Raw genomic sequence first — 57,671 nt, forward strand, 5'->3', positions numbered from 1 at the left:
TGGGGGGGGGGGGGGGGGTGGGTTTTTTTGCCCCCCCCTCGACCGTTCAACCCAGGCTTGGGCATAAAGAATTACCGGAGCGCACCAACCTGGCATTTTTGCCAGTTGTCGGGGCTACCTTGCTGCCCGCATCCTTGAGGTCATGATTCAACAGGGAATCTTCTGATGGCTAATCGTCAGTTACGCTTTTATGAGCATGATCGGCTCGCATCTATTGGAGTGCCTGGTAGTTCAATAAGAGTAATGAACGCGGCCGGCACTCCGCTGTGCCAGCTAGGGGGGTCACTCTTTACCGAGACCAACCTGATTGCTTTGGACAGAGCAAAGTCCGTGTTGGTTTCGACCCAGAGTTCTGCCATCAACAGCGTGACATACTGTGCTTATGGAAATTACGGCACTGGGCCTTTACCTGTAACACTAGGCTTCAACGGAGAGTATCTGGAATATTTCGGCGTGTACTTGTTAGGCCGCGGAGAACGTGGATACAGCCCCCGTCTGAGGCGATTTATTTCTGCCGATCGTGCCAGCATATTCTTGGCCGGAAATCTTAATGCATATGCTTACACTGCGGGAGACCCGATTAATTATAATGATCCTTCAGGAAATGCCCGTGGACTTATAGCGCGCTACAAGGATTGGAAAGCTGGAAAGTCTCTAGTCAAAGCTTCAAAAAATTTGAAACATCACATAGACAGCACTGAAAATTTAGAGTTTAACGTCGGAAACGAAGAAAGAAAACACGCTCAGATACAGCAAGATATTCAAACGACTGATACCAGACTCCAAGAAATAAATGAGGAAATGTTAGCGCTCATGGACGACATGAGCAAAATGGATGGAACAGTCATATACGAAAATAGCAAGCACGGCGTAAAGGGAAGTTACTTATACGCAGGTTACGCCGATAAAGCGTCCGGATTGAGGAAGCTTGCAGCCAAGCATGACCAGTTGACTACAAAGCGCCTCCAACTAGAGCAAACACCGTCGAAAGTTGAGGCAGCAAAGTGGCGAGTTGAACAGAACAAAATAGCAATTCAGGCAGCGCGCAGCCGTCTAAATTACCTAACGAATAAATATCCTCATGTAGCTTCAAAAGCAATTAGAAAAATCACTTAAGCCACGCAATTATTCATTTGCCAGCTGTATTCCAAATCAACGGATGAGTGAAATAGCCAACCCGCAGAAAGCGAGTTTCGGGGGTTGGCTACGCTCTACCGCCCACCAAGTTTCACAATACCTGGCGCAGGAACGCCTGCGCGCGCGGGTCCTTCGGCGAATCAAAGAACGCGCCTGGCGCGGAATCTTCCAGCAGCTTGCCATGGTCGAAGAACAGCACCCGGTCCGCCACTTCGCGGGCAAAGCCCATTTCGTGGGTGACGCAGACCATGGTCATGCCTTCCTGGGCCAGGGTCTTCATCACGTCCAGCACTTCGCCGACCATTTCCGGGTCAAGCGCCGAGGTCGGCTCGTCGAACAGCATCACTTTCGGGTCCATCGCCAGGGCCCGGGCAATCGCCACCCGCTGTTGCTGGCCGCCAGACAAGCGCGACGGGTACTCGTTGGCCTTCTGCGAAATACCCACCTTCTCCAGCAACGCCCGGGCCTTGGCTTCGCGGTCAGCCTTGTTGCGCTTGCGCACCACCTTCTGCGCCAGGCACAGGTTTTCCAGCACAGTCATGTGCGGGAACAGGTTGAAGTGCTGGAACACCATGCCGACTTCGCGGCGGTAGGCATTGATGTCGGTCTTGGGGTCGGCCAGTTGCAGGCCGTCGATGGCCACATGGCCTTGGTCGAAATGCTCCAGGCCGTTGAGGCAGCGCAGGAACGTCGACTTGCCCGACCCCGACGGGCCGAGCACGACCACCACTTCGCCCTTGGCGACCTGAGTGGTGACGTTATCCACAGCCCTTACCACCTGGCCACGGGTGTCGAAGACTTTCAGCAGGTCACGAACTTCAATCACTTTGCGCAAGCCTCCGCTCGAGCCGGCTGGCGATGTGCGACAGCGGCAGGTTGATCAGCAGGTACAGGCCTGCCACGCAGAACCAGATCTCGAAAGTAGAGAACGAGGTGGTGATGGCCTCACGGCCACTCTTGGTCAGCTCGGTGATGGCGATCACCGACACCAGCGAGGTGTCCTTGACCAGGCTGATGAACTGGCCGGCCAGGGGCGGAAGCACGCGCTTGAACGCCTGCGGCAAGATCACATGGCGCATCGACTGGCCAGCGTTCAGGCCCAGCGACCGGGCAGCCTCGTTCTGGCCCTTGGCGATCGACTGCACGCCAGCACGGACGATCTCGGCCACGTAAGCACCGGTGAACAATGCCAGCGCCGCTACCCCGGCAAACTCGCGGGACAGGTTGAGCACGGTGCCGATGAAGAAGTAGAAGATGAAGATTTGCACCAGCAGCGGCGTGCCGCGCACCAGTTCGACATAGACGGTCGACAGGTCGCGCAGGGTCGGGTTGTTCGACAACCGGCACAATCCGGCGAACAGGCCGATCACCAGGCCCAGCGCCCCGGACACCACCGAGATCCACAAGGTGGTCCACAGGCCCCATGCCAGCGGGCCAGCGGCCCAATGGCGGGTTACCCCAATCTGGTCGCCTTCGGCAACATCGTCGCCGCGGCTCAGTTGCAGGCTGTCCTTGGCCACATCGAGCACTTGCTCGGCACCACTTTCGTCCTTCAGCGTGACGCGAGCGTTGTCACCGGAGATGACGATTTCCTGCACAGTGCCGTAGCCGGCAGCGCGTTGTGTTTCCTCGGCCTTGTAGGCGAAGTACTGCGGTACGCGGTTCCAGCGCCACTCGTAGGAAATCATCGAGGTGGCCATGTAAAGGCTGAGCGCCAGGCCTACCAGGACCAGGGCAGTCAACCCATGCCAAGGCCACTGGGCTTTCTTGTGTTTGATCACGTGGGGTACTTCCGTAAATGCGAACGCGCAGGGTTTGCCTGCGCGTCGGGGTCATAAAGCCGGGCTTGTGGCCTGAGCCTTATTCCATTTCCTTCAGCCAGTCCTTGTTCTTGAACCACTTGTCGTGAATACGATCGTAGGTCCCGTCGTGCTTGATCTGGTGCAGGAAGTTGTTGATGAAGTTGATGCTGTCGTAGTCGCCTTTCTTCAGGCCGAAGGCCAGCGGCTCGTAGGTGAAGGGTTCTTCGAGGAACAGCAGCTTGCCGGCGCCGGCTTTCTCTACCGCCACCACGTTGTACGGCGCGTCATAGACAAAGGCGTCGGCCTTGCCATTGACCACGTCCATCACCGCTTCCTGCTCGTTGTCGTAACCGTGGTACTTGGCTTTGCTGATCAGCTTCTTGGACACCATTTCGCCGGTGGTGCCAAGCTTGGAGGTCAGGCGATACTTCTCGTTGTTCAGGTCCTTGTACGACTTGATCTCGCCAGCCAGTTCCTTGCGGATCAGCAGGGTCTGGCCAACCACGATGAAGGGTTCGCTGAAGTTCAGACGCAGGTTGCGCTCCTGGGTCAGGGTCATGCCGCTGCCGATCATGTCGAACTTGTCGGTCAGCAGGGCCGGGATGATGCCGTCATAGGCGGTGGACACTGCCTCGAACTTCACGCCCATGGACTTGGCCATGGCTTTGAGGATATCGACTTCGAAGCCGATGATCTCGCCACGTTTGTTGGTCATCTGGAACGGCATGTAAGTCGGGTCCATGCCCACCCGCAGGGTGCCGCGCTTGACCGCGTCGTCGATGGCGCCCGCCTGGGCCGCGGTCACGGCGACCAGGGCGGTCACACCGACCAGCAGTCGCGAAAGGTATTTCTTGATCATCACCAAGTCCCCTAGCAAGAAAAGTAGCGAATCTTATTGTGTTGGCACGACCGTACTGGCCGAAGCGTCGTATCGGAGAGGGATGCTAACGCATGGCGGCCCGTGGACCTATAGCCGCGGGGGGACTTTGTTGGCCAAAATGAGGGGGTTAGGCCAAAAAGCTTCGCGGGTGAACCCGCTCCTACAAGGGCATGTGTATCCCTGGTAGGAGCGGGTTCACCCGCGAAGATGCCCGATCAGGCGCCCCGTAGGAGCGGGTTCACCCGCGAAGAGCCCCGATCAGGCGCCCCGTAGGAGCGGGTTCATCGGGGCGCCGAACCGCCGCGAACAGGCCCGATCAGGCGCCGACGAGGCTCGGTTGGCCTGCGTTTTCAGGGTGCAACGGCAACAGCGGCGAATGCGGGTCATTGTTGATCGACGCACGCCACACATCGATCCATGCCGCATTGTGCTCGGCCCACACCTGCTCGTGCAGGCGGCTCAGTGCCACCGGGTCGCTGAGCAGGGCCAGGCGAGTATTGAGGTCCAGGCCTTTTGGTCCGACTTCAATCGCCTTGGCAACGCGCTCGGCACGCAACGCTTCGATCGGTGCCGCCTGGCCATGGCGGGCAGTGGCCATGGCACAGGCCAGGGCATTCTGCCGCGGGTCGACCACGGCCCGCACGAAGCCATCATGCAGGGCATGCCAGCGGTTTTCGTGGGTGTACTGGTCGGTAGCCAACAGCTCTTGTGGCGTGGCGTATTCCTCTGGGATGAGGAACAGCTTCTCGTCCTTGGCCGCCAGGCCCAGGCGGGTGCGGCTGGAAATCACCGATACCGGGATCGACAGCACCAGCGAACCGACGATAGGCGCCAGCCACCACAGGAAGCTCGGGTTCAACCACGCCACCAGTGCGGCCCAGGCAATGCCCAGCAGCGTCTGCGGGCCATGCCGGCGCACCGCTTCGCCCCACGGCGTGGAATCGTCGTCACGCTGCGGCGAGTTCCAGGTCGCAGCCCAGCCGAGGAACGCGGCCAGCACGAAGCGGGTGTGGAAGATCATGCGTACCGGTGCCAGCAACATGGAGAACAGCATCTCCATCAGCATCGACAAGGTGACCTTGACGCGTCCACCGTACTCGACGGCGCCCTTGGCCCAGATCAGGATGACGCTGAGCAGCTTGGGCAGGAACAGCAGCACAATGGTGGTGGAGAACAGCGCCACAGCCTTCTCCGGGTGCCACTGCGGCCACAGCGGGTAAAGCTGGTACGGCTCGATGAAATACTGCGGCTCCATCAGCGTGTTGGTCGCCAGCAGCGCGGTCGACAGCACCAGGAACAGGAACCACAGCGGCGCCGACAGGTAAGACATCACCCCGGTAAGGAACACCGCACGGTGAACCGGGTGCATGCCCTTGACCAGGAACAGGCGGAAGTTCATCAGGTTGCCGTGGCACCAGCGGCGGTCGCGCTTGAGCTCGTCGAGCAGGTTTGGCGGCAGTTCTTCGTAGCTGCCCGGCAAGTCGTAGGCAATCCACACACCCCAGCCGGCACGGCGCATCAGCGCGGCTTCGACGAAGTCGTGGGAAAGGATGGCACCGGCGAACGCGCCCTTGCCCGGCAACGGCGCCAGGGCGCAGTGCTCGATGAACGGCTTCATGCGGATGATCGCGTTGTGGCCCCAGTAGTGCGACTCACCCAACTGCCAGAAGTGCAGACCGGCAGTGAACAGTGGGCCGTACACGCGGGTAGCGAACTGCTGCATGCGTGCATACAGGGTGTCCATGCCCGAGGCTTTCGGCCCGGTCTGGATGATGCCGGCGTCCGGGTTGGCCTCCATCAGGCGCACCAGGCTGCTCAGGCACTCGCCACTCATGACGCTGTCGGCGTCGAGCACGACCATGTACTTGTACTCGCCACCCCAGCGACGGCAGAAGTCGTCGAGGTTGCCGCTCTTGCGCTTTACACGGCGCCGACGGCGGCGGTAGAAGATGCGGCCAAAGCCTTTGGTTTCACGGCACACATCCAGCCAGGCCTGTTGCTCGGCCACGGCGATGTCGGTGTCGTTGGTGTCGCTGAGCACAAAGAAGTCGAACCGGTCGAGGTTGCCGCTGGCGGCCACCGACTCGAACGTTGCGCGCAGGCCGGCGAACACCCGCGGCACGTCTTCGTTGCAGATCGGCATCACCAGCGCGGTACGCGCCTCGGGCGCGATCGGCTCGTTGCCTGCGCTGCTACCGGAAATCTTGTATTTGTCGCGCCCGGTGAGCAGCTCGAGGAAGCCCATCAGCGCGGTCCAGAAGCCCGCCGACACCCAGCAGAACAGGATGCCGAAGAGGATCAGGATGGAAGTTTGCAGGGCATACGGCCACACCTGCACCACCGTGTCCCACAGCGGCTGGTTGACGATTTCGTCAAGGTCCACGAACGACCAGCCCTGGTACGGCAGGATGCCTTTCATGTACCAGCCAGCGACGATGGTCTGGCCGATCATCAGCGCCAGCAGAATGTAACGGCGGATAGAGCCGACCGTGCGCCAGCGGGCCGGCGGCAGCTCGCGCTTGGGCGGCTGCGGGGCGTTGGGCCGGCCGGTCATGCGTCGCCACATGCGGATCAGCACATTGGTGCGCCATGGCTCGGGCACGACCTTGGTGCGTTTGATCGGCGGGGCGATCTTCAGGCACAGGCGGCCGCTGCCGTCGACGCCGAGCATTTCGGCTTCTTCCAGCTCGGCGGCGCTGCCCACGGTCAGGCGCGGGCCCACCGAGGCCTGCACGGCCTCGGCAGAGCTGGCGGCCGGGTTGGCCGCCAAGCGTTGGTGTAGCTCACTGAACGAGGTGCAGCTGGCAAGTTCAGCCCGCTGCTCGTCGCTCAGTGGTAGGTGGGCCAGGTACTCGCCAAGCGATTCCGGCCTTGCGCTTGAGTTACTCATCGGCAGGCAACTGATAGCTCCAGGTCTCGGTCAGCACCTTCTCGGTGGTGGCCGGGGCCCCGTTGGTGGGCGCCGCATCGGCGGCAGGTTGTTCGGCCTTGGCAGATTGCTCAGCCTTGACGGCTTTCTCGGCCTTGGCATGCTTGGCTGCGGCCTTGTCCTGCTTGGCGTCCTGGGCAGGCTTGGCAGGCTCGACCGGTACATCACGCACCAGTGCGGCGCGCATTTCGGTCGACTTGTTGGCTTCCTTGACCTTCAGGCGCAGGGTCAGGCGCCAGCCCTTGGTCTCAGGGTTATAGCGCAGATTGTTCTCGACCACCTCGGCGTTGTCGCCCACGCTGATCTGGCTGCGCACGGCGGCGTCTTCCGGCAGGGCGGCAAGCGCCGGGCCGGCGAAGTCGACCAGGAATGCCACGCTGCCATCTGGCTGGCGGATCAGGTTGGACTGCTTGACGTCACCCGTGGAACGCAGGGTCTGCTTGACCCAGCCCAGATCAGGGGCCTGGAACTTCGGCTCGTCGATGGTCCAGTGCAGGCGGTAGGCGTACTCGAACGGCTTACCTGGCTCAGGCAGTTTCTCCGGGCTCCAGAAGGCCACGATATTGTCGTTGGTCTCGTCGGCGGTCGGGATTTCGACCAGGTCGACGCTGCCCTTGCCCCAGTCACCCTTCGGCTCGATCCAGGCGCTTGGGCGCTTCTGGTAGTTGTCGTCGAGGTCTTCGTAGTCGCTGAAGGCGCGCTGACGCTGCATCAGGCCGAAACCACGCGGGTTCTCGACGCTGAAGTTACTCACGGCCAGGTGTTTCGGGTTGTTCAGCGGACGCCACAGCCACTCGCCGTTGCCGGCATGGATCGACAGGCCTTCGGAGTCGTGCAGGGCCGGGCGGTAGTTGAGCACCTTAGACGGCTGGTTGGGGCCGAACAGGTACATGCTGGTCAGCGGCGCAATGCCCAGGCGGCTGACATGGTCACGCAGGAACACGCGGGACTGCACGTCGACCACGGTGTCGTTGCCTGGACGCAGGGTCAGCTTGTAGGCGCCGGTGGAGCGCGGCGAATCCAGCAGCGCGTAGATCACCAGGTGCTTGTCGGCTGGCTTGGGCTTTTCAACCCAGAACTCGGTGAAGCGCGGGAATTCTTCGCCCGACGGCAGGGCGGTGTCGATGGCCAGGCCACGGGCAGACAGGCCGTACACGTGGCCCTTGCCGACCACGCGGAAATAGCTGGCGCCAAGCAGGGTCATGATCTCGTCCTGCTTGTCGGCCTTGTTGATCGGGTACAGCACGCGGAAACCGGCATAACCGAGGTTTTTCGTGGTTTCCGGGTCGTGCGGCACGTCACCGAACTCGAAGCGGTCCGGGTCGTACTTGATTTCCTCGACCTTGGTGGCGGTGACCTCGTTGATTTTCACCGGGGTGTCGAAGTGCATGCCCTGATGATAGAACGACAGCTTGAACGGGGTCTTGTCCTTGGCCCACTCGGCCTTTTCCTGCAGGAAACGGATTTTCTGGTAGTCCGCGAACTTCATGTCGCGGAACACGGCCGGCAGGTTGCTTTTTGGCGCTTCGTACTTCTGGCCGGCCAGATCCTTTGCCTTGGCAGCAACATCGTCAAGATTGAATGCCCACAGCTGGCCCGCGCTCATCAGGCCGACCAGAGCCACACTGGCCATCAGCGCCTTGCGTAGCCCGACGCTGGGGATTCTTGATGCTTTTTGGGGACTAACAATCACGAGCAACCCTCGCCGAAAACAGATCATGAAACCAACGGCCAGCGACAAATGCCGGGTTGGCGAGCACTGTTCGGACCCCGCGAGGGCGTAATGATTCCCCAAACGGATCCAGACAATGCTCGAGTCAGAGTGAAACGGACCTACGAACGCAGGTCCATGCAGCGCGCGATTATCCAGCAGGTTGCGTGACAACGCATCAGGCTGGAGCAACTATTTATCGTACAAAACCCCTTGTTTTCCTGTGAACAACGGGTTTTTTGACCTCATATTTGTAACATAAATGTTACCGGGCCATCATTGACCAGGTGCACCTGCATATCCGCACCAAAACGGCCGCTGGCCACGTCGGCGTACTGAGCTTTTGCCTGTTGCAAAAGATAGTCGAACAACTCGGCGCCGAGGGCCGGTGGCGCTGCGGTCGAGAAGCTTGGACGCATGCCATTGCGGGTGTCGGCCGCCAAGGTGAACTGTGACACCAGTAGCAGGCCACCCCCGACATCCTTGAGCGACAGGTTCATCTTGCCCTGCTCGTCACTGAACACCCGGTAGTTCAGCAGCTTGTGCAACAGCTTATCGGCCTGTTCACGGGAATCTTCAGGCTCGACCGCGACCAGCACCAGCAACCCTTGGTCGATGGCGCCGACCACCTCCCCCGCCACTTCAACCCGCGCACCGCGCACGCGCTGCAGCAGGCCCCTCATGCTTCTTCCAGGGGCAGGTCGAGCAGGCGTCGGGCCATCTGGTCGGCGGCACGCACCAAGGCATCGGTGATGCCAGGCTCGGAAGCCGCGTGACCGGCGTCACGGATCACTTTCAACTCACTGTTCGGCCAGGCCTGGTGCAACGCCCAGGCGTTGTCCAAGGGGCAGATCACATCGTAGCGACCATGCACGATCACCGCCGGCAGGTGGGCGATTTTGGGCAGATCGCGGATCAGCTGGTCCGGTTCGAGGAAGGCGTTGTTCATGAAGTAGTGGCATTCGATGCGGGCGATCGACAGCGCCCGCTGCGGTTCGGAAAAGCGGTCGACCACCAGCGGGTTGGGGCGCAGGGTGGCGGTACGGCCTTCCCAGGTGGACCACGCCTTGGCGGCGTGCATCTGGGCGATCTGGTCGTTACCGGTCAGGCGCTTGTGGAAGGCCCTGACCAGGTCGCCGCGTTCCTCCGGTGGAATCGGTGCGATGTAGTCCTGCCAGTAGTCGGGGAACAGGCGGCTGGCGCCTTCCTGGTAGAACCACTCGATTTCCTGCGGCCGGCACAGGAAGATGCCGCGCAGGATCAGGCCGTGCACGCGTTCGGGGTGAGCCTGAGCGTAGGCCAGGGCCAGGGTCGAGCCCCAAGAGCCACCAAACAGCACCCACTTGTCTATGCCAAGGTGTTCGCGAATGCGCTCCAGGTCTTCGACCAGGTGCCAGGTGGTGTTGTTCTCCAGGCTCGCATGGGGCGTGGAGCGGCCACAGCCGCGCTGGTCGAAGGTGATGATGCGGTACAGGTTGGGATCAAAGTAGCAGCGGCTCTGGGCGTCGCAGCCAGCACCGGGGCCTCCGTGGATGAACACCACGGGCAGACCTTCCGGCGAGCCGCTTTCGTCGACATAAAGCACATGCGGCGCTTCCACGGCCAGATCGTGCCTGGCGTAGGGTTTGATCTGCGGGTAGAGGGTCTGCATTGCGCACTCCGTGTGAGGATTATTCGGCCGTGGGCCATCATAAACCTGAATTGCGCTTTCAGCACCGTCCTTGCTGACGCGTTCGAACGGCGCGAATCGACCCTTGCGCAGAATTCCGGCAACTGCCTCCCACGGTGCCTGGCGACGCCGATAGCGTCGCCGCCTCCACTCAACGCTTGTAACGCTCGTCGCCCCAGGCCAGCAGCGCTTGCAGTAGCTGCCTCAATACCGCTTGCGTCGGTTGCGCCAAGTCTTCCCGGTAGGCAAATGGCTCGACTTCCTCCATATAGGTGCTTTGCGCCAGCTCCAGCTGCACAGCATGGATATGGTTGGCCGGGTCGCCATAATGCCGGGTGATGTGACCGCCTTTGAACCGACCATTAAGCACATGGCTGTAACCTTGCACCTTGGCGCACACACCCTGCAGCCGCTCAGCCAGTGCCGGATCGCAACTGGCGCCGTTGAAAGTACCCAGGTTGAAGTCCGGTAACTTGCCGTCGAACAGGTGCGGGATCAGCGAACGGATCGAATGGGCATCCCACAGCAGCGCATAGCCAAACTGCTCACGCAAGCGGTCCAGCTCACGACGAATGGTCGCGTGATAAGGGCGCCAGATCTGCTCCAGGTAGCGTCTGCGCTCTTCGCCAGACGGCGCCAGCCCGTCTTTGAAGAGGGGTTCGCCGCCGAACAGGGTCGCCGGGTACAAGCCCGTGGTGGCGCCGACGTACAGCGGCTTGTCGTCATCCGGACGGTTCAGGTCGATGACGAAGCGTGAGTACTCTGCGGCCACCACGCTGGCGCCCAAGTCACGGGCAAAGTCGTACAACTGCGGGATGTGCCAGTCGGTGTCCGGCAAGCTTTGCGCCTGGTCGACCAGGCCGTCGCGCACGGCGTCGGTCAGACGCAAGCCAGCGTGCGGCATGCTGATCAGCAGCGGCAGGCGACCTTGGTGAAAACTCAGTACCTTGTCCATCGTGCCTCGCTCAGTTGGAGATTTCATGGCCCATGCGCACTACGCGCTTGGGCAGGTCGCCACCCAGCCAGTAGGCCAGGTCGGCGGGGCGTTCGATTTGCCAGGCGACGAAGTCGGCCACCTTGCCCACTTGCAGCGAGCCGTGGCTGTCACCCAGGCCCAGCGCCGTGGCGGCGTGCACCGTAACGCCTGCCAGGGCCTCTTCCGGCGTCATGCGGAAGCAGGTGCAGCCCATGTTCAGCATCAACCGCAGCGACAACCCTGGCGAGGTGCCGGGGTTGAGGTCGCTGGCCAGGGCAATCTTTACCCCGTGGCGGCGCAATGCATCCATTGGCGGCAGCTGTGTTTCACGCAGGAAGTAGAACGCACCCGGTAGCAGCACGGCGACCGTGCCGGCGTTTGCCATTGCCACGGCGTCTTCCTCTGTCATGAACTCCAGGTGGTCAGCCGACAGTGCCTGGTAACGCGCGGCCAGGCTTGAGCCGTGCAACGATGACAGCTGTTCGGCATGCAGCTTGACCGGCAGGCCCAGTTCGCGCGCCTTGATGAACAGCCGCTCGACCTGGGCCGGCGAGAACGCGAGGTGTTCGCAGAAGGCATCCACCGCATCTACCAGGCCTTCGGCGGCCAGGGCCGGCAACATTTCATCGCAGATGTGCGCGATGTAGTCATCGGCCCGGCCTGCGTACTCCGGGGGCAAAGCGTGCGCTGCCAGGCACGTGGCACGCACCGTCAGCGGCAGCTCGTCGGCCAGGCGCCGGGCCACTCGCAGCATCTTGCGCTCATTGGCCAAGTCCAGGCCGTAGCCGGACTTGACCTCGAGGGTGGTCACGCCATCACGCATCAGTGCCCGGACGCGCTGGCGAGCACTGGCGAACAGTTCGTCTTCGCTGGCTGCCCGGGTAGCCCGCACGGTACTCGCAATACCACCGCCCTGCGCGGCGATTTCGGCATAGCTCACGCCCTGCAGGCGTTGCTCGAACTCGCCGCTGCGGTTGCCGCCGAACACCGCATGGGTGTGGCAGTCGATCAGCCCGGGAGTGACCCAGGCACCACCCAGGTCAACCGTGCGGTCAGCTTCGACGGGCGCCAGCTCGGCGCGTGGGCCTATCCACTCGATCAGCCCGGCGCTGGTGACGATCGCCGCGTCCTCGATGGCCGAGTAACGGCCATCGGCCATGGTCGCAACATGGCAATGCTGCCAGAGGGTTCTCATGCACAATCTCCTTTGCTAGCGGTGCAGCTCGGCCGGCTCCGCTACCGGCTGGCCCTGCCCTGCGCGCGGCTTGCACCACAGCAGGTAGGACGCCACCAGGAACACCACCCAGATCACGCCGACGATCAATGCCGCCTGGGTGTCCGGGAAGTAGCCGAGCACGCCAAAGATGAACACCATGAACGCAATGGCCATGGCCGGGCCGTATGGCCAGAACGGTACCGGGAACTTGAGCTGGGCCACTTCCTCGCGGCTCATGCTGCGGCGCATGGCTACCTGGGTGAGCAGGATCATCAGCCACACCCACACCGTGGCGAAGGTGGCGATCGAGGCAATCAGCAGGAACACATTTTCCGGGATCAGGTAGTTGAGCAATACGCCGATCAGCAGCGCAGCCCCCATCACCACAACGGTCATCCACGGTACGCCATGTTTCGACAACTTGCTGAAGCCGCGCGGGGCGTGGCCTTGCTGGGCCAGGCCATACATCATGCGGCCAGCGCCAAAGATGTCGCTGTTGATGGCGGAGATGGCAGCGGAAATCACCACGACGTTCAGCACGGCAGCGGCAGAGCCAATGCCCAGGTTGCTGAAGATCTGCACGAAAGGGCTGCCCTGGCTGCCGATCTGCGGCCATGGGTACAGGCACATCAGCACGAACAGGGTGAGCACGTAGAACAGCAGGATCCGCAGTGGCACCGCGTTGATCGCTTTGGGAATGACGCGCTGCGGGTCTTTTGCCTCGCCGGCAGTAACGCCGATGATCTCGATACCGCCGAAGGCGAACATCACCACCGCAAACGACGCGATCAAGCCACCCACGCCGTTAGGCATGAAGCCGCCATGGTCGAACAGGTTGCTCATGCCCACGGCATGCCCGGTACCCACCTGGCTGAAACCGAAGGCCATGATGCCGAGGCCGGCCAGGATCATCGCCACGATGGCGCCGACCTTGAGCAGCGACAGCCAGAATTCCATTTCGCCGAATACCTTGACGTTGCACAGGTTGAGGCCGCCGATCAGGAAAACGATGCCCAGCACCCAGATCCAGCGGGCTACCTCCGGGAACCAGAAGCCCATGTAGATACCGAACGCGGTGACGTCGGCGATGGCGACGATGACCATCTCGAAAGCGTAGGTCCAGCCAAGGATGAAACCGGCCATTGGGCCGAGGTAGGTGGTGGCGTAGTGGCCGAAGGAGCCGGCCACCGGGTTGTGCACGGCCATTTCGCCAAGAGCGCGCATGACCATGAACACTGCAGCGCCGCCGATCAGGTAGGCCAGCAGCACGGCCGGGCCTGCCATCTGGATGGCCGAGGCAGAGCCGTAGAACAGGCCGGTGCCGATGGCGGAGCCGAGGGCCATGAAACGGATGTGGCGGGCACTTAGCCCGCGCTTGAGACCTTGAGCTTGTTGCATGTCACGTCCTTGAATTGTTTTTGTGGTCGTGAGATTGAGCGGCTGCTGCGCAGCCCCTTCGCGGGCAAGCCCGCTCCTACATGGATAGCGTTTGCAGATCGCAATCTGTGCAGGAGCGGGCTTGACCGCGAAGGGCCGCCAAGCGGCCCCAAGGAGCATTACAGGCTTGGCAGCACACCCGCCGGCAGCAAGCCGGTCAGACTACCCTTGGCCAACAGGTCCACGGCCTTTTCGATATCCGGCGCGAAGAAACGGTCACGGTCGTAGTGCGGCACCTCGCTGCGCAGCGCCTGGCGCGCCTGCTCCAGCTTGGCCGAAGTCTTCAGGCCTTTGCGCAGGTCCAGACCCTGGCACGCGCCCAGCCATTCGATGGCCAGCACGCCACGGGTGTTTTCGGCCATTTCCCACAGGCGCTTGCCGGCGGCCGGGGCCATCGACACGTGGTCTTCCTGGTTGGCCGAAGTTGGCAGGCTGTCGACGCTGTGCGGGTGCGACAGGGCTTTGTTTTCGCTGGCCAGGGCGGCAGCGGTGACCTGGGCGATCATGAAGCCGGAGTTGACCCCACCGTTTTCCACCAGGAACGGCGGCAGCTGGGACATGTGCTTGTCCATCATCAGCGAGATGCGGCGCTCGCTGAGCGAGCCGATTTCAGCGATGGCCAGGGCCAGGTTGTCGGCGGCCATGGCCACCGGTTCGGCGTGGAAGTTGCCGCCGGAGATCACATCACCTTCGGCAGCGAACACCAGCGGGTTGTCCGACACGGCGTTGGCTTCGATGCCCAGTACCTCGGCGGCCTGGCGCAGCTGGGTCAGGCAGGCACCCATGACCTGCGGCTGGCAGCGCAGCGAGTACGGGTCCTGGACCTTGTCGCAGTTCTTGTGCGACAGCGACACTTCGCTGGAGTCGCCCAGCAGGTCGCGGAAGCAGGCCGCGGTGTCGATCTGGCCGCGTTGGCCACGCACTTCGTGGATACGCGCATCGAAGGGCGAGCGCGAGCCCAGCGCAGCTTCGACGCTCAGGCCGCCGCAGGCGATGGCCGCGGCATACAGGTCTTCGGCCTGGAACAGGCCACGCAAGGCATAGGCGGTGGAGGCCTGGGTACCGTTGAGCAGGGCCAGGCCCTCTTTGGCGGCCAGGGTCAGCGGTTCGAGGCCGGCAATCGCCAAGGCTTCGGTGGCCGGCAGCCACTGGCCCTTGTAGCGGGCCTTGCCTTCGCCCAGCAGCACCAGCGACATATGCGCTAGCGGGGCAAGGTCACCGGATGCGCCTACCGAGCCTTTCAGCGGGATGTGCGGGTAGACTTCGGCGTTGACCAGGGCAATCAGCGCGTCGATGACTTTGCGGCGGATGCCGGAGAAGCCACGGCTGAGGCTGTTGATCTTCAGCACCATGATCAACCGCACCAGGTCGTCATCCAGCGGCGCGCCGATACCGGCAGCGTGGGACAGCACCAGCGAACGCTGCAGGTTCTCCAGGTCATGGCTGGCGATGCGGGTCGAGGCCAGCAGGCCGAAACCGGTGTTGATGCCGTAGGCAGTACGGTCTTCGGCAATGATCTGCTCGACACAGGCGACGCTGGCGTCGATGGCCGGTGCGGCGCTGGCATCCAGTTGCAGGCGCACAGGCGCGGCATGGATCGCGCGCAGCTGGGCCAGGGTCAGGGTGCCGGGCTTGAGGGTGAGTTCGGTCACGTTACTACTCCAAATCGCGTGGAGCCGCAGGCCCGCTTGTGGGTGCCTGCGCGCTCCTTCTTGTTGTTCAGTATCACCCCTTGCAGGGTGCGATCCAAAGCGTGGTGATCAGCCGGTGATCATCGGCAGGTCCAGGCCCTGCTCCTTGGCGCAGTCGATGGCGATTTCATAACCGGCATCGGCGTGACGCATGACGCCAGTCCCTGGGTCGTTGGTCAGTACCCGGGCGATACGCTCGGCGGCCTCATCGGTACCGTCGCAGACGATGACCATGCCCGAGTGCTGCGAGAAGCCCATGCCCACGCCACCGCCATGGTGCAGCGATACCCAGGTGGCGCCGCCTGCGGTGTTAAGCAGGGCGTTAAGCAGCGGCCAGTCGGAAACAGCGTCCGAACCATCACGCATGGCCTCGGTTTCGCGGTTCGGGCTGGATACCGAGCCGGAGTCGAGGTGGTCACGGCCGATCACCACCGGTGCCGACAGCTCGCCGCTGCGGACCATTTCGTTGAAAGCCAGGCCCAGCTTGGCGCGAAGGCCCAGCCCCACCCAGCAGATACGTGCCGGCAGGCCCTGGAAGCTGATGCGCTCGCGAGCCATGTCCAGCCAGCGGTGCAGGTGGGCGTCGTCGGGGATCAGTTCCTTGACCTTGGCGTCGGTCTTGTAGATGTCCTCGGCTTCACCGGACAGCGCCGCCCAGCGGAACGGGCCGACGCCGCGGCAGAACAGTGGGCGGATGTAGGCCGGGACGAAGCCTGGGAAGTCGAAGGCATTGGCCACGCCCTCCTCCTTGGCCATCTGGCGGATGTTGTTGCCGTAGTCGAAGGTCGGGATGCCCTGCTTCTGGAAGTCCAGCATGGCCTGCACGTGCACGGCCATCGACTGCTTGGCGGCCTTGACCACTGCAGCCGGTTCGGTCTGCGCGCGGTCGCGGTACTGTTCCCAGGTCCAGCCGGCTGGCAGGTAGCCGTTCAGTGGGTCGTGGGCGCTGGTCTGGTCGGTGACCATGTCCGGGCGCACGCCACGCTTGACTAGCTCTGGGAGGATTTCGGCGGCGTTGCCGTGCAGGGCGATGGAGATGGCCTTGCCTTCGGCGGTGTACTTGGCGATGCGTGCGAGGGCGTCGTCGAGGTCAGTGGCCTGCTCGTCGACGTAGCGGGTTTCCAGGCGGAAGTCGATACGGCTCTGCTGGCATTCGATGTTCAGCGAGCAAGCCCCGGCCAGGGTCGCGGCCAGTGGCTGGGCGCCGCCCATGCCGCCCAGGCCAGCGGTGAGTACCCACTTGCCTTTCAGGCTGCCGCCGTAGTGCTGGCGACCGGCTTCGACGAAGGTTTCATAGGTGCCCTGGACGATGCCCTGGCTGCCGATGTAGATCCAGCTGCCGGCGGTCATCTGGCCGTACATGGCCAGGCCCTTGGCGTCCAGTTCGTTGAAGTGTTCCCAGTTGGCCCAGTGTGGCACCAGGTTGGAGTTGGCAATCAGCACGCGCGGTGCGTTGCTGTGGGTCTTGAACACACCGACCGGCTTGCCCGACTGCACCAGCAGGGTTTCGTCGTCTTCCAGGCGGGTCAGGGTTTCGACGATCTTGTCGTAGCAGGCCCAGTTGCGCGCGGCGCGGCCGATACCGCCGTATACCACCAGCTCTTTCGGGTTTTCCGCGACCTGTGGATCGAGGTTGTTCATCAGCATGCGCAGTGGCGCTTCGGTCAGCCAGCTTTTGGCGGTCAGCTTGTTGCCACGTGGGGCACGGATTTCAACGTCACGGTATTTGTTGTTGTCGGTCACGGGAAAGGTCCTCTGCGGTCGTCCGCGGGCGGGTATGTCGTGGTCAATATACAAACACACCTTTACTTGTATGTACAAGCATGGACAACCAAAATAATCGGACCTTGCCGTTCCTGGCTTGAGATTTATGTTGGGGTATAGATCGAGCGCCGCCCGCGCGGCGCTTCGCGGGTAAACCCGCTCCTACGTTTGTTTCGGGCCAGTCCATCCTGTGCCTGGCGCGCGCGACCGCCTTGCTGGTACGACGCGATATCGAGATAGGCACCAAGGCGTTCGCGCGCAAATCCCACAGGCATAATTGGCCTGAAACAAACGTAGGAGCGGGTTTACCCGCGAAGCGCCGCGCGGGCGGCGCTCGATCTCACAGGCGACAAAAACCTACAGCCAGACCCTCAGCGTTCAACCAGTTCGATCAGGCAGAACCGCCCCTGAACCTCCAGCCCAAGCAATTCGTCATTGCCCTCCAGCCGCAGGCAGTCATACAACCCTAGCCGCTGCGTTTCACGCCCCACGATGGTCACCTCAACATGGCTGCTGGCAGCAAACAACAACACCGTCGATGCCGAGCTGTACACCCGGCTGGTGCCATCCAGCCACTGCAACCGCGCCCGATATCGCTGCGGTGCATAGATCAGGTTGAAATCGCGGATCGCCCCGCCCAGCAACTTGCAGCTGACCTGGCTCTCGCCGCTGAACGCAAACGCATCGAACGCCAGCAATGGCCGACTGGCCTGGCCATCGACCAGCAGGCGCATGCCGTCGCCCTGCAGCACGGTGATGATCCGCTGGTAGCCGGCGAAGGTGGAGAAGCCGCCCGACTCTTCGATGTCGGCAATCGACAGACGCCAACCAAAACCGTCCAGACCCTCGCCACTGTCGCGGGTGATCTCTTCGGTGAAACCACCACCGTTCTTCCAAGGCATGCGCGGGTAATCGTGCGCACGCAACAACTGCAGCTGACTCATTTGCTGAAACGTCCTTCCAGGCGATGACGGGAACCGGGGTGGATCAGCCGTGCAGCGGTCACCGGCTGGCGGCCGGACCAGGTGCGACGACGAATCAGCAGGCAAGGCTCGCCCCGGTCGATCTGCAACAGGGTGCATTCTTCCGGCTCGGCCAGGATTGCCTCGACCACGTGCTCGCCCTCCGTCAGCGGCGCCACCTGGGACAGGTAGGCGTAAGGCGTCTGCCGGGTGAAATCCTGCTTGAGGTAATCGGGCGCAATGGCCGCGTTGACGTAACGGTCCTCGATCTGCACCGGCACGCCGTTCTCGAAATGCACGATCAGCGAATGGAACACGCGCTGACCTTCACGCATGTCCAGCGCCAGCGCCCGTTCGGAGCCGGCCGCTTCTTCGGCAAGCGTGATCACCTGGCAGCTATGCTGGTGCCCGCGCGCGGCAATTTCGTCGGCAATGTTGTTGACCTCGAACAGCGCCGAACGGCCCTTGGGCTCGGCCACGAAGGTGCCGACCCCTTGCATGCGCACCAGCAGGCCTTCGGCGGTGAGTTCACGCAGGGCGCGGTTGATGGTCATGCGGCTGAAGCCCAGCTCGTTGACCAGCTCGCTCTCGGAGGGTACCCGGTGATGCGGTGGCCAGCTGCCGTTGTCGATCTGCTGGATGATCATCTGTTTGACCCGGGCGTAGAGCGGCGCCGGGCCCTCGCCCATCTGGGCAACCAGCACGGAGACAGGAGGTGTCGGCACGGCGATGGATCCTTGTGCAAATGAAATGAGCGGTAGCTTGCCGCAGTTTACCCGGCAGGCAAACGCCTGTATATGTATATACAAGTTAACAATAACAGGATTCCACCGATGTCAGCCTACTTCGCCGAACGCGCCCTGCTACCTACGGGCTGGGCCAGCCATGTGCGTATCGAGGTCGCCAGCGATGGCCGTGTGGCCAGCATCGAGCCTGGCGCTTCGGCCGAAGGCGCCGAGCGCCTGGCCGGCCCGCTGCTGCCCGGCATGCCCAACCTGCACTCGCACGCTTTCCAGCGCGCCATGGCAGGCCTGGCGGAAGTTGCCGGCAACCCCAACGACAGTTTCTGGACCTGGCGAGACCTGATGTACCGCCTGGTCGGGCAGATCAGCCCAGAGCAGCTTCAGGTCATCGCCCGCCAGCTGTACATCGAGATGCTCAAGGCCGGTTATACCTCGGTGGCGGAGTTCCACTACGTGCACCACGACCAGGCCGGCAAGCCCTACGCCGACCCCGCCGAGCTGTCGCGACGCATCAGCGCGGCCGCAGCCGACAGCGGCATCGGCCTGACCTTGCTGCCGGTGCTGTACAGCCATGCAGGCTTTGGCGGCCAGGCGCCGAACGACGGGCAGCGGCGCTTCATCAACTCCACTGAACAGTACCTGCAGCTGCAAGCCCAGCTCGCCCCGCTGCTGGCCGCGCAACCGGCGCAGCAACTGGGCCTGTGCTTCCACTCGCTGCGGGCGGTAACGCCTGGGCAGATCGCCGAAGTGTTAGCGGCCAGCGACAGGCAGTGCCCAGTGCATATCCACATCGCCGAACAGCAGAAGGAAGTCGACGACTGCCTGGCCTGGAGCGGCCTGCGCCCGCTGCAGTGGCTGTACGAGCACGTGGACGTGGACCGCCGCTGGTGCCTGGTACACGCTACCCACGCCGAACCGGACGAAGTCACTGCCATGGCCCGCAGCGGCGCGGTGGCCGGGTTGTGCCTGACCACCGAAGCCAACCTGGGCGATGGGATCTTCCCGGCAGTGGATTTCCTGGCACAGGGCGGGCGTATGGGCATTGGCTCGGACAGCCATGTGTCGTTGAGCGTGGTGGAGGAGCTGCGCTGGCTGGAATATGGCCAGCGCCTGCGGGACCAGCGGCGCAACCGCCTGTATCGCGGCGACCAACCGATGGTCGGGCGCACGCTGTATGACGCGGCGCTGGCCGGTGGTGCGCAGGCGCTGGGGCAGGCGGTCGGCGAGTTGGCGGTGGGCAAGCGTGCCGACTGGCTGGTGCTCGATGGGCAGGACCCCTACATCGCCATGGCGGAGGGTGATGCCATTCTCAACCGTTGGCTGTTTGCCGGCGGCGATCGCCAGGTGCGCGATGTCATGGTGAATGGGCAGTGGGTGGTGCGCCAGGGGCGGCATGCGCAAGAAGAAGAAAGCGGGCGGGCGTTTGCCGAGGTGTTGCGCCAGCTTTTGGGCTGAGTGTACCGGGGCTGCGTTGCAGCCCTTCGCGGGCAAGCCCGCTCCCACAGGTTGACTGCCCCACAAAATGTCTTGGGGGCAGCCCAGGGTTCAGTGCAGAACCTGTGGGGTTTGCCCGCGAAGGGTTGCAACGCAACCCCAAAAAACTCAGTGCATTTTTACTATTTGCTGATCGGACGCCCGCCAGATCAAGCGGCTGGTGTCATACCCCTGCTGCCGCGCCCTGGACAGCAGGTTCTCACGCTCCCAGGCCGGCAGTGTCGGCGTGCGCGACAGAATCCAAAGGTATTTGCGGTCCGGGCTGCCGACGATGGCCGTACGGTAGTGGTCGTCCACATAAAGAATCCAGTACTCACCCCGCGCCACGCCTGGCACCAGCCTGGTGAACCAGTTATCGAACTCGACCCATAGCTTGTCGGTGTGCCCCGGCTCCTGGATATTCGCATGCCCTTCGGCGCGAAGCCATTCATCACCCATGGTGCGGCAGCGGTTGAGCACGCCATAACTGCCATCAGGCCTGAGGTTGTAATGGGCCTCGGACTGCTCGCAGCCTTCCTGGTAGCGCATGGGCAGGCGCGCCAGCTCGTACCATTTGCCCTGGTAGCGCTTGAGGTCGACATTTCCGGCGGTTTTCGGCGCCAGCGGGTCGTGCACGGAACCTGCACAACCGCCCAGCAGCAACGCCAGGCATACCCCCATCAGCAGGTACGCACGCCTCATTTGAGGCCCTGCCCGGAATACATCAGCACCTTGTCAGCTGCGTACTGCACGCTGATGAAGCTCTTCTCGTCCCCCCAGGTGCAGCTGCTCATGCCCAACGCGCCAGAACATTCGGTCGGCGTGCCGAGCAACTGCTCGACCTCGGCCTTGTTCATACCGGCCTTGATCTTGGAATAGTTTTCCTGATTGATCTTGCTGCAGGCAGTCAGCACGACGCACAGCGACAACAGGGCGAGGGAACGCAACGACATGAAGGGACACTCCTGAAAGATGATACAGGCGAGTGGCCTGCAGTGACCTTCGACGTGAAAATCCCTCCCAGGTTCCCTGCCCCACCCCCTATGCCCCTACACCATTGGTCGGATGGCCACTACTGTGCGATTAATCACAAAGCATTAATCATGCGCCCAATAAAAAAGGCCGCCCCCGTTGGAGCGGCCTTGCGTTGCGATGCCTGCGCAGCAGGCTCCCTGGGCCTCAGAAACGGGAACCAGGTTCCAGCAAAAAGTCCATCTCTTCGCTGGTGCTCGGCCGCTCCAGCACCAGGTTGCGGTGCGGGAAGCGCCCGAAGCGGGCAATTACCCGCTGGTGCTGCTCGGCATAGTCGAGGAAGCCTTCGAACAGCCGGCGGTTGGCCTCGGGCTGTTCGTCCAGCAGCATTCGATAACGCTCCACGCACAGGTTCTGCCAGTCCAGCACTTCGGCATGCTCCAGTACCAGCAGCACGAACACGCGCTGGATCGGCAGCAGCTGGTAGTCCCAGCCCTTCTGCAGGCCCTGCATGGCGACTACCTGGGCACGCCGGTCGCCGTCGAAGGCACGCGGCGTGTCGCGGTAGATCATGCGTGGCAGCTGGTCGAGCAAAATCAGCAGGCCCAGCCAGCCCTGCGGGGTTTGCTGCCACTCTTCGAGCCCACCCGCCAGGGCGTGCTCGACCAGGTCGCCAAACAGCGCATGGGCGTCGGCATCGTAATGCTTGCCGAACCACAGCGTGCTCTTCTCGTCAGCCACGGCCTGGGCACTGGTGCCCCAACCGAACCACCATTCCAGCAACGGCTGCCAAGGTGCGAGCATGACTTACTCCTTGTGGTAAGCGGTGACGCGCTCGACCTCTTCCTTCGAGCCGAGAATCACCGACACGCGCTGGTGCAGGCTTTCTGGCTTGATGTCGAGGATGCGATCGTAACCGTTGGTGGAAGCGCCACCGGCCTGTTCGATGATGAACGACATCGGGTTGGCTTCGTACATCAGGCGCAGCTTGCCCGGCTTGCTTGGTTCGCGGGCGTCACGTGGGTACATGAACAGGCCGCCACGGGTCAGGATGCGGTGCACGTCGGCCACCATCGAGGCGATCCAGCGCATGTTGTAGTTCTTCTTCAGCGGGCCGGTCTCGCCTGCCAGCAGTTCGCCCACATAGCGCTGTACCGGGGCTTCCCAGTGACGCTGGTTGGACATGTTGATGGCGAACTCGGCGGTGGTCTCCGGTACGCGGATGTTTTCGTGAGTCAGCACGAAGCTGCCCAGTTCGCGATCCAGGGTGAAGCCCTTGACGCCGTTGCCCAGGGTCAGGATCAGCATGGTCTGCGGGCCGTAGATGGCATAACCGGCAGCAACCTGCTCGGTACCTGGCTGCAGGAACGCTTCTTCGTTGAGGCTTTCGTTCTGGCTCAGGTACTGGTTAGGGCAACGCAGAACCGAGAAGATGGTACCGACCGACACGTTGACGTCGATGTTCGACGAACCGTCCAGCGGGTCGAAGACCAGCAGGTAGGCGCCTTTCGGGTACCTGCCCGGGATCTGGTACGCGTTGTCCATTTCTTCGGAAGCCATGCCAGCCAGGTGACCGCCCCACTCGTTGGCTTCCAGCAGGATATCGTTGGAAATCACGTCCAGTTTCTTCTGGACCTCGCCCTGCACGTTTTCAGTGCCCATGCTGCCCAGCACACCACCGAGGGCGCCTTTGGACACGTGGTGGCTGATTTCCTTGCACGCACGCGCTACCACTTCGATCAGGAAGCGCAGATCGGCAGGGGTGTTGTTGCTGCGGGTCTGCTCAATCAGATAGCGACTCAGGGTAACGCGGGACATGTATGGCTCCGAACGGATTGGGGGGATGAAAAACCCACGCAGTTTACAGGGAGAGTGACGGGCTAGCGAGTGATGAGACTCGCCACGGCTCTCAGACGGCACAATAGGTCGGTAGTTCAGCCTTCGCCAGGCCGGTGGTCTGGTTGTGGGGCGATTCGCGGGCGCGCCCGCTCCTACAGGCTTATGAGAGCCCTGCAGGAGCGGGTTTACCCGCGAACAAGCCAGCACAGGCCTGTCTCAATCCAGCGCCTTCCAGATCTCGGTCGCATACTCGCGAATGGTCCGATCCGACGAGAACCAGCCCATCCGCGCGGTATTGAGCACCGCCTTGCGCCACCACTCCTGCGGTGTGTGCCACAGATCCTCGACCCGGCGCTGAGCATCCCAGTAGTCATCGAAATCGGCACACACCAGGAAGCGATCATAGGCCACCAGGCCGTCGATCAACCCGGTGTACCGGGAAGGGTCGTCTGGCGAGAACACACCACTGCGAATGGCCTGCAACACATCGGTCAAGCGGTTGGAAGCGGCTATGGCAGCATTGGCGCCAAAATCACCGGCACGCTTGCGCGCTTCAACCTGCTGCGAGGTCAGGCCAAAGATGAACATGTTGTCGGCCCCCACCTGTTCGCACATCTCCACGTTGGCGCCATCCAGGGTGCCAATGGTCAACGCACCATTGAGGCCGAACTTCATGTTGCTGGTACCGGAAGCTTCGTAGCCCGCGGTGGATATCTGCTCGGAAAGGTCCGCCGCCGGGATGATGCTCTCGGCCAGGCTGACGTTGTAGTTGGGCAGGAACACCACCTTCAGCAGGCCGCGCACTGTCGGGTCGTTGTTCACCACCCGGGCGATATCGTTGGCCAGCTTGATGATCAGTTTGGCCTGGTGGTAACTGGCCGCAGCCTTGCCGGCGAAGATCTTCACCCGCGGCACCCAGTTGGTGCCAGGGTCGTTGCGTATGGCCTGGTACAGTGCAACGGTGTGCAGCAGGTTGAGCAACTGGCGCTTGTATTCGTGAATGCGTTTGACCTGAACGTCGAATAACGCCTCGGGGTTGACCGTGACGCCGATGCGATCCTGAATGATGCTGGCCAGGGCACGCTTGCTGTGCAGCCGCTGGGCAGCGAACTGCTTGCGGAAACCGGGTTTGTCGGCGAACGGCACCAGGCCCGCCAGAAGCGTCTGCGGGTCGTCCTTGAGTTCCGGCCCAAGCGCCTCGACCAGCATCTCGGTCAGCTGAGGATTGGACTGGTACAACCAGCGGCGGAAGGTAATGCCGTTGGTCTTGTTGTTGATCCGTTGCGGGTAGAGCTTGTGCAGCTCGGAGAACACCGTGCTCTTCATCAACTTGCTGTGCAGCGCCGACACACCGTTGACGCTGTGCGAGCCGAGAAACGCGAGATTACCCATGCGCACCCTTCGGCCGTTGTCTTCCTCGATCAGCGAAACCGCGCGCAGCACGTCGAAATCGTGCAGGCCTTTGGCCCGCAACGCATCGATATGGTAGGCATTGATCAGGTAGATGATCTGCATGTGCCGCGGCAGCATGCGCTCCATCAGCGCTACCGGCCAGGTTTCCAGGGCTTCTGGCAACAGGGTATGGTTGGTGTAGGCGAGCGTGCCGACGGTCAGCTCCCAGGCCTTTTCCCAAGGCACTTCGTGCTGATCCACCAGCAACCGCATCAGCTCCGCCACCGCAATCGAAGGGTGGGTGTCGTTTAGCTGGATGGCCGCTGCATCAGGCAGGTTGAGCAGGTCCTTGTTCATGTTCAGGTGGCGCCGCAGCAAGTCCTGCAGCGAAGCCGAGACGAAAAAGTACTCCTGGCGAAGGCGCAGTTCCTGGCCGGCCTCGGTGCTGTCGGCTGGGTACAGCACACGCGAAATGCTCTCGGCACGCGCCACTTCAGCCACAGCCCCCAAGTGGTCACCGGCGTTGAAGCGCTCCAGATGCAGCTCTTCCAGCGCCCGCGCACGCCACAGGCGCAGGGTGTTGACGCTGGATCCACGCCAGCCGACTACCGGCGTGTCGTAGGCCACCGCCCGCACCGTCTCGCCCGGCCACCATACCTGGCGCTGGGTACCGCTTGCATCGTGCACCGTTTCGACACTGCCGCCAAAGCTGATCGGGTAGATCACCTCGGCGCGCTCGAACTCCCAGGGGTTGCCGAAATCCAGCCAGTTCTCGGTCTGTTCCTGCTGCCAGCCATCGACCACGGCCTGACGGAACAGCCCGTGCTCGTAGCGGATGCCGTAACCATGGGCAGCGATACCCAGGGTAGACATGCTCTCCATGAAGCACGCCGCCAGACGGCCAAGGCCACCATTGCCCAGCGCGGCGTCCGGTTCGAGCAGGCGAATGCGTTCGAGGTCCACATTCAACCCTTCCAGCGCATCGCGGGCGATGTCCAGCAGGCCCAGGTTGCTCAGGCTGTCGTACAGCAAGCGGCCGATGAGAAACTCCAGGGAAAGGTAGTAGACCCGCTTCTGGCTGCGCCGATAGGCCTGCCGGGTGTGATCCATCCAGTGGTCGACCATGTGATCGCGCGCGGCCAGGGCAATGGCTTCGAACCAGTCATGGTCGAAGGCGTGCTCGGGGTCCTTGCCGACCGCATAGGTCAGCTTGTTCAGTACAGCAGCGCGAAAATCCGCGACTTCGGCGTCACGTGCTTTAGGTTCCTGGGACATGCGGCATCCTCGGGCAAGTTGACGAAAGCGGAGGGAGAGTGTTGAGCCTAGACCCTTCGACAGAGAGCGACAGTTACGGTTCGCAGTTTTCATGCCCACTTTGCGATTCCGGCAAAAGGTTGTTCATAAATTGAACAATTCCGGTATCATCGCGCGCCCCAAGACCGTGATCCACCCTATAAAGATGAAAACGACCCTGATCGCCGCGGCCGAAGTCGACCGCCTGGAGACCTGGCAGCGCTACACCAGCAACATGTGCCATGGCTGCCATTCGACCTGCTGCACCCTGCCGGTGGAGGTGAAGATCAAGGATCTGATCCGTATCGGCGTGGTTGACGAGTTCGAAAAAGACGAACCACCCAAGAACGTGGCCAAGCGCCTGCAAAAAGAAGGCATCATCGAGCGCTTCAACCAGAAGTCCGGGATCTTCACCCTGACCCGGATGAGCAACGACGACTGCATGTACCTGGATCGTAAAAGCCGCCTGTGCACCATTTATGACAAGCGCCCGGATACCTGCCGCAACCACCCCAAGGTCGGACCGCGGCCGGGCTATTGCGCCTACAAGCCCAAGGTGGTTGGGCGCTGATCTATTGCCTGCACCGGCCTCTTCGCGGGTAAACCCGCTCCTACAGGTCTTGACCTTGGTGGATATCCTGTAGCGAAGAGGCCGGTACCACCAGCACAAAAAACCCAGACAAACAAAAACGCCCCCGGCCTTTCGGCCGGGGGCGTTTTCATTCAGCCTGAGCTAACTCAGTTCTTGGCTTTCTTGGCTGCGCGGGTACGCTCGCCTTCGTCCAGGATCTTCTTGCGCAGACGGATCGACTTAGGAGTCACTTCGCACAGCTCGTCGTCCTGGATGAATTCCAGGGCCTGCTCGAGGGTGTGGCGAACTGGTGGTACCAGGGCGATGACTTCGTCTTTGCCCGAAGCACGCATGTTGTCGAGCTTCTTGCCTTTGGTCGGGTTCACGCCCAGGTCGTTGTCACGGCTGTTCAGACCGATGATCTGACCGTTGTAGATCTCCTGGCCGTGTTCAACGAACAGCTTGCCGCGAGCCTGCAGGGTTTCCAGCGAGTAGGTCAGTGCCTTGCCGGTCTCGACCGAAACCAGTACGCCGTTGAGGCGGCCGGACATCTGGCCCGACTTCATGGTGTCGTAGCGATCGAAGATCGAGGTCAGGATGCCTGCACCGTTGGTCAGAGTCAGGAACTGGTTACGGAAACCGATCAGACCACGGGCTGGAATGTTGTACTCCAGACGAACGCGGCCCTTGCCATCCGGAACCATGTTGGTCAGGTCGCCTTTACGCAGACCCATCTCTTCCATGACCTTGCCCTGGGATTCTTCAGGGATGTCGATGGTGACGTTCTCGAACGGCTCCTGCTTCACGCCGTCGACTTCGCGGATGATCACTTCAGGACGGCCCACGGCCATTTCGAAGCCTTCACGACGCATGGTTTCGATCAGCACCGACAGGTGCAGCTCACCACGGCCCGAAACCTTGAACTTGTCAGGGGAGTCGGTCTCCTGAACGCGCAGAGCAACGTTGTACAGCAGCTCCTTGTCCAGACGGTCCTTGATGTTACGACTGGTGACGAACTTGCCTTCTTTACCGCAGAACGGCGAGTCGTTGACCTGGAAGGTCATCGAAACGGTCGGCTCGTCAACGGTCAGCGGCTTCATCGCTTCTACCGCATCCGGGGCGCACAGGGTGTCGGAGATGAACAGCTCATCGAAACCGCTGATGCAGACGATATCGCCAGCCTGGGCTTCTTCGACGTCAACGCGGTGCAGACCGTGGTGACCCATCAGCTTCAGGATACGGCCGTTACGCTTCTTGCCGTTGGTGTCGATGGCGACAACCGGGGTGTTCGGCTTGACGCGGCCACGGGCGATGCGGCCAACACCGATCACGCCGAGGAAGCTGTTGTAGTCCAGTGCGGAGATCTGCATCTGGAACGGGCCGTCGCGGTCAACAGACGGTGCTGGTACGTTGTCGATGATCGACTGGTACAGCGGGGTCATGTCTTCGGCCATGGCAGTGTGGTCCAGGCCGGCAATGCCGTTCAGGGCCGAGGCGTAGACCACTTTGAAGTCCAGCTGTTCGTCGGTGGCACCGAGGTTGTCGAACAGGTCGAAGATCTGGTCCAGAACCCAGTCAGGACGTGCGCCCGGACGGTCAACCTTGTTGATCACGACGATTGGCTTCAGGCCGGCTTCGAAAGCCTTCTTGGTCACGAAGCGGGTTTGCGGCATCGGGCCGTCCTGGGCGTCGACCAGCAGCAGCACGGAGTCGACCATCGACATTACACGCTCAACCTCGCCACCGAAGTCGGCGTGGCCGGGGGTGTCGACGATGTTGATGTGGTAGCCGTTCCAGTTGATGGCGGTGTTTTTCGCCAGAATGGTAATACCGCGCTCTTTTTCCTGGTCGTTGGAGTCCATGACGCGCTCGTCGTTGAGCTCGTTACGCTCCAGAGTGCCGGACTGACGCAGGAGTTTGTCGACCAGAGTGGTTTTACCATGGTCAACGTGGGCGATGATGGCGATGTTACGCAGATTTTCGATCACAAGTGTATCTCGATCAGAGGATTCGGTTGCCGCCCAGTGTAGGCGGCCAATATGTACCGTTTAAGGCTCAGCGGGCCCGGCGGTCGGGAGGGCGATGGCGAATACTGCCGCCATACAGCCCCGGCGTCTTATGTCGGACGATAAACACGCACATTGGCATGTCCCTCACTGAGCAGATGGTGTGCGTGCAAACGGCTCATCACACCCTTGTCGCAATACAGCAAGTACTGGCGCGTGGGGTCCAGGTGCTTGAACTTGCTGTTGATGGCGTAGAACGGCATGGCCTGGACTTCGATACCTTCCAGCACCAGAGGTTCGTCTTCCTGGGCATCGGGGTGGCGAATGTCGATGACGATCTGGCCTGGCAGCGCCTCGGCCACTTCCTCGATTTCGATGTCCTTGCCCAGCTCATCGATCACATGATCGATGGAAATGAACTTGGCGCGCTCAAGAGCGCGCTCCAGCACGGCCATGTCGAACTGCTTTTCTTCGTGCTCCATGCGGTGACGCTTGGCATGGGTGGTCGGGTTTACCGAGATCACGCCGCAGTATTCCGGCATGTGCTTGGCAAAGTCCGCGGTGCCGATTTCGGTGGCCTGGTCGATGATGTCCTGCTTGTGGCTGGCCAGCAGCGGGCGCAGCACCAGCTTGTCGGTGGCCGAGTCGATGATCGACAGGTTCGGCAGGGTCTGGCTGGACACCTGGGAAATCGCTTCGCCGGTCACCAGCGCGTCGATCTGCAGGCGGTCGGCCATATGGGCGGCGCCGCGCAGCATCATGCGCTTGAGGGTCACGCCCATGTAGCTGTTGTCGACCTTGTTGAGGATCTCGCCAACCACTTCTTCGAACGGCACGCTGATGAACAGTACGCGCTGGCTGCTGCCGTACTTTTTCCACAGGTAATGGGCCACTTCCATCACGCCCAGCTCGTGGGCACGGCCGCCGAGGTTGAAGAAGCAGAAGTGGGTCATCAGGCCGCGGCGCATCATCTGGTAGGCCGCAACGGTGGAGTCGAAACCACCGGACATCAGCACCAGGGTCTGCTCCAGGGCACCCAGCGGATAACCGCCGATGCCATTGTGCTGGTTGTGGATCACGTACAGGCGCTGGTCGCGGATTTCGATGCGCACCAGCACTTCAGGCTTTTTCAGCTCGATCCCGGCGGCGCCACACTGCTGGCGCAGCTGGCTGCCGACGTAACGGTCGACGTCCATCGAGGTGAAGTCATGGTGGCCACCGCGTTTGCAGCGCACGGCGAAGTGCTTGCCGGCCAGCAGGTGGCCGAAGTGGTGCTTGCACTTGGCGACGATGTCGTCGAAGTCACCCAGCGGGTATTCCTCTACCTGCAGGAAGTGGGTGATACCCGGGGTGCAGGTGAGGCGTTCGATCATCTCGCGCTGGACTTTTTCGTCTTCGACGCGGGTGACCACCTCGAGATTGTCCCAGACACCATCGACCGCGAGCTCAGGGTCGAGATCCTTGAGCACGTTGCGGATGTTCTTGCCAAGCTGGCGGATGAAGCGCTTGCGCACCGGCCGGCTTTTGATGGTGATTTCTGGGAAGACTTTGACGATAAGTTTCATTGGTTAACAGCGCGCGCAGGGCCTGCCGAAAATGAGGGGCGCGAATTATATCGGAAATTGCTCAGGATTTGACCAACTTTTGATCAGAAGCTTTGAGATAAATGCAGAGGGCCAGGTTTTGCAGTGCCTGTTACGGCCCTTTCGCGGGTAAACCCGCGCCTACAGGCGGTGCAAAGCCCGTAGGAGCGGGTTTACCCGCGAAGAGGCCCTAGAACCTGGCACACCACTCACGCAACGCACCCTATTGGTGCGATACGATCAAAAAACGCATCGTAAGGGTGCACTTTTACCCGCCAACCCATCGCCAAATGCCCGCAAACGCCCCCTTTTATCCCACCCTCGCCATTTTCGGGCACTGGCATGCAATTTGCTCCCTTGTGAGGCAGGTAAGCTTGGCCGACTATCCGCGCCCGGCAACACCCTTTTTCCAGGGCAGCGGCCCACCGCGCTCTAGACCATCCGGAGGACAACATGTCGAAGTCGGTTCAACTCATCAAAGATCATGACGTCAAGTGGATTGATCTGCGTTTCACGGACACCAAAGGCATTCAGCACCACGTGACCATGCCGTCGCGTGATGCGCTGGACGAAGACTTCTTCGAAGTCGGCAAGATGTTCGACGGTTCCTCCATCGCTGGCTGGAAAGGCATCGAAGCTTCCGACATGATCCTGATGCCGGTCGACGAAACCGCCGTTCTGGACCCGTTCACCGAAGAACCAACCCTGATCATCACCTGCGACATCGTCGACCCGTCGAGCATGCAGGGCTACGACCGCGACCCACGCGCCATCGCCAAGCGTGCTGAAGAGTACCTGAAGAGCACCGGCATCGGTGACACCGTATTCGCCGGTCCAGAGCCTGAGTTCTTCATCTTCGACGAAGTGAAGTTCCACTCGGACATCTCCGGTTCGATGTTCAAGATCTTCTCCGAGCAGGGCTCGTGGATGACCGGCGCTGACGTGGAAGGCGGCAACAAAGGCCACCGTCCAGGCGTGAAAGGCGGCTACTTCCCGGTTCCGCCGTTCGACCATGACCACGAAATCCGTACTGCCATGTGCAACGCCCTGGAAGAAATGGGCCAGACCGTTGAAGTTCACCACCACGAAGTGGCGACTGCCGGCCAGAACGAAATCGGCGTCAAGTTCAACACCCTGGTGAAGAAGGCTGACGAAGTACAGGCGCTGAAATACGTCGTGCACAACGTTGCCGACGCTTACGGCCGTACCGCCACCTTCATGCCGAAGCCACTGTACGGCGACAACGGCTCGGGCATGCACGTGCACATGTCGATCTGGAAAGACGGCAAGAACACCTTCTCGGGTGAAGGCTATGCCGGCCTGTCCGACACCGCCCTGTACTTCATCGGCGGCATCATCAAGCACGGTAAGGCCCTGAACGGCTTCACCAACCCGTCGACCAACTCGTACAAGCGTCTGGTCCCAGGCTTCGAAGCCCCGGTAATGCTGGCCTACTCGGCTCGCAACCGTTCCGCCTCGATCCGTATTCCTTACGTCGGCAGCCCGAAAGCCCGCCGTATCGAAGCACGCTTCCCGGACCCATCGGCCAACCCGTACCTGGCGTTCGCGGCCCTGCTGATGGCTGGCCTGGACGGCATCCAGAACAAGATCCACCCAGGCGACGCGGCCGACAAGAACCTGTACGACCTGCCGCCAGAAGAAGCCAAGAACATCCCGCAAGTGTGCGGCAGCCTGAAAGAAGCTCTGGAAGAGCTGGATAAAGGCCGTGCGTTCCTGACCAAGGGCGGCGTGTTCTCCGACGACTTCATCGATGCCTTCATCGAGCTGAAGAGCGAAGAAGAAATCAAGGTCCGTACCTTCGTACACCCGCTGGAATACGAGCTGTACTACAGCTGCTGATCTGATTGGCGCCTCGCGCCGATGACATGATCACGACGGCCTCCCTCGGGAGGCCGTTTTTGTTTTCATACATGCGAATCAGAACGCCCCTACAAGCAGCAGTTGGTCAACTGCGCACAATCCATTCTCCCTCTGAATGGAGAACACCATGCGCCTGGCCATCACGTCACTTTGCTTGCCGTTTGCCTTGATCGGCTGCATCGCTCCTGAAGCCTCCCAGCCTGAATTCAACCCACTCCTATCCAACATCGAGTACCGACTGGAGCTGGCCAGCTCGGTTGCACTGCACAAGTGGGAACACAACCTTGCCGTAGCAGCGCCCGAGCGCGAGCGCGAAGTCCTTGCCCTGGTGCGCCAGCAGGCTGCCGACCATGACCTCAGCCCTGAACGCGCCGCAGCTTTCTTCAGCGACCAGATCGAGGCCAACAAGCTGGTGCAGTACACCTTGCTCGATCGCTGGGTCATGCTAGAGCAGAGGCCATCAGCAGCCGTCCTTGATCTGGTCGACCAACTGCGACCTCGTCTGGACAAGCTTCAGACAACACTTCTATTCGAGTTGGGGCGCTTCGACCGGCACCCTCCAAAGGACTGCGCGCGGAAACTCGCCAACGCCCTGCACGCCCGCACCAATGACCCGATACGCCACCTAGCCCTGGTCCGCGCAACCGCACAGCTGTGCCCGAAACACTAGACGCGCCAATGCTCTATATTGGTGCATAACAACGCCGAACGCTCCGCCATGCACCCCAAAACAGGTCGCGCGGAGCGCCCGCTCAGCAAATTTTGATCCGATTGAGCGCAAATCCAGGCCTTTCTCAGCTATTTCCGCTTCTTTTCGGAGCCTTGGTTTGTTTCTTGCATTTTTTGCAGGAAGAGAGTCTCGCATCAGCGGATCCACAGCACGCCCGGATCTGGCCCCAAGTGCCAGGCAAGCGCCAAACGAGGTCAACGACGCCTTATGACCATCAGCGATGCACAGCACCGTCTGCTTCTGGACAACCTGACCACCGCCACGTTGCTGCTCAATGCCGAGCTGCGCCTGGAGTACATGAACCCGGCCGCAGAAATGCTGCTGGCCGTCAGCGGCCAGCGCAGCCATGGGCAGTTCATCAGCGAGCTGTTCACCGAATCGACCGAGGCGCTCAGTTCGCTGCGCCAGGCGGTCGAGCAGGCGCACCCGTTTACCAAGCGTGAAGCGCAGCTCACATCGCTGACCGGGCAGACCATCACCGTCGACTACGCGGTAACGCCGATACTGCATCAAGGCCAGACCCTGCTGTTGCTCGAGGTGCACCCGCGTGACCGGTTGCTGCGCATCACCAAGGAAGAAGCCCAACTGAGCAAGCAGGAAACCACCAAGATGCTGGTGCGCGGCCTGGCCCACGAAATCAAGAACCCCCTTGGCGGCATCCGCGGAGCGGCCCAGCTACTGGCCCGCGAACTGCCCGAGGAAGGGCTGCGCGACTACACCAATGTGATCATCGAAGAGGCCGACCGCTTGCGTAACCTGGTCGACCGCATGCTCGGCTCGAACAAGCTGCCGTCGCTGGCCATGACCAATATTCACGAAGTGCTGGAGCGGGTGTGCAGCCTGGTCGATGCCGAAAGCCAGGGGTGCATCACTTTGGTGCGCGATTACGACCCAAGCCTGCCGGACGTGCTGATCGACCGAGAACAGATGATTCAGGCCGTACTCAACATCGTGCGCAACGCCATGCAGGCGATCAGCTCGCAGAATGAGCTGCGCCTGGGTCGCATCACCTTGCGCAGCCGCGCCCTGCGCCAGTTCACCATCGGCCACGTGCGTCACCGCCTGGTAGCGCGGGTAGAGATCATCGACAACGGCCCAGGCATCCCGCCGGAACTGCAGGAAACCCTCTTCTATCCCATGGTCAGTGGCCGCCCGGACGGTACCGGGCTGGGCCTGGCCATTACCCAGAACATCATCAGCCAGCACCAGGGCCTGATCGAGTGTGAAAGCCACGCTGGCCATACCGCCTTCTCGATTTACCTGCCTCTGGAACAAGGAGCCACCGCCTCATGAGCCGAAGTGAAACCGTATGGATCGTCGACGATGATCGCTCCATCCGCTGGGTCCTGGAAAAAGCCCTGCAACAGGAAGGCATGACCACCCAGAGCTTCGACAGCGCAGACGGCGTCATGGGGCGCCTGGCACGTCAGCAACCCGACGTGATCATTTCCGACATTCGTATGCCTGGCACCAGCGGCCTCGACCTGCTGGCGCAGATCCGCGAGCAGCACCCGCGCCTGCCGGTCATCATCATGACCGCCCACTCCGACCTGGACAGCGCCGTGGCCTCGTACCAAGGCGGTGCCTTCGAGTACCTGCCCAAGCCATTCGACGTCGACGAAGCGGTATCGCTGGTCAAGCGCGCCAACCAGCACGCCCAGGAGCAGCAAGGCCTGGATGTGCCACAGAACCTGGCGCGCACCCCGGAAATCATTGGTGAAGCTCCGGCGATGCAGGAGGTGTTCCGCGCCATCGGCCGCCTCAGCCACTCCAACATCACCGTGCTGATCAACGGCGAGTCCGGCACCGGCAAAGAACTGGTGGCCCACGCCCTGCACCGGCACAGCCCACGCGCAGCATCGCCGTTCATTGCCCTGAACATGGCCGCCATCCCCAAGGACTTGATGGAGTCGGAGCTGTTCGGCCATGAGAAAGGCGCCTTCACAGGTGCTGCCAACTTGCGTCGCGGCCGTTTCGAGCAGGCCGATGGTGGCACGCTGTTCCTCGACGAAATCGGGGACATGCCTGCCGACACCCAGACCCGCCTGCTGCGTGTACTGGCCGATGGCGAGTTCTACCGCGTGGGCGGCCATGTGCCGGTCAAGGTCGACGTGCGCATCATCGCCGCCACCCACCAGAACCTGGAGTCATTGGTGCAGGCCGGCAAGTTCCGTGAGGACTTGTTCCACCGCCTGAACGTGATCCGTATCCATATTCCGCGCCTGGCCGACCGCCGCGAGGATATCCCCGCCCTCGCCCGCCACTTCCTTGCCCGGGCGGCCCAGGAGCTGGCAGTCGAGCCGAAGATCCTCAAGCCGGAAACCGAAGAGTTCATCCGCAACCTGCCATGGCCTGGCAATGTGCGGCAGATGGAGAACACCTGCCGCTGGATCACCGTGATGGCCTCCAGCCGCGAAGTGCTGATCGGCGACCTGCCACCCGAACTGCTGAACCTGCCACACGATGCCGCGCCGGTAACCAACTGGGAGCAGGCCTTGCGCCAGTGGGCCGACCAGGCCTTGGCGCGCGGGCAGACCAGCCTGCTGGACAGCGCAGTGCCGAGCTTTGAACGGATCATGATCGAGACGGCACTCAAGCACACCGCCGGTCGCCGTCGCGATGCCGCGCTGTTGCTGGGTTGGGGGCGTAACACCCTGACACGCAAGATCAAGGAGCTGGGGATGAATGTGGCTGGTGGGGATGATGAGGAAGGTGATGACCACTGAGCGCTGAATTAGCCTTCTAGATTGCTGGGGCTGCTTTGCAGCCCATCGCGACACAAGGCCGCTCCCACAGGATCACCTCTGCCCCCAAGGCTGATGCGATGGACACACATCGCGGTCGTCGTAGGAGCGGGTTCACCCGCGAAGAGGCCGGGCCTGCTGGCCAATTTCCACCTGCCGTTCAGCGTTGCTGCCGCCACCGTATTCGCGGGTAAACCCGCTCCTACCACGGCGGTGGGCACACATCGGGGTCGTCTTAGGAGCGGGTTCACCCGCGAAGAGGCCGGGCCTGCTGGCCAATCTCCACCTGCCGTTCAGCGTTGCCGCCACCACCGTATTCGCGGGTAAACCCGCTCCTACCACGGTGGTGGGCACACATCGGGGTCGTCGTAGGAGCGGGTTCACCCGCGAAGAGGCCGGGCCTGCTGGCCAATCTCCACCTGCCGCTCACCGTTGCCGCCGCCACCGTATTCGCGGGTAAACCCGCTCCTACCACGGTCCTGTGGGAGCGGCCTTGTGTCGCGATGGGGCGCAAAGCGGCCCCAGCCATTTCAGCCGTCTGAATGCACCGTTCCTGTGCCCGCTGCACCTCTCGAAGGCACAAATCCCCTCAAAATCCGGCCAAATCACCCGCAAAGCCCAGTATTCACGGCTTTTGCAAAACTGGCACGCCCCCTGCAATAAGCAATACATCTCCAGTTTCGGGGGCCCTGGTACAGGCAGGCCGGGTGAACCCCTCTTTTATTTGCAGCACCGCCGCTTTTGGGGACCTCGGTACAGGCAGGCCGGGCATCCCCCTTTATACGCAGTACCCCTTTTGGGGACCCTGGTACAGGCAGGCCGGGATATCCCCTCTTTTATTCGTGCAGTTTCACTTGCACCCGCCAGCGCCCAGCGTCCTCTGCACCGGCCCATTCGCCGTGCAGGGGGCGCGCGGCCACCACCGTCAGCAACAAACCTTCCTTGCTGTGCTGTACCCGCCAGCTCACCGGCTTGCCCTGCAAGCTGAGCTGCCCTTGCTGAGCCTTGCCCTGGGCCTGGAACAGCAACGCCACCGTCCCTTCCACGTTCTCGCCATGCAGCTGGGGCTCTTCGTTGAACCACAGCTCCAGGCCATCCTGCATCACTTGCACCTGCTGCAGTTCACGCTCGTCCGGCGTAGTCAGGCGACCGATCATCAGCCCTACCATCAAGCCGACGATCGCCAACGACAGCATCACCCGTGGGAAGGCCTTCGAACGCACGTCCGGTTCAGGGGTAGAATGCCCGTCATCTTCACGTTTGGAGCCGTGCATGTTTCACGTCATCCTTTTTCAACCAGAAATTCCGCCGAATACCGGCAACATCATTCGTCTATGCGCCAACAGCGGCTGCGCCCTGCACCTGATCGAACCCATCAGCTTCGAACTGGATGACAAGCGCCTGCGCCGCGCAGGGCTGGACTACCACGAGTATGCCACGCTCAAGCGCCACGAGAGCTTGGCCGGATGCCTGGAAAGCCTTGGCAACCCACGGTTGTTCGCCTTTACCACCAAGGGCTCGCACCCGTTCCACGAAGTGGCCTTCCAGCCGGGCGACGCCTTCCTGTTCGGGCCAGAGAGCCGCGGGTTGCCGGCCGAGGTGCTGGACAGCCTGCCGGCCGAGCATCGCCTGCGCCTGCCGATGCGGCCGGGGTGCCGTAGCCTGAACCTGTCCAATACCGTGGCGGTGACGGTGTATGAGGCGTGGCGGCAGAACGGGTTTGCCGGGAGCTGATGTGTTGCCTGTGCCGGCCTCTTCGCGGGTAAACCCGCTCCTACGCAGGTCGAGGCAACGGCGCGATCCCCTGTAGGAGCGGGTTTACCCGCGAAGAGGCCCGCACAGGCAACAAAAAAGCGCCCCGAGAGGCGCTTTCTTTATACCGGCAGTAATTACTGCACAGTAGGCGCTTCACCCGCTTCCTGCATACGCTGCATTTCTTGCGCGTACAGGGCGTCGAAGTTGACCGGCGACAGCATCAGCGCCGGGAACGAACCGCGGGTCACCAGGCTGTCCAGGGCCTCACGGGCATAAGGGAACAGGATGTTCGGGCAGAACGCACCCAGGGTGTGGCTCATCGAAGGCGCATCGAGGTTGGCGATCAGGAAGATACCGGCCTGCTGCACTTCAGCAATGAAGGCCACTTCGTCACCGTTCTTGACGGTAACCGACAGGGTCAGCACGACCTCGTGGAAGTCGCCTTCCAGGGATTTCTGCTTGGTGTTCAGGTCCAGGGCAACGCTCGGTTCCCAGGTCTGACGGAAGATCTGCGGGCTTTTCGGGGCCTCGAACGACAGGTCACGCACATAGATGCGTTGCAGGGAGAACTGAGGGCTGTTGTCTTCTGCAGCAGCGCCGTTGGTCTGTTGGTCAGTCATGTCAGATCCTTATCCTAATGTTTTTGAATGCAGTGCAAATCAGGCCGCCAGCAACGCGTCGAGCTTGCCCGCGCGCTCCAGGGCATAGAGGTCATCGCATCCACCGACATGGGTGCTGCCGATCCAGATCTGCGGCACCGACGTGCGGCCGGCTTTCTGACTCATCTCGGCGCGAACCTGCGGCTTGCCGTCGACCTTGATTTCCTCGAAGGCCACGCCCTTGCTCTCGAGCAGGTACTTGGCGCGCATGCAGTAGGGGCAGTAGTCGCTGGAGTAGACGATGACAGGCTTCATATCACTTCACCAGGGGCAGGTTATCGGCTTTCCAGCTGGAAACGCCACCGCTCAGTTTGGCGGCGTTGTAACCAGCTTTGAGCAGCTCGCGGCAAATGGTGCCGGACTGCTGGCCCATCGCGTCGACGACGATCAGGGTCTTTTCTTTATGCTTGCCCAGCTCGGTCATGCGGTTGGCCAGCTTGTCCTGCGGGATGTTCACCGCACCGACGATATGACCGGCGGAGTATTCCTTGGCCGGGCGAATGTCGATCACCAGGGCCTTCTCGGCATTGACCAGGGCTGTCAGTTGGCCGTTAGTCAGGCTTTGGCCACCACGACGGATTTCATTGATGAGCAGCAGGACCAGCAGAATGAGGAAGATCGCAACCAGGATGTAGTGATCTGTCGCGAATTGAATCAGGTGAGCAACCATCAGCGGTGTTCCAGGCGATTGAAAATGCCGGCCAGTATACACAGCCCCTTGGTGCCACCAAAGCCCGACGGGCCGGCCACAAAACCACCTTCATGTTGCCACCACAGGTGCGCCGGTCGGTGGAATGGGACGAATATTCGCCGCAGGTGGCGTATTTGCCCTAAAATGCGTGTCTTTATCATCTTTGAACAACCGTGAGTTTGATTGATGACGAGCACGCCCAAACCCCTGGTCCTGATTATCCTGGATGGCTTCGGCCATAGCGATATCCCCGAACACAACGCCATCTTTGCCGCCAATAAACCGGTCTATGACCGCCTGTGCGCCACCCAGCCGCATGGCCTCATTTCCGGCTCGGGCATGGATGTCGGCCTGCCGGACGGGCAGATGGGCAACTCCGAAGTCGGTCATATGAACCTCGGCGCAGGTCGCGTCGTGTATCAGGACTTCACGCGGGTGACCAAGGCCATCCGCGACGGCGAGTTCTTCGAAAACCCGGTACTGACCGGTGCTGTGGACAAGGCAGTCGGTGCTGGCAAGGCCGTGCACATCCTCGGCCTGCTGTCCGATGGTGGCGTACACAGCCACCAGGACCACTTGGTGGCCATGGCCGAACTGGCCGCCCAGCGTGGCGCCGAAAAGATCTACCTGCACGCCTTCCTCGATGGCCGCGACACCCCGCCACGCAGCGCGCAGTCGTCCATCGAACTGCTCGACGCCACCTTCGCCAAACTGGGCAAGGGCCGTATCGCCAGCCTGATCGGCCGCTACTACGCCATGGACCGCGACAACCGCTGGGACCGCGTCAGCGCTGCCTACAACCTCATCGTCGACAGCGCTGCCGAGTACACCGCTGACACAGCCCTGGCAGGCCTTGAAGCAGCTTACGCCCGCGACGAAAGCGACGAATTCGTCAAGGCCACGCGCATTGGCGAAGCCGTCAAGGTCGAAGATGGCGATGCCGTGATTTTCATGAACTTCCGCGCCGACCGTGCTCGCGAGCTGTCGCGTGCATTCGTAGAGCCAGACTTCACGGAATTCGCCCGTGCGCGCCTGCCGAAGATGGCGGCGTACATCGGCCTGACCCAGTATTCGGCGAAGATCCCGGCACCAGCAGCCTTTGCCCCGTCCAGCCTGAACAACGTGCTGGGCGAATACCTGGCGAAAAACGGCAAGACCCAGCTGCGCATTGCCGAAACCGAGAAATACGCCCACGTCACCTTCTTCTTCTCGGGTGGCCGCGAAGAGCCGTTCGAAGGCGAAGAACGCATCCTGATCCCGTCGCCGAAGGTCGCCACCTATGACCTGCAACCGGAAATGAGCGCGCCGGAAGTGACCGATCGCATCGTCGAAGCCATCGAACAGCAGCGCTTCGACGTCATCGTGGTCAACTACGCCAACGGCGACATGGTCGGCCACACCGGCGTGTTCGAGGCAGCGGTCAAGGCCGTCGAAGCACTGGATACCTGTGTAGGGCGCATTGTCGAGGCACTGGACAAGGTCGGCGGCGAAGCGCTGATCACCGCTGACCACGGCAACGTCGAGCAGATGGAGGACGAGTGCACCGGCCAGGCGCACACCGCGCACACGACCGAGCCGGTACCGTTCATCTACGTGGGCAAGCGCAACGTGAAAGTGCGCGAGGGCGGCGTGCTGGCCGACGTGGCGCCGACCATGCTGAAGCTGCTGGGGCTGGCAAAGCCGGTGGAAATGACCGGTACTTCGATTCTGGTCGACGCCTGAATGTCGAAAGGGGCTGCGTTGCAGCCCCAATTGCACATGAATTCCAGACAAACGCCCCCCTGCATCCGCAGCGAGGCGTTTTTTTTGCCTGCCCAGGCGGGCATACTAGGCCAGTCTCCATCCTTGGTACGCCAAACCCCATGCTTCGCGCCCTGATCCTCCTAGCCCTGTCTTGCCTGCTCAGCCCGGCCTTCGCCGATGAGCGTGCGCAGACCCAGCAGCAACTGGATGCCACCCGCCAGGACATTGCCGAGCTCAAGAAAACGCTGAGCAAGCTCCAGGAAGAAAAGGCAGGTGTGCAAAAAGACCTCAAAGCCACCGAAACCGACATCGGCAACCTCGAAAAGCAGGTGGAGGCCCTGCAGCAAGAACTAAAAAAGACTGAAGGCGAGCTGGAGCGCCTTGATACCGAGAAAAAAAAACTCCAGAGCGCCCGCGTTGAACAACAACGACTGATCGCCATTCAGGCCCGTTCGGCCTACCAGAACAACGGTCGCGAGGAATACCTCAAGCTGCTGCTCAACCAGCAGAACCCCGAGAAATTCGCCCGCACCCTCACCTATTACGACTACCTGAGCAAGGCGCGCCTGGAGCAATTGCGCACCTTCAACGAGACCTTGCGCCAACTGGCCAACGTCGAACAGGAAATTTCCAGCCAGCAACAACAACTGCTGGCCCAGCGCACCGACCTCGACAGCCGTCGCCAGGCCCTGGAAACCGAGCGCGCCAAGCGCCAGCAGGTACTGGCAAAGCTCAACAGCGATGTGAAGGACCGCGATCAGAAGCTGCAAGCGCGCGAACAGGACCAGGCCGACCTGGCCAAGGTCCTGAAGACCATCGAGGAAACCCTCGCCCGCCAGGCGCGTGAAGCTGAAGAGGCACGCAAGAAGGCCCTGCTGGCGCAGCAGGAAGCGGAAAAACGCCGCCAGCAGGAAGCGCTGGCCGCCGCCGCTGCCCGCGACCGGGCCCGTGAGCCTGCAGAGCCAGTGGAACCGCCGAAAAAGGCCCGTACCACCCTCGGGCCGATGGTTTCCAGCGATGGCGCCAACTACGGCGGCGCATTTTCTGCTGCGCGGGGCAAACTTCCATGGCCAGTCAATGGTCGATTGCTGGCACGTTTCGGTGATGCCCGCGGTAGCGACGCCCGTGCCAAGTGGGACGGGGTTATGATCAGCGCCAACCCAGGCACCCAGGTACGTGCCGTGCACGGCGGGCGTGTGGTATTCGCGGACTGGTTGCGCGGTGCCGGGCTTCTGGTCATTCTCGACCATGGCAACGGTTACCTGAGCCTGTACGGCCACAACCAGAGCCTGCTCAAGAATGCCGGTGATATCGTCAAGGCCGGTGAAGCCATTTCCACCGTTGGCGACAGCGGTGGTCAGGACGCGGCAGGCTTGTATTTCGCTATCCGCCAGCAGGGCCGGCCTACCGACCCTTCGCAGTGGTGCCGGGGCTAGTCAAATTTCTACGGCGCAGCCTGAGTGCTGCGCCGATGCTCCCCAGGGAGCGCTTACAGGATCAGGAGTTCGTTCGACATGCTGCACTCGCCTCGTCTCACCCAGCTGGCCCTGTCCATCGCCCTGGCGGTCGGCGCGCCCCTGGCCACCGCCGCAGAGCCGGCCAAGGCCGCCGCAGTGCCAGCCACCGAGGTGACCGCCAAGGCGCCACTGCCGCTGGAAGAACTGCGCACCTTCGCCGAGGTCCTGGACCGCATCAAGGCCGCCTACGTCGAACCGGTAGACGACAAGACCCTGCTGGAAAACGCCATCAAGGGCATGCTCAGCAACCTTGACCCGCATTCGGCCTACCTTGGCCCCGAGGACTTCCAGGAGCTGCAGGAAAGCACCAGCGGAGAGTTCGGCGGGCTGGGCATTGAAGTAGGCCAGGAAGACGGCTTCATCAAGGTGGTCTCGCCAATCGACGACACCCCAGCCTCGCGGGCCGGCGTGCAGGCTGGTGACCTGATCGTCAAGATCAACGGCGCCCCGACCCGCGGCCAGACCATGACCGAAGCCGTCGACAAGATGCGCGGCAAGGTCGGCGAGAAGATAACCCTGACCTTGGTGCGCGACGGCGGCAACCCGTTCGACGTGAACCTGACCCGTGCAGTCATTCAGGTCAAGAGCGTGAAGAGCCAGCTACTGGAGAACGACTACGGCTACATCCGTATCACCCAGTTCCAGGTCAAGACCGGTGACGAAGTGGGCAAGGCCCTGGCCAAGCTGCGCAAGGACAACGGCAAGAAGCTGCGCGGGGTGGTGCTGGACCTGCGCAACAACCCAGGCGGCGTGCTGCAATCGGCAGTGGAAGTGGCCGACCACTTCCTGACCAAAGGCCTGATCGTCTACACCAAGGGCCGCATCGCCAACTCCGAGCTGCGTTTCTCGGCCGACCCGGCCGATGCCAGCGCAGGCGTGCCGCTGGTGGTACTGATCAACGGTGGCAGTGCATCGGCATCGGAAATTGTCGCCGGCGCCCTGCAGGACCAGAAGCGCGCCGTGCTGATGGGCACCGACAGCTTCGGCAAAGGCTCGGTGCAGACCGTGCTGCCACTGGCCAACGACCGCGCCCTGAAGCTCACCACTGCGCTGTACTACACCCCCAACGGCCGCTCGATCCAGGCCCAGGGCATTGTCCCGGACATCGAGGTGCGCCCGGCCAAGCTCACCGCCGAAGCCGACACCGAAAACTTCAAGGAAGCCGACCTGCAGGGCCACCTGGGCAACGGCAACGGCGGCGCCGACCGCCCGACCGGCAGCAGCAAGCGCAAGGAACGCCCGCAGGATGACGACTTCCAGCTGAGCCAGGCACTGAGCCTGCTCAAGGGCCTGAACATCACCAAGGGCGACTGAGCCACCCTATGCGTTTTCTGCTGTGTCTGTTGTTTTGCCTGATGGCCGGAATCGCGCAAGCGGCACCGGCCAACAAGGCCTACATGAGCATCATCATCGACGACCTGGGCCAGAGCCCGGAGCGCGACAGCCGTACCCTGGCCCTGCCTGGGCCGGTGACCATGGCGATCATGCCCGACACCCCGCATGCCACCGACTTTGCACGCCAGGCGCACAAGGCCGGCAAGACGGTGATCCTGCACATGCCCATGGACCCGGCCACCGGGCCCTATGCCTGGCACCCGGGCATCGCCATCGAAGAGCTGGCGCGGCGCCTGGACGCAGCATTGGTCAAGGTGCCCTACGCCGCCGGCATCAACAACCACATGGGCAGCCGCATGACCGCACAGCGTGAACCCATGGCGTGGTTGATGGGCGAGCTGCAGCGGCGCCATCTGTTCTTTGTCGACAGCCGCACCAGTGCCGCCACGGTTGCCGCGGCCGAGGCTCAAGCACACGATGTCGCGCATGTATCACGGGATGTATTTCTGGATGACGTGCGCACGCCGGAAGCCATCGACGCTCAGCTGCAACAGGGTATTACGCTGGCCCGCAAGCAAGGCTCGGCCGTGTTGATCGGCCACCCCTACCCGCAGACGCTAGCGGTGCTGGAAAGTCAGATTCCACGGCTCAAGCAGTTGGGTATCGAACTGGTCACGCTGCAACAGATGATCGCCACACGTGGCAACCAGGCCATGCCTGCACACGGTAAGCATGGCCGTTACAGCAATCGCTAGCATTTGCCGATCGCGGGCAGCCGCTGGGCCACCCGGGCGAATGTTCAGAGGTTGAACGGAATGACATCCCTGGCCTGTGCGTAGGTCAGGTTACCCCGATAAATGCTCAGTACCTGCCCCTCGCTCGCCGCCTTCATTTGCTCGCGATACCCCATCTTGCGCTGGCTCCACAGCTTGAGATGGCCTTTGCCAAACGCCGTCGGCGCCGCCTGCGAGTCGGCAAAATGGAAATGCGCGGCCCACAAGGGTTTACCTCGACTCTCACCGGGAGCACGCAACAGGCTGATCCGGTACTCGTCCAGATAGCCATCGGAAACCACCTGCCGAGGCCCGACATATTCCACGGCGAGCAAACCCTGCTGATGGAGAAAATTCAGCCCTCTGGCACCTGGATAGCGCGTCTTGCTGTAAAGCGCTACCAAACAGTCGCGGCGGGCCTGACGCAACTGAATCAGCGCATCGTCCATGCCCGCCAGCAGCGCGTGCTCTGCGTTGGCATCGCTGAGCTGTTCACGCAACTCGGACACTTCGTTGATCTGGCCGTCCAGCATCGACATCAGGCCCATGTCGTCAGCATCCTTGGCAACCAGGGCTCTGGCTTGAGCGATGACATTTTCGTTCTGTGCCAGCATGGCCTCGGCCAGTTCCCGGTTGTTCCTTTCGGACTCCGGCGTAGAAGTCCGCGACTGCTGTTCCGGTTCGCCCGCGGCTACCTCTTCAACCCAGGTGTTTCCCTGCTTCTGGAAGCGATGCAGCGCACTCTTGTTGAAAGCCGCTACAACTTGCAGCACAGCCTGCCCGTCGACCACCGATTCGCTGCCAATGACTATCTGACCAGCCCGCGTATGGGCCACCTGCAGGCTCTTTCGTGAATAGACCGCACGACGTGTGCCACGGACCTGCCCGTCCGCCTGCTCGCGCATGGCCTCGACCAACGCCTCACCGGCTATGGTTTTCAGTTCCACCATCTGTTGCTTGTAGGCCTCAAGGCGCTGGACATCGATGAGCTTGCTGCCGAGTGTCTTGATCCGTTCGGCGTTGAGAATCGCCGCGAGGTATTCGTCCCACGCACTTTGCAGCACCTCGATTCGTTCGGCGACAGGCAAGTCACAGAACATCAGCAGATGATGGGTTTGTGCAGCCACCCGCAAACGCTGACTGGCGAGCGCATGGCGGAAGATCATGTAGTGCTGGGTAGGCGTGCCTTTGTGCCACTGCAGGGCCAGCTCGACCAGGCCCATGGCCTGGAAAAACCGGATGTTGATCGTGGTCGTCTTACGGCTCTCGATAATGCTCGAAACGGTCAGCGTGGTATTGACGTAAGGCACTTGCATGTCGATGTCGGTGATGGCCAACAGGCGATCCAGCTGGCTGGAGACATTGATGATCCTGGGCTGCTCTTCAAGCAACTTTTCCAACATCGTCCGGAACCTGGCATACAACTCGGCCTGTTTCTCTGGCGGTGCGACATTGAGCGCATTGGTGAGTTGGTCATATTCCCTGAACCCACCCAAGGCCAGTAGCTCATCAATGAAAAACATGCCAAAGCTGATCAGGTTCTTGCGGACCTGGCCCAAGAGTATCCGTTGATCTCTTACGCTGCCGACGTGCGTCGAGGCGCTCGACTTGTCAAGCACGTAGGTAATGTTGCGTTCGGCCTCGAGATAATCAAGGAACAATCTCTCGTTCAAGGGCAGGCGCTGGTTGCGCAACTTACTCGTCTGCTCTTGCAACTGCTGGAACTTGAGCTTGAACAACTCGGTAGCCTGCTCGAATTGCGCACGTTCGCCCGGCTCGGTGGGTGGCGCCTTTTGCAACCGTTCCTCGACTTTTTTTACCGGATCACGCAAACCGACAATCTGCTCGCTCAACGCGTTGAAATCCTTCGTGGCAGCCTCTGCGGCCAGGATAAGCCGCTCTATCTCGGCCTGAGCCTTGGCGATCGGCCCGTCAAGCTTCTTGCGCAATCGCTCGCGGGCCAACTCGCCGGAGCGATCATTGCCACCGTGCAAGCGCGAATTATTGAGGCGCCAGACATTGCCGTCGCGCATCAGGTATGGCCCAACCGTGCCGTCCGGACCAATGATGCGAAACGCTGCGTTATCAAGGCTGACTCGGTAGACATCACCGTCCAGAGACACATAGAAATCATCCCCGATCCGTACCAGCCCCGCGGCCACGCCCTGCGTCTGCGGTTCGCGCCCTTCCAGCAAAACACTGACCGCCAACGCGCGCATCTGGCCGCGCTGGGCACTTGACAGGCCATTGAGCCCCCCAGCCCCACGCCAGGAAAAATCGAGGTGGGTGTTGGCCATGGCCTGCAGGCTGTCGACCGAGGCGCTGGGCTCCCGCGTTGCTGCGCAAAGGTTCGCCAGCTCGACCCCAGTGCCGGCAGGTGGCCCCTGGAACAGCACTGGCGGCAGGTCGCCAGAAACGGGCGGCGCTGCCAGTTTCGGCGTCTGCAGGTGTATCAGCGCCAGCAAGGTGTTGTTCAGCACATCGACCATCGCCTGGATGCGCTCGTCGAGATGCGAGCTGGCCAGTCCTTGCACATCGTTGATCAAGCTGCGCATGCCGATGTAGAGCCAGGCAACCGAGGTGAGCGGCCCTGGCAACACCGGAAACACAACATTCAGCAGTTCCCAGGAAAATGCGGTGACCAGTCGCCAGCGCACCTCGCTGTTGCTCATGGCGCTGCGATCCGCCAGCTCCAGCAACATCCGGCCCTTGGCTTCGAACATCTGCCGATCCACGTCCCGCGCCCAGAATTGCAGCGCCAACTGAACAGGCTGCGGTTTCTCCGGGAGGGTGTAAGGGTCGAGCAGCCATTGGGGCAGGTGCGGCTCCCGGAAGCCACCATTGTCGTAGACCGCGCGCTGAGCTTGCTCAATCCACAGCAGCACGTTGTCCTGCAACGCCCCCGGGCGGCTGATCGCATCCAACAGTGCTTGAGCGCTGTCGTACTGAATCAGCGCCTTTTCGGTGTACAGCGGGCAGTACAACAGATGAACACCCAACTCGATGAGTTCGATCACGTAGAAACCATGCGCGACGTCGACCCTCTCTGATGTCGGCGAGCGTTTGAACGCAAGCGGTGCAATCCGCACAGCGGCTGCCCCTTCCGCGCCGCTACGGCAGAATTCTGCCAGGGCGCCGTAGGCGAATTTGTCGAGCCGTTTGACGGCACGCGCCCGCGCAGCATCGAACATCAGGGTGACACGCCAGCGTATGGCAAATGCCGAGATGTGTTCGGCGCGGCTCGCCGAGCGATCGAGCATCGACTGAACATGCCGTGGATAACTGCCGCCGATATCGACTCGCTGCACCAGCTCACGGACGTAATCAATGGTCATCCACTTCATGATCAGCTGGTTTTCCCGGTGGGCGATGTGTGTCACCACCCCGCCTGCGGTGGCATCCAGGCGGCCGATCGCCAGCTGCGTCAGGGTCAACGTCTTTTCACCGGTCTTCTGGCCGAAGCCCAGCCCGTGACCGTCACTGACAAAGGTCTCGACCGTGAGGAGAAGGTCATCAGGAAAATAATTGGCGTCTACCGGGTGGTCATGCAGCATCGCTTCGCGCAGGCGCGTCGCCGCATAGGTGTGCAAGTCCGGCAGACCGTCCTGAATGCCCTGCGCTGGGCTGTGCTGTTGCAGTAGCGACAAGTCGAGCATGGCTTGGAGGTAAGCGGTCTGGCTATCCGTATCGGCTCGCGACAGGCCCTTGGGAAGCGCCAGGCCCAGCCCACCGGTGCCATGGTCACTGAACTCGGCGAAAAATGATGCGGGGTCGCAGGCCAAGTGGCAGTAGTGCTCCAGTTGGTCGACGCTGTCGATCGCACTCCAGCGCAGGCGGGCCACGCGCTCGAGCAAGATTTCCAGCAGCGAGGCGCTGTACAGGGCGAAAGCGTCGCCCCCCACGGTCAGGCCCTGCCAGTTCAACTCATCAAACCGGTAACGTCCAGCCATCTGTATTTGCAACGCCGCGCCGAATGCAGCCTGGGCGTCGAAACTGCGGACCAGGCCTTCGGGAGAACACCAGAGTGTCAGTTCGCGAACCTCACTGGAGGCGGTAATCAGCAAGCCGGGCAACAGCTCATGGAACGTGTCTTCGCCCTCACGTAAGGCTACCCGCACCAGCTGCACATCGAGCCCGGTGCGGTTGCCCATCATCAGGTCACGCAGAAGCTTGCGCTGTTCGTCGTCCAGCGCTTCGTCTTTCAGGCCATCGAGCAGGTTGGCGCGCAACAACTGTTGCAACCACAGGTCCCGGTCGATCGTGCCGTCGCCGTTCCAATAGTCGATCTGCGCTTGCTGGAAGTGCCAAAGCAGCATTGGCAGCAACGCGTTGAGGCCATCGGTCAGGCGCGCGGGCTCGATCAAATCGCCCTCAGCCGTTTCGAAGCTCGACTCGATGGCGAAAAAGCGCCGGGGCGGGTTCAGGCTAAGGCGGTAGTCGCCCGCCGGGGCGAGGTCCAGTGGTTTAGCCGCAAGCAGGGCCTGCAGCACAACATCCACCAGCGGCTGAGGGCGCCAGACACCATCCGGCTGCAGGGACATCAGGTACAGCGGTGCAGCCGAGGTCATTTCAGGGCGATGCACGCCAACCAGAGGATAGTGCTCCAGGATCACCTTCATGACCTGTTCGCCTACGACCTGGCGGAGCATGGGACGGCTGGCGAACTGGGCGGCGACTGCGTGTTTGAGGTTGTGCGCGTGAGTGGCGGGCATGACCAGGACTCGTTGTGGAATGAACCACAAAGCGTCCTGGAAATGGTATCGAAACAGGTGCTACATATTGCTGCTGGCAGGCCGCGGCACCTGGCGGTGCGGCGACCTGCCGGGCTGTCAGCTATAGACGCGGCCAAGCACCTGGCGATGGCTCTCGAACTGATCGAGCACATCACGCACGATCTGGTCTGGGGCAAAGCCCATCAGGTCGTACTCCTGACTGCCGTCATGCAGATAGACCTCGGCGCGGTAGAAGCGCTGGCGCAGTTCAGGCTCACCCTCGACCGGCGCCTCGCTCGGCGCGGCCATATAGCCGTCAAGGCTCACTTCGTAGACGAACGGGTTGCCCTCTTCCATCATCACCCGCAAGCCCATCAGGTTGCGCGACTGGCCAACGCGGGTTTCCACCTCGAAGCCCTGCGTCTGCAGCTGTGCAGCGGCTTCTTTCAACGCCGGGCTGACCTGCTTGTCCATGAAGCGCTGCACCACGGCCTGGGTCGGCTGCAGTTCCAGCTGGGTCAGGCGCTCGCTAAAGCCGCGACGGCCACGGGCGGCCAGTTCGGCGCGCTCCTGCTCGATCACCACGTCCTGCTTCATGGCCTTGTACAGGCCGAACATGAACAGCACCAGCACCACCGAGAACGGCAGGCCCGCCAGCACGACCATGGTCTGCATGGCTTCGAAGTTACCGGCAAACAGCAGGCCGATGGTCACCAGGGTGATCACCACGGACCAGAACACCACCATCCAGTGCGGGGCATCTTCGTCGACCTTGCCGCCTGTGCACGACAGGTTGGCCATCATCACCGCGCCGGAGTCGGCCGGCGTGAGGAACAGCACGAACCCGACGAACACTGCCACACCAATGACGATCTTGGCTGCCGGGAAGTATTCCAGCAGCTGGTAGATCGACATCGATGGCTGTTCCAGCGCAGTCTTGCCCAGCTCCACGGCGCCCTGGTTGATCACCAGGTCCAGTGCGGTGTTGCCGAAGATCGACAGCCAGGCCAGGGTGAAGCCCAGCGGGATCAGCAGCACGCCCATCACCAGTTGGCGCACGGTGCGGCCCTTGGAAATACGCGCAATGAACATGCCGACGAACGGGCCCCAGGAGATCCACCAGGCCCAGTAGAACACGGTCCACAGGCCCAACCAGCGCTCCGACTTGCCGGCTTCGCCTTCATACACATAGAGGTCGAAGGTTTTCAGCACGATGCCGTTCAGGTAGTCGCCGACGTTCTGCACGAAGCCGTTGAGCAGGTGCAGGGTCTCGCCGCCCAGCAGCACGAAGATCAACAGGCCGCTGAACAGCATGATGTTCAGGTTGGACAGGCGGCGGATGCCGTTTTCCACGCCCGATACCGCTGCCACGGTAGCCACGCCGGCCATGACCAGGATCACCACCAGCAGGTTGGTCTTGCTGTGGTCCATGCCGAACAGGTATTCCAGGCCGGACGACACTTGCATCGCGCCGATGCCCAGGTTGGTCACCAGGCCCAGCAGGGTGACGAACATGCCGAAGATATCGACGGCGTTGCCGGCAGCGCCCTTGACCCAACGCTCGCCCACCAGCGGGTACAGCGCCGAGCGCAGTGCCAACGGCTGGTTGTGGCGGTAGGCAAAGTAACCCACGGCCAGGCCGACCAGGGCATAGATCGCCCAGCCGTGCAGGCCCCAGTGCAGGAAGGTCAGCTGCAGGCCCTGGCGCGCGGCCTCGAGGCTGGCAGGAGTGCCCTCCGGTGGGTTGAAGTAGTGGTCCAGGGGCTCGGAGGCGCCGAAGTACAGCAGCGAAATACCGATACCGGACGAGAACAGCATGCCGGCCCAGGCGCCATAGCTGAAGTCAGGCTGGTCGTCCTTGCCACCCAGCTTGAGGCTGCCGTAGTCGGAGAAAGCCAGGTAGACGACGAACAGCAGGTATCCGCAGATGACCAGCATGTAGTACCAGCCAAAGGTGCGCGTCAGCCACTTCTGGGCCACGCCCAGCACCTGGCCGGCGGTTTCGGGTACAGCGATCAGCAAGGCAGTCAGAACAAGGATCATCAGCGCGGAGGTGAAAAACACCACGCGGTTGACCCGTACCCTCTCGGCGGGGGGCTTGGTAAGTGAGGCAGAACTCATTGCACGAATGCTCCGGGCAGTGCGGCTGTGGAGGCTAATCAGTCTTTCCCGAGCAATTGGTGGAATATCCCCACTGCATCAGGTGTTATAAAAGAACCCTGGAAACCGTGATCCCGAATCGATACGTTGCCAAAAACAGACAGGTGGCCTGCTGAAAATGCCACGCCTCAACGGAGGTGCGCGCATTCGTCACAGGTCACCCCGCCCGCTCCAAGGGCCTGTCGCAGGGCCAATGGCCGTACGGCAGAATCTGCATTTCGCATCGCTCATGCCCGTCAACACCTTGTATTCCGGTGGTTACGCGATTTCCTGGGGTGTCAATCCGTGCCTTCTCGACCGCCTGAAAAACTGTCAATGGCACAAATTGTCGCAGAGCTTATTCTTTATTGATTGAACGTTCAATCAAAACAAAATAGACTGGCCTTCGCCGAGTCAGCCGCCTGTCGTCTGCTCGCAGGCCTGAGGAGATAGCAAGATGCCCAAGGTCGGTATGCAACCCATCCGGCGCCAGCAGTTGATCGAAGCCACATTGCAGGCGGTCGATCAGGTCGGACTGGGGGACGCCAGCATTGCGCTGATTGCCCGTTTGGCCGGTGTGTCGAACGGCATCATCAGTCACTACTTTCGGGACAAGAACGGCCTGATCGCAGCGACGATGGGTTACATCATGAGCATGCTCAACGAAGGCGTCAGAGCACGTCGCCAGGCCCTGAAAGACGACAGCCCGCGCGCTCACCTGAAAGTGATCATCGAGGGCAACTTCGATGCCAGCCAGGTAAACGGCCCGGCAATGAAAACCTGGTTGGCCTTCTGGGCTTCCAGCATGCACCAGCCCGATTTGCACAGGTTGCAGCGGATCAACGACCACCGCTTGTATTCCAACCTGTGCTGCCAGTTCCGTCGCGCCCTGCCGCTCTACCATGCGCGCAAGGCAGCCCGCGGCCTGGCAGCCCTGATCGACGGTTTGTGGCTGCGTGGCGCCCTGTCGGGTGATGCATTCGACACCGACCAGGCGATACGGATTGCTTACGAATACATGGAACTACAACTGGCCAAGCAGCACACCCTGGGCACAAACGACCAGGCTGCTGACAATGCGCGCAGGGCCCTTGCCAACCCGGCAGGAGCATGACGCGCAAGCCAAACCACACACTGCACTTGCGAGGACACTATGGCCCGTTTCGGAACGCAAAAACTCTACATTGATGGCGCTTACGTCGACGCTGGCAGCGATGCCACTTTCGAAGCCATCAACCCGGCCACCGGCGAAGTCCTCGCCCACGTACAGCGTGCTACCGAGGCAGACGTCGAGAAGGCCGTGGAAAGCGCCGAACGTGGCCAGAAAGTCTGGGCTGCGATGACCGCCATGCAGCGTTCGCGCATCCTGCGCCGCGCCGTCGACATCCTGCGCGAGCGCAACGACGAGCTGGCCATGCTGGAAACCCTGGACACCGGCAAGTCGTACTCCGAAACCCGCTACGTCGACATCGTCACCGGCGCCGACGTGCTGGAATACTACGCAGGCCTGGTACCGGCCATCGAAGGCGAGCAGATCCCGCTGCGCGAATCGTCCTTCGTCTACACCCGCCGCGAGCCGCTGGGCGTGACCGTGGGTATCGGTGCCTGGAACTACCCGATCCAGATCGCCCTGTGGAAATCTGCCCCGGCCCTGGCCGCTGGCAACGCGATGATCTTCAAACCGTCGGAAGTCACCTCGCTGACCACCCTGAAACTGGCCGAGATCTACACCGAAGCCGGCCTGCCAAACGGCGTGTTCAACGTTCTGACCGGCAGCGGCCGCGAAGTCGGCACCTGGCTGACCGAGCACCCGCGCATCGAAAAAGTGTCCTTCACCGGCGGCACCACCACCGGCAAGAAAGTCATGGCCAGCGCCTCCAGCTCTTCGCTGAAGGAAGTGACCATGGAGCTGGGCGGCAAGTCGCCACTGATCATCTGTGCCGACGCCGACCTGGACAAGGCCGCTGACATCGCCATGATGGCCAACTTCTACAGCTCGGGCCAGGTGTGCACCAACGGCACCCGCGTGTTCATCCCGGCTGAAATGAAGGCGGCCTTCGAAGCCAAGATCGCCGAGCGCGTTGCCCGCATCCGCGTTGGCAACCCGGAAGACGAAAACACCAACTTCGGCCCGCTGGTCAGCTTCCAGCACATGGAAAGCGTGCTGGGCTACATCGCCAAAGGCAAGGAAGAAGGTGCCCGCGTGCTGTGCGGCGGCGAGCGTCTGACTGCCGGTGACTTCGCCAAAGGTGCCTTCGTTGCCCCGACCGTGTTCACCGACTGCACCGACGACATGACCATCGTCAAGGAAGAGATCTTCGGCCCGGTGATGAGCATCCTCACCTACGAAACCGAAGAAGAAGTGATCCGCCGTGCCAACGACACCGACTACGGCCTGGCCGCCGGCGTCTGCACCAACGACATCACCCGCGCCCACCGCATCATCCACAAGCTCGAAGCCGGTATCTGCTGGATCAACGCCTGGGGTGAATCGCCGGCCGAAATGCCGGTAGGTGGCTACAAGCAGTCGGGCGTCGGCCGTGAAAACGGCGTCAGCTCGCTGGCTCAATACACTCGCATCAAGTCGGTCCAGGTCGAGCTGGGCGGCTACAACTCGGTTTTCTGAACCCTGTCTAGCCTCGCCCGTGCCACCGCGCACGGGCGTTCCCGCTCCCCGATCACCGCCAACACGAGGGTACTTTCATGTCCCAAGAATTCGATTACATCATCGTCGGTGCCGGCTCGGCCGGTAACACCCTGGCGACCCGCCTGACCGAAGACGCCGGCGTCACCGTATTGCTGCTGGAAGCCGGTGGCCCCGACTACCGCTTCGACTTCCGCACCCAGATGCCAGCCGCCCTGGCCTTCCCGCTGCAAGGCCGCCGCTACAACTGGGCCTACGAGACCGACCCGGAGCCGTACATGGACGGCCGCCGCATGGAATGTGGCCGTGGCAAGGGCCTGGGTGGCTCGTCGCTGATCAACGGCATGTGCTACATCCGCGGCAACGCCATGGACTTCGACGGCTGGGCAGAACTGCCAGGCCTGGAAGACTGGACCTACCTGGACTGCCTGCCGTACTTCCGCAAGGCCGAAACCCGTGACATCGGCCCGAACGACTACCATGGCGGCGAAGGCCCGGTCAGCGTGACCACGCCGAAAGCCGGCAACAACCCGCTGTTCCATGCCATGGTCGAAGCTGGCGTACAGGCCGGTTACCCACGCACAGAAGACCTCAACGGTTACCAGCAGGAAGGCTTCGGTCCGATGGACCGCACCGTGACCAAGAACGGCCGCCGCTCCAGCACTGCCCGTGGTTACCTGGACCAGGCCAAGAAGCGCCCGAACCTGACCATCGTCACTCACGCCCTCACGGATCGCGTTCTGTTCGACGGCAAGCGCGCCATCGGCGTGACCTACCTGGTCGGCGACAGCGAAGAGCGCGTCGAAGCCCGCGCCCGCAAGGAAGTGATCGTCAGCTCCGGGGCCATCGCCTCGCCGCAACTGCTGCAGCGCTCCGGCGTCGGCCCGCGCGCCCTGCTGGAAAGCCTCGACATCCCGGTTGTGCACGACCTGCCGGGCGTTGGCGAAAACCTGCAGGACCACCTGGAACTTTACCTGCAGTACGCCTGCACCCAGCCGGTTTCGCTATACCCGTCGCTGCTATGGTGGAACCAGCCGGCGATCGGTGCCGAATGGATGTTCAACGGCACCGGTATCGGCGCCAGCAACCAGTTCGAGGCCGGGGGTTTCATCCGGACTCGTCCGGAATTCAAGTGGCCGAACATCCAGTATCACTTCCTGCCGGTTGCGATTAACTACAACGGCTCCAATGGCGTGAAGGAACATGGCTTCCAGGCGCACATGGGCTCCATGCGCTCGCCTGCCCGTGGCCGCATTCAGGTCAAGTCGAAAGACCCGCGCCAGCACCCGAGCATCCTGTTCAACTACATGTCCACCGAGCAGGACTGGCAGGAATTCCGTGACGGCATTCGTCTGACCCGTGAAATCATGGCCCAGCCGGCGCTGGACCCGTACCGTGGCCGCGAAATCAGCCCGGGCGCCGACGTGCAAACCGACGAGCAGCTGGACAAGTTCATCCGCGAGCACGCCGAAACCGCCTTCCACCCGTCCTGCTCGTGCAAGATGGGCACCGACGACATGGCGGTGGTCGATGGTGAAGGCCGCGTGCACGGCATGAAGGGCCTGCGCGTGGTCGATGCCTCGATCATGCCGCTGATCATCACCGGCAACCTCAACGCCACCACGATCATGATCGCCGAGAAGATTTCGGACAAGATCCGTGGTCGCAAGCCACTGCCGCGCAGCACCGCCAAGTACTACGTGGCGGGGGATGCACCAGTGAAAGGCAAGCCGATGCGTGAAGTGAAACAGGGCTGAGGCCTTGATCAGGGGCCGCGCAGCGGCCCCTTTCACGTTTGCTCAGGCGGGCAGCGCAAAGAATGTGCGCATCAACGAATCATCCTCGACACCCAGTCGCCCCGCCAGCGCCTGGCGATCGAACAACTGTCCTGTGCGCATTTCACGCACGGCCTTCCCGCCTGGCGCCTGCGCCAGTGCCTTCAGACACACCTCGGTAAAGCGATAATTGTGCCCTTGAACGGCCGTCACCTTTTCCACTTGCAGGTAGCGCCCGGGCATCATCAAAGACTCCGCTTCATCAGGTCGCCTTGAAAAGGGCCCGATGGGCGTCGCCTGCATGTCTTCGCCCGGTTCCAATACATACACCAACGCATTTTCATCAAAAGCCCCCCTGCCGCTGACCTGGGTCTGCGGGTCGTTGAAAACCTCCCAGAGGGCATAGGGGTTTTCCGTGAATGACGTGAAGTCGGTGGTCACCAGCACGTCACCCACTTCAATGGCACCCTCACCAACTGCCTGAAAACCCGTGCCCCGCAGGCTGGAGGCAGCCCGATACAGCCTTACCTGATTACTGACGCCAATCTGCCCAAGTGCGCGGGCAAGGTCATGGCTGCGCTGGATATTCCCGGCGCGAGTGCCCTCCAGCGGCATACCCCGCCACAGGTTGTTGTAGCGCTCCGGCGAGCTGGTGTACTCGGCAATGGCGGGCGAACCAAACCCGAGCTCATCGCGGTAGACGGGGTAGGGCTCACCGAATGCATCCAGATACTCGCCATTGGGCCCCACGGCATCGAGATCAGCCCACGGAACCGCGCCCAACAGGGCTTCCTGGCGGGCCAGCGCCTGATCCGACACAGCCAGCAGGTCGTCTGCCGCCGGCGCCATGTAAAGCTCCCAATCGACCTTGGCAGCGGAGGCTTGCGCCTGACCAGTCACACGCGGGGGGACGTGGCCATCAGTGAACAGCTCGCTGGCACGCATCATGGCTATATCGAGCAGGATGAACAGGATATCCGTCAGTACTGACCACCATGCTGCCGTGCGCCAGGCCTGCTTGCCATTGATTGCCCGGTCCAGGTGCAGCGCCAGGCTTGCGGTGCCCAGACCGAGCGATGCCAATATCACTGGCCAGCCAAGCGGCGCCATCGGCGCAATTATAAAACTCGCTGCTTGCAAGCCCGACAGCCAATCGGCCTTGCGCAACTGTGCGTTGGTGGTCAGCCGTTCGTGGGCGTCGCTGGTCAGATCATCCATGACCGAATCGCGCAGACGAACGAACAGGTCCCCTTCAATGGCCTGTCCTGAAAACGTGGTGTCGCCTCGCGACTGTGCGAGCAACTTGAAGTAATTGCGTAGACGCGGGCGTAGCGACTGCGCCAGTACCCCGTCCCCGACGAACAGCCTGACCAGCCGCTCTCGCCCCGCAGTCGTGGTGGCCTGGTCAGCCATCCACATCTGGAACGCATGGCGATCGTCGAATACCTTCACCACAGCCTGCGCATCGGCAAGATAGAGGCACAACCTGCCAGTCTTCAGCTTGTGCAAGAACATCAGCTTGGCGCTGATACCGCCGATGACAAGTGCGTTCCATTGAGGTTGGGCATTCGCTTGCCTGGCCTGTCGCAGGCCTTGCACGGTGCTTGGCAGAGCGGCATCAGCGACCGTCACCGCCATCAGTTCCTGGCGCTCAGGTTGGCTCAGCGCAGATTGGCCCACAGCAGCAATGAAGCGGGCACGGGCCAGGACACAATAGTCTTCGCCATGCCGTGACCGGAACTTGCTCAGCGCCTCGGTGTAGCGCCCTGCAAAATCCAACTGCCAGAACGCCGTCAGTACTTGCCGAGGGTCGAGCCGCACTTCGTTGCGCTCGTCGTAAACTGCGTGGCTGGCATCCACCCGGTAGAAGCCACCATAAACACTCAACTCGTCAGCACTGGCCTGCTGCTGCGGGCCGAATCGCTGGATGACCAGTTCGGTAAGGCTCAAAGACCGCAGTGGCGGCCCACTGTGGCGCCAGCCGGTGAAGCTCGACGAACTGCTGGCCGCCGACTGGAACTCGTGCCAATAGAGCCCGTCCGGGTCCAGCCAGTACCCCAGTTGGCGGCGAAGCACGTGGCCCGCCGCCTGGCGCGCCAGATTGTGCAAATCAGGAAATTGCCCGAGCAGGCGCTGGGCCACCTGGGCGAGAGAAGTGGTTTCTTTGACATTCATGTCACTTGGCTGCCTGACAGTGGGCGAACCATTACAGCCGCAAGCCGCAGCGACGATGCGGTATCGCTTTACAGCCTGCGTCGGCCTCAGGTTAGAATCGATTGGCACGCGACCTGCTAGCTGTTGCTGAATGCGCTACCACGCCCCTTCCCCGCTGTCTCGGAGTACCTGCCTTTGGATGCAAGCACCATCAACAGCCTGTTCCTGATCGGCGCATTGCTGGTGGGTGCAAGTATCCTGGTCAGCTCGCTGTCATCGCGCCTGGGTATCCCTATTCTGGTCATCATCCTCGCCGTCGGCATGCTCGCCGGTGTCGATGGTGGCGGCATCATCTTCAACAATTACCCAACCG

General features: G+C 61.9%; 44 protein-coding genes and 1 pseudogene (1 of these 45 running past the window's edge). 16 read left to right on the forward strand and 29 right to left on the reverse strand.

The features are described 5' to 3' along the window. The first annotated feature begins 165 nt into the window (after nucleotides 1–165). Nucleotides 166–1,116, forward strand: coding sequence for an RHS repeat-associated core domain-containing protein (locus V7787_RS09215; RefSeq protein WP_081273151.1), 951 nt, complete (start codon nucleotides 166–168; stop codon nucleotides 1,114–1,116). 112 nt (nucleotides 1,117–1,228) lie between these two features. Here the strand turns inward: V7787_RS09215 and V7787_RS09220 are convergent, their stop codons facing one another. The 14 genes from V7787_RS09220 to hutC form a co-directional block, all read right to left on the reverse strand. Beyond that, complete coding sequence (locus V7787_RS09220) at nucleotides 1,229–1,963, reverse strand: amino acid ABC transporter ATP-binding protein (RefSeq protein ID WP_064491104.1); 735 nt, start codon at nucleotides 1,961–1,963, stop codon at nucleotides 1,229–1,231. Next, complete coding sequence (locus tag V7787_RS09225; protein ID WP_003249268.1) at nucleotides 1,956–2,918, reverse strand: amino acid ABC transporter permease; 963 nt, start codon at nucleotides 2,916–2,918, stop codon at nucleotides 1,956–1,958. Before V7787_RS09225 ends, V7787_RS09220 begins: the two co-directional genes overlap by 8 nt. A 79-nt stretch (nucleotides 2,919–2,997) precedes the next feature. Next, nucleotides 2,998–3,795 carry a transporter substrate-binding domain-containing protein gene (locus V7787_RS09230; RefSeq protein WP_029380729.1) on the reverse strand — a complete coding sequence of 266 codons (798 nt, stop codon included), beginning with the start codon at nucleotides 3,793–3,795 and terminating at the stop codon, nucleotides 2,998–3,000. 340 nt (nucleotides 3,796–4,135) lie between these two features. Beyond that, nucleotides 4,136–6,709 (reverse strand): glucans biosynthesis glucosyltransferase MdoH, encoded by a 2,574-nt coding sequence (mdoH, locus tag V7787_RS09235; RefSeq protein WP_064491099.1) that lies wholly within the window; start codon nucleotides 6,707–6,709, stop codon nucleotides 4,136–4,138. Beyond that, the gene (locus V7787_RS09240; protein ID WP_218277938.1) at nucleotides 6,702–8,441 is read right to left on the reverse strand and encodes a glucan biosynthesis protein G; all 1,740 of its coding nucleotides are present in this window, start codon (nucleotides 8,439–8,441) and stop codon (nucleotides 6,702–6,704) included. Before V7787_RS09240 ends, mdoH begins: the two co-directional genes overlap by 8 nt. Nucleotides 8,442–8,704: 263 nt before the next feature. Beyond that, nucleotides 8,705–9,142 (reverse strand): D-aminoacyl-tRNA deacylase, encoded by a 438-nt coding sequence (gene dtd / locus V7787_RS09245; RefSeq protein ID WP_003249262.1) that lies wholly within the window; start codon nucleotides 9,140–9,142, stop codon nucleotides 8,705–8,707. Next, nucleotides 9,139–10,110 carry a prolyl aminopeptidase gene (gene pip / locus V7787_RS09250; protein ID WP_003249260.1) on the reverse strand — a complete coding sequence of 324 codons (972 nt, stop codon included), beginning with the start codon at nucleotides 10,108–10,110 and terminating at the stop codon, nucleotides 9,139–9,141. Before pip ends, dtd begins: the two co-directional genes overlap by 4 nt. Nucleotides 10,111–10,279: 169 nt before the next feature. Next, on the reverse strand, nucleotides 10,280–11,083 hold the full coding sequence (gene hutG, locus V7787_RS09255) for an N-formylglutamate deformylase (protein ID WP_014592680.1): 804 nt from the start codon (nucleotides 11,081–11,083) through the stop codon (nucleotides 10,280–10,282). Between the two features lie 10 nt (nucleotides 11,084–11,093). Then, complete coding sequence (gene hutI / locus V7787_RS09260; RefSeq protein ID WP_336087516.1) at nucleotides 11,094–12,299, reverse strand: imidazolonepropionase; 1,206 nt, start codon at nucleotides 12,297–12,299, stop codon at nucleotides 11,094–11,096. Between the two features lie 15 nt (nucleotides 12,300–12,314). Next, the gene (locus V7787_RS09265) at nucleotides 12,315–13,718 is read right to left on the reverse strand and encodes an amino acid permease (RefSeq protein ID WP_003249253.1); all 1,404 of its coding nucleotides are present in this window, start codon (nucleotides 13,716–13,718) and stop codon (nucleotides 12,315–12,317) included. A gap of 158 nt (nucleotides 13,719–13,876) precedes the next feature. Next, nucleotides 13,877–15,409: a histidine ammonia-lyase gene (hutH, locus tag V7787_RS09270; protein ID WP_064491103.1), complete on the reverse strand. Its 1,533-nt coding sequence runs from the start codon at nucleotides 15,407–15,409 to the stop codon at nucleotides 13,877–13,879. A 108-nt stretch (nucleotides 15,410–15,517) separates the two neighbouring features. Continuing rightward, a complete protein-coding gene (hutU, locus tag V7787_RS09275) occupies nucleotides 15,518–17,191 on the reverse strand; it encodes a urocanate hydratase (protein WP_014592682.1) in 1,674 nt (557 codons plus the stop codon). 392 nt (nucleotides 17,192–17,583) lie between these two features. Beyond that, nucleotides 17,584–18,156, reverse strand: coding sequence for a HutD family protein (locus tag V7787_RS09280; protein ID WP_198748303.1), 573 nt, complete (start codon nucleotides 18,154–18,156; stop codon nucleotides 17,584–17,586). Beyond that, entirely contained in the window at nucleotides 18,153–18,863 is a 711-nt protein-coding gene (hutC, locus tag V7787_RS09285) for a histidine utilization repressor (RefSeq protein ID WP_172830964.1), read from the reverse strand. The genes V7787_RS09280 and hutC overlap by 4 nt, the downstream gene beginning before the upstream one ends. 144 nt (nucleotides 18,864–19,007) lie before the next feature. Here hutC and V7787_RS09290 point away from each other — a divergent pair, with 144 nt between their 5' ends. Beyond that, a complete protein-coding gene (locus V7787_RS09290; RefSeq protein ID WP_336087520.1) occupies nucleotides 19,008–20,372 on the forward strand; it encodes a formimidoylglutamate deiminase in 1,365 nt (454 codons plus the stop codon). Nucleotides 20,373–20,519: 147 nt separating this feature from the next. On the opposite strand, the gene V7787_RS09295 is transcribed toward V7787_RS09290, so the two are convergent. The 5 genes from V7787_RS09295 to V7787_RS09315 all read right to left on the reverse strand — a co-directional run bounded on the left by V7787_RS09295 (nucleotide 20,520) and on the right by V7787_RS09315 (nucleotide 25,868). After that, on the reverse strand, nucleotides 20,520–21,092 hold the full coding sequence (locus V7787_RS09295) for a lipocalin family protein (RefSeq protein WP_064491073.1): 573 nt from the start codon (nucleotides 21,090–21,092) through the stop codon (nucleotides 20,520–20,522). Continuing rightward, nucleotides 21,089–21,343 (reverse strand): outer membrane protein assembly factor BamE domain-containing protein, encoded by a 255-nt coding sequence (bamE, locus tag V7787_RS09300; protein ID WP_003249234.1) that lies wholly within the window; start codon nucleotides 21,341–21,343, stop codon nucleotides 21,089–21,091. Before bamE ends, V7787_RS09295 begins: the two co-directional genes overlap by 4 nt. Before the next feature lie 226 nt (nucleotides 21,344–21,569). Beyond that, nucleotides 21,570–22,166: a DUF924 family protein gene (locus tag V7787_RS09305; protein ID WP_104886960.1), complete on the reverse strand. Its 597-nt coding sequence runs from the start codon at nucleotides 22,164–22,166 to the stop codon at nucleotides 21,570–21,572. Between the two features lie 3 nt (nucleotides 22,167–22,169). Then, nucleotides 22,170–23,180, reverse strand: a complete 1,011-nt coding sequence (locus V7787_RS09310) for a class 1 fructose-bisphosphatase (protein WP_010955595.1) — start codon at nucleotides 23,178–23,180, stop codon at nucleotides 22,170–22,172. A gap of 237 nt (nucleotides 23,181–23,417) precedes the next feature. Then, nucleotides 23,418–25,868 (reverse strand): glycogen/starch/alpha-glucan phosphorylase, encoded by a 2,451-nt coding sequence (locus tag V7787_RS09315; protein WP_336087538.1) that lies wholly within the window; start codon nucleotides 25,866–25,868, stop codon nucleotides 23,418–23,420. Nucleotides 25,869–26,052: 184 nt separating this feature from the next. Here V7787_RS09315 and V7787_RS09320 point away from each other — a divergent pair, with 184 nt between their 5' ends. Next, nucleotides 26,053–26,457 (forward strand): YkgJ family cysteine cluster protein, encoded by a 405-nt coding sequence (locus tag V7787_RS09320; protein ID WP_003249225.1) that lies wholly within the window; start codon nucleotides 26,053–26,055, stop codon nucleotides 26,455–26,457. A 167-nt stretch (nucleotides 26,458–26,624) separates the two neighbouring features. On the opposite strand, the gene typA is transcribed toward V7787_RS09320, so the two are convergent. Together typA and thiI are read right to left on the reverse strand one after the other, a co-directional pair. Then, complete coding sequence (typA, locus tag V7787_RS09325; protein ID WP_003249222.1) at nucleotides 26,625–28,445, reverse strand: translational GTPase TypA; 1,821 nt, start codon at nucleotides 28,443–28,445, stop codon at nucleotides 26,625–26,627. Nucleotides 28,446–28,573: 128 nt separating this feature from the next. Beyond that, on the reverse strand, nucleotides 28,574–30,028 hold the full coding sequence (thiI, locus tag V7787_RS09330) for a tRNA uracil 4-sulfurtransferase ThiI (protein ID WP_003249221.1): 1,455 nt from the start codon (nucleotides 30,026–30,028) through the stop codon (nucleotides 28,574–28,576). Nucleotides 30,029–30,499: 471 nt separating this feature from the next. Between thiI and glnA the strand changes: the two genes are divergently transcribed. From glnA to ntrC, 4 genes are all read left to right on the forward strand, one after another. Then, nucleotides 30,500–31,906, forward strand: a complete 1,407-nt coding sequence (gene glnA, locus V7787_RS09335; protein ID WP_003249219.1) for a type I glutamate--ammonia ligase — start codon at nucleotides 30,500–30,502, stop codon at nucleotides 31,904–31,906. A gap of 148 nt (nucleotides 31,907–32,054) precedes the next feature. Next, nucleotides 32,055–32,597 carry a gamma subclass chorismate mutase AroQ gene (aroQ, locus tag V7787_RS09340; protein WP_336087546.1) on the forward strand — a complete coding sequence of 181 codons (543 nt, stop codon included), beginning with the start codon at nucleotides 32,055–32,057 and terminating at the stop codon, nucleotides 32,595–32,597. Nucleotides 32,598–32,864: 267 nt separating this feature from the next. Continuing rightward, nucleotides 32,865–33,950: a nitrogen regulation protein NR(II) gene (gene glnL / locus V7787_RS09345; protein ID WP_010955600.1), complete on the forward strand. Its 1,086-nt coding sequence runs from the start codon at nucleotides 32,865–32,867 to the stop codon at nucleotides 33,948–33,950. Next, complete coding sequence (ntrC, locus tag V7787_RS09350) at nucleotides 33,947–35,383, forward strand: nitrogen regulation protein NR(I) (protein WP_010955601.1); 1,437 nt, start codon at nucleotides 33,947–33,949, stop codon at nucleotides 35,381–35,383. The genes glnL and ntrC overlap by 4 nt, the downstream gene beginning before the upstream one ends. A gap of 854 nt (nucleotides 35,384–36,237) precedes the next feature. Here the strand turns inward: ntrC and V7787_RS09355 are convergent. Continuing rightward, on the reverse strand, nucleotides 36,238–36,675 hold the full coding sequence (locus V7787_RS09355) for a hypothetical protein (protein ID WP_064491015.1): 438 nt from the start codon (nucleotides 36,673–36,675) through the stop codon (nucleotides 36,238–36,240). Between V7787_RS09355 and trmL the strand changes: the two genes are divergently transcribed. Further along, nucleotides 36,674–37,135, forward strand: a complete 462-nt coding sequence (gene trmL, locus V7787_RS09360; RefSeq protein WP_003249209.1) for a tRNA (uridine(34)/cytosine(34)/5-carboxymethylaminomethyluridine(34)-2'-O)-methyltransferase TrmL — start codon at nucleotides 36,674–36,676, stop codon at nucleotides 37,133–37,135. The two genes, V7787_RS09355 and trmL, sit on opposite strands and share 2 nt — an antisense overlap. Nucleotides 37,136–37,290: 155 nt before the next feature. Here the strand turns inward: trmL and secB are convergent, their stop codons facing one another. From secB to V7787_RS09375, 3 genes are read right to left on the reverse strand one after another with little or no spacing between them, the layout of a single operon-like run. After that, nucleotides 37,291–37,776 (reverse strand): protein-export chaperone SecB, encoded by a 486-nt coding sequence (gene secB, locus V7787_RS09365; protein ID WP_003249206.1) that lies wholly within the window; start codon nucleotides 37,774–37,776, stop codon nucleotides 37,291–37,293. Nucleotides 37,777–37,815: 39 nt separating this feature from the next. After that, nucleotides 37,816–38,070, reverse strand: a complete 255-nt coding sequence (gene grxC, locus V7787_RS09370; protein ID WP_003249204.1) for a glutaredoxin 3 — start codon at nucleotides 38,068–38,070, stop codon at nucleotides 37,816–37,818. Nucleotide 38,071: 1 nt separating this feature from the next. Beyond that, nucleotides 38,072–38,485, reverse strand: a complete 414-nt coding sequence (locus tag V7787_RS09375) for a rhodanese-like domain-containing protein (RefSeq protein ID WP_010955605.1) — start codon at nucleotides 38,483–38,485, stop codon at nucleotides 38,072–38,074. Between the two features lie 207 nt (nucleotides 38,486–38,692). Here V7787_RS09375 and gpmI point away from each other — a divergent pair, with 207 nt between their 5' ends. The 4 genes from gpmI (at nucleotide 38,693) to V7787_RS09395 (ending at nucleotide 43,856) form a co-directional block, all read left to right on the forward strand. Continuing rightward, on the forward strand, nucleotides 38,693–40,228 hold the full coding sequence (gene gpmI, locus V7787_RS09380; RefSeq protein WP_104886955.1) for a 2,3-bisphosphoglycerate-independent phosphoglycerate mutase: 1,536 nt from the start codon (nucleotides 38,693–38,695) through the stop codon (nucleotides 40,226–40,228). A 140-nt stretch (nucleotides 40,229–40,368) separates the two neighbouring features. After that, a complete protein-coding gene (locus V7787_RS09385) occupies nucleotides 40,369–41,685 on the forward strand; it encodes a murein hydrolase activator EnvC family protein (protein WP_014592693.1) in 1,317 nt (438 codons plus the stop codon). Between the two features lie 78 nt (nucleotides 41,686–41,763). Further along, complete coding sequence (locus V7787_RS09390) at nucleotides 41,764–43,080, forward strand: S41 family peptidase (protein ID WP_004576741.1); 1,317 nt, start codon at nucleotides 41,764–41,766, stop codon at nucleotides 43,078–43,080. A gap of 8 nt (nucleotides 43,081–43,088) precedes the next feature. Beyond that, the gene (locus V7787_RS09395; RefSeq protein ID WP_064491016.1) at nucleotides 43,089–43,856 is read left to right on the forward strand and encodes a divergent polysaccharide deacetylase family protein; all 768 of its coding nucleotides are present in this window, start codon (nucleotides 43,089–43,091) and stop codon (nucleotides 43,854–43,856) included. Between the two features lie 44 nt (nucleotides 43,857–43,900). On the opposite strand, the gene V7787_RS09400 is transcribed toward V7787_RS09395, so the two are convergent. From V7787_RS09400 to V7787_RS09410, 3 genes and pseudogenes are all read right to left on the reverse strand, one after another. Next, complete coding sequence (locus V7787_RS09400; protein WP_336087571.1) at nucleotides 43,901–48,586, reverse strand: dermonecrotic toxin domain-containing protein; 4,686 nt, start codon at nucleotides 48,584–48,586, stop codon at nucleotides 43,901–43,903. Nucleotides 48,587–48,703: 117 nt separating this feature from the next. Continuing rightward, a complete protein-coding gene (locus tag V7787_RS09405) occupies nucleotides 48,704–49,168 on the reverse strand; it encodes a hypothetical protein (protein WP_172830944.1) in 465 nt (154 codons plus the stop codon). Then, nucleotides 49,116–50,650, reverse strand: a pseudogene (locus V7787_RS09410) (BCCT family transporter). The gene V7787_RS09405 and the pseudogene V7787_RS09410 overlap by 53 nt, the downstream one beginning before the upstream one ends. 532 nt (nucleotides 50,651–51,182) lie before the next feature. Between V7787_RS09410 and betI the strand changes: the two are divergent. The 3 genes from betI to betA all read left to right on the forward strand — a co-directional run bounded on the left by betI (nucleotide 51,183) and on the right by betA (nucleotide 55,126). Continuing rightward, nucleotides 51,183–51,839, forward strand: a complete 657-nt coding sequence (gene betI, locus V7787_RS09415) for a transcriptional regulator BetI (protein WP_014859113.1) — start codon at nucleotides 51,183–51,185, stop codon at nucleotides 51,837–51,839. Between the two features lie 39 nt (nucleotides 51,840–51,878). Next, complete coding sequence (gene betB / locus V7787_RS09420) at nucleotides 51,879–53,351, forward strand: betaine-aldehyde dehydrogenase (RefSeq protein ID WP_003249182.1); 1,473 nt, start codon at nucleotides 51,879–51,881, stop codon at nucleotides 53,349–53,351. Nucleotides 53,352–53,428: 77 nt separating this feature from the next. Continuing rightward, nucleotides 53,429–55,126, forward strand: coding sequence for a choline dehydrogenase (gene betA, locus V7787_RS09425; protein WP_010955611.1), 1,698 nt, complete (start codon nucleotides 53,429–53,431; stop codon nucleotides 55,124–55,126). A 42-nt stretch (nucleotides 55,127–55,168) separates the two neighbouring features. On the opposite strand, the gene V7787_RS09430 is transcribed toward betA, so the two are convergent. Next, nucleotides 55,169–57,319: a dermonecrotic toxin domain-containing protein gene (locus V7787_RS09430; RefSeq protein ID WP_064491018.1), complete on the reverse strand. Its 2,151-nt coding sequence runs from the start codon at nucleotides 57,317–57,319 to the stop codon at nucleotides 55,169–55,171. Nucleotides 57,320–57,493: 174 nt separating this feature from the next. Here V7787_RS09430 and V7787_RS09435 point away from each other — a divergent pair, with 174 nt between their 5' ends. Further along, nucleotides 57,494–57,671: the 5' portion of a potassium/proton antiporter gene (locus tag V7787_RS09435; RefSeq protein ID WP_336087578.1), read on the forward strand. Its footprint extends 1,565 nt past the window's final position; 178 of the gene's 1,743 nt are visible here — the first part of the coding sequence; the start codon lies at nucleotides 57,494–57,496; the stop codon falls past the right edge of the window.

This window comes from Pseudomonas sp. CGJS7, assembly GCF_036961695.1.

What these genes read in the sequence shown, in the direction of transcription:
- V7787_RS09215 (WP_081273151.1), top strand. Translation starts at nt 166, where the DNA reads ATGGCTAATCGTCAGTTACGCTTTTATGAGCATGATCGGCTCGCATCT.
- mdoH (WP_064491099.1), bottom strand. Translation starts at nt 6,709, where the DNA reads ATGAGTAACTCAAGCGCAAGGCCGGAATCGCTTGGCGAGTACCTGGCC.
- dtd (WP_003249262.1), bottom strand. Translation starts at nt 9,142, where the DNA reads ATGAGGGGCCTGCTGCAGCGCGTGCGCGGTGCGCGGGTTGAAGTGGCG.
- pip (WP_003249260.1), bottom strand. Translation starts at nt 10,110, where the DNA reads ATGCAGACCCTCTACCCGCAGATCAAACCCTACGCCAGGCACGATCTG.
- hutG (WP_014592680.1), bottom strand. Translation starts at nt 11,083, where the DNA reads ATGGACAAGGTACTGAGTTTTCACCAAGGTCGCCTGCCGCTGCTGATC.
- hutI (WP_336087516.1), bottom strand. Translation starts at nt 12,299, where the DNA reads ATGAGAACCCTCTGGCAGCATTGCCATGTTGCGACCATGGCCGATGGC.
- V7787_RS09265 (WP_003249253.1), bottom strand. Translation starts at nt 13,718, where the DNA reads ATGCAACAAGCTCAAGGTCTCAAGCGCGGGCTAAGTGCCCGCCACATC.
- V7787_RS09280 (WP_198748303.1), bottom strand. Translation starts at nt 18,156, where the DNA reads ATGAGTCAGCTGCAGTTGTTGCGTGCGCACGATTACCCGCGCATGCCT.
- hutC (WP_172830964.1), bottom strand. Translation starts at nt 18,863, where the DNA reads ATGGGCGAGGGCCCGGCGCCGCTCTACGCCCGGGTCAAACAGATGATC.
- V7787_RS09290 (WP_336087520.1), top strand. Translation starts at nt 19,008, where the DNA reads ATGTCAGCCTACTTCGCCGAACGCGCCCTGCTACCTACGGGCTGGGCC.
- V7787_RS09295 (WP_064491073.1), bottom strand. Translation starts at nt 21,092, where the DNA reads ATGAGGCGTGCGTACCTGCTGATGGGGGTATGCCTGGCGTTGCTGCTG.
- bamE (WP_003249234.1), bottom strand. Translation starts at nt 21,343, where the DNA reads ATGTCGTTGCGTTCCCTCGCCCTGTTGTCGCTGTGCGTCGTGCTGACT.
- V7787_RS09305 (WP_104886960.1), bottom strand. Translation starts at nt 22,166, where the DNA reads ATGCTCGCACCTTGGCAGCCGTTGCTGGAATGGTGGTTCGGTTGGGGC.
- V7787_RS09310 (WP_010955595.1), bottom strand. Translation starts at nt 23,180, where the DNA reads ATGTCCCGCGTTACCCTGAGTCGCTATCTGATTGAGCAGACCCGCAGC.
- V7787_RS09315 (WP_336087538.1), bottom strand. Translation starts at nt 25,868, where the DNA reads ATGTCCCAGGAACCTAAAGCACGTGACGCCGAAGTCGCGGATTTTCGC.
- V7787_RS09320 (WP_003249225.1), top strand. Translation starts at nt 26,053, where the DNA reads ATGAAAACGACCCTGATCGCCGCGGCCGAAGTCGACCGCCTGGAGACC.
- thiI (WP_003249221.1), bottom strand. Translation starts at nt 30,028, where the DNA reads ATGAAACTTATCGTCAAAGTCTTCCCAGAAATCACCATCAAAAGCCGG.
- glnA (WP_003249219.1), top strand. Translation starts at nt 30,500, where the DNA reads ATGTCGAAGTCGGTTCAACTCATCAAAGATCATGACGTCAAGTGGATT.
- aroQ (WP_336087546.1), top strand. Translation starts at nt 32,055, where the DNA reads ATGCGCCTGGCCATCACGTCACTTTGCTTGCCGTTTGCCTTGATCGGC.
- glnL (WP_010955600.1), top strand. Translation starts at nt 32,865, where the DNA reads ATGACCATCAGCGATGCACAGCACCGTCTGCTTCTGGACAACCTGACC.
- ntrC (WP_010955601.1), top strand. Translation starts at nt 33,947, where the DNA reads ATGAGCCGAAGTGAAACCGTATGGATCGTCGACGATGATCGCTCCATC.
- trmL (WP_003249209.1), top strand. Translation starts at nt 36,674, where the DNA reads ATGTTTCACGTCATCCTTTTTCAACCAGAAATTCCGCCGAATACCGGC.
- V7787_RS09355 (WP_064491015.1), bottom strand. Translation starts at nt 36,675, where the DNA reads ATGCACGGCTCCAAACGTGAAGATGACGGGCATTCTACCCCTGAACCG.
- secB (WP_003249206.1), bottom strand. Translation starts at nt 37,776, where the DNA reads ATGACTGACCAACAGACCAACGGCGCTGCTGCAGAAGACAACAGCCCT.
- grxC (WP_003249204.1), bottom strand. Translation starts at nt 38,070, where the DNA reads ATGAAGCCTGTCATCGTCTACTCCAGCGACTACTGCCCCTACTGCATG.
- V7787_RS09375 (WP_010955605.1), bottom strand. Translation starts at nt 38,485, where the DNA reads ATGGTTGCTCACCTGATTCAATTCGCGACAGATCACTACATCCTGGTT.
- gpmI (WP_104886955.1), top strand. Translation starts at nt 38,693, where the DNA reads ATGACGAGCACGCCCAAACCCCTGGTCCTGATTATCCTGGATGGCTTC.
- V7787_RS09385 (WP_014592693.1), top strand. Translation starts at nt 40,369, where the DNA reads ATGCTTCGCGCCCTGATCCTCCTAGCCCTGTCTTGCCTGCTCAGCCCG.
- V7787_RS09390 (WP_004576741.1), top strand. Translation starts at nt 41,764, where the DNA reads ATGCTGCACTCGCCTCGTCTCACCCAGCTGGCCCTGTCCATCGCCCTG.
- V7787_RS09395 (WP_064491016.1), top strand. Translation starts at nt 43,089, where the DNA reads ATGCGTTTTCTGCTGTGTCTGTTGTTTTGCCTGATGGCCGGAATCGCG.
- V7787_RS09400 (WP_336087571.1), bottom strand. Translation starts at nt 48,586, where the DNA reads ATGCCCGCCACTCACGCGCACAACCTCAAACACGCAGTCGCCGCCCAG.
- betI (WP_014859113.1), top strand. Translation starts at nt 51,183, where the DNA reads ATGCCCAAGGTCGGTATGCAACCCATCCGGCGCCAGCAGTTGATCGAA.
- betB (WP_003249182.1), top strand. Translation starts at nt 51,879, where the DNA reads ATGGCCCGTTTCGGAACGCAAAAACTCTACATTGATGGCGCTTACGTC.
- betA (WP_010955611.1), top strand. Translation starts at nt 53,429, where the DNA reads ATGTCCCAAGAATTCGATTACATCATCGTCGGTGCCGGCTCGGCCGGT.
- V7787_RS09430 (WP_064491018.1), bottom strand. Translation starts at nt 57,319, where the DNA reads ATGAATGTCAAAGAAACCACTTCTCTCGCCCAGGTGGCCCAGCGCCTG.